Below are 56,848 nucleotides of genomic sequence, written 5' to 3'. Positions count from 1 at the left end.
TATTGAAGTATAGGTAACTAGTTGAAAAGTATTAATTGTACGATAACATTAAATTTAACACGAAACATAGATATAAAATGATTCACAATTAAAATGGGTAAATTTGAACTTGCTAAACTATTAATTGGAGCATGGACATTTCAAAAATAAGAGTTCAAATCTTACACAAGCTCTGAATCGACACTATAAGATACAAACTGTATAATTAAAGGTATTGTTAAATAGAAGGAGATATCATAAATCATGGAAAAGATGCATATCACTAATCAGGAACATGACGCATTTGTTAAATCCCACCCCAATGGAGATTTATTACAATTAACGAAATGGGCAGAAACAAAGAAATTAACTGGATGGTACGCGCGAAGAATCGCTGTAGGTCGTGACGGTGAAGTTCAGGGTGTTGCGCAGTTACTTTTTAAAAAAGTACCTAAATTACCGTATACGCTATGTTATATTTCACGTGGTTTTGTTGTTGATTATAGTAATAAAGAAGCGTTAAATGCATTGTTAGACAGTGCAAAAGAAATTGCTAAAGCTGAGAAAGCGTATGCAATTAAAATCGATCCTGATGTTGAAGTTGATAAAGGTACAGATGCTTTGCAAAATTTGAAAGCGCTTGGTTTTAAACATAAAGGATTTAAAGAAGGTTTATCAAAAGACTACATCCAACCACGTATGACTATGATTACACCAATTGATAAAAATGATGATGAGTTATTAAATAGTTTTGAACGCCGAAATCGTTCAAAAGTGCGCTTGGCTTTAAAGCGAGGTACGACAGTGGAACGATCTGATAGAGAAGGTTTAAAAACATTTGCTGAATTAATGAAAATCACTGGGGAACGCGATGGCTTCTTAACGCGTGATATTAGTTACTTTGAAAATATTTATGATGCGTTGCATGAAGATGGAGATGCTGAACTATTTTTAGTAAAGTTGGATCCAAAAGAAAATATAGCGAAAGTAAATCAAGAATTGAATGAACTTCATGCCGAAATTACTAAATGGCAGCAGAAGATGGAAACATCTGAAAAGCAAGCTAAAAAAGCGCAAAATATGATTAATGATGCGCAAAATAAAATTGCTAAAAATGAAGATTTAAAACGAGACCTAGAAGCTTTAGAAAAGGAACATCCTGAAGGTATTTATCTTTCTGGTGCACTATTAATGTTTGCTGGCTCAAAATCATATTACTTATATGGTGCGTCTTCTAATGAATTTAGAGATTTTTTACCAAATCATCATATGCAGTATACGATGATGAAGTATGCACGTGAACATGGTGCAACAACTTACGATTTCGGTGGTACAGATAATGATCCAGATAAAGACTCAGAACATTATGGCTTATGGGCATTTAAAAAAGTGTGGGGAACATACTTAAGTGAAAAGATTGGTGAATTTGATTATGTATTGAATCAGCCATTGTACCAATTAATTGAGCAAGTTAAACCGCGTTTAACAAAAGCTAAAATTAAAATATCTCGTAAATTAAAACGAAAATAGATTAACGACTGAAATCTGAACGCTCATAAGACTGTCATTTGCGTTCAGATTTTTTTACACAATATAGAATGGTTGAGTAAAATATTTTTGAATATAGTGAAAGAGGGGGAAGTACTGTGATAAAAAAACTATTACAATTTTCTTTGGGGAATAAGTTTGCTATCTTTTTAATGGTTGTTTTAGTTGTCTTGGGCGGTGTATACGCGAGTGCTAAATTGAAATTAGAATTACTACCAAATGTACAAAATCCAGTTATTTCAGTTACAACAACAATGCCGGGTGCAACGCCACAAAGTACCCAAGATGAAATAAGTAGTAAAATTGACAATCAAGTAAGATCGTTGGCATATGTGAAAAATGTTAAAACGCAATCCATACAAAATGCTTCAATTGTAACAGTTGAATATGAAAATAATACAGATATGGATAAAGCAGAAGAACAGCTTAAAAAAGAAATCGATAAAATTAAATTTAAAGATGAAGTTGGTCAACCAGAATTAAGACGTAATTCGATGGATGCTTTTCCGGTTTTAGCATATTCATTTTCAAATAAAGAGAATGACTTGAAAAAAGTAACGAAAGTACTGAATGAACAATTAATACCAAAATTACAAACGGTAGATGGTGTGCAAAATGCGCAATTAAATGGGCAGACGAACCGTGAAATCACCCTTAAATTTAAGCAAAATGAACTTGAAAAATATGGATTGACTGCTGATGATGTAGAAAACTATCTAAAAACGGCAACAAGAACAACACCACTTGGATTGTTCCAATTTGGTGATAAAGATAAATCAATTGTTGTTGATGGTCAATATCAATCTGTTGATGCTTTTAAAAACATAAATATTCCATTAACGTTGGCAGGAGGACAAGGGCAATCTCAATCCCAAAGTGACAATAAACAAAATTCAGCCATGTCAGATGTTAATCAGGCATCACCGCAGCAAAATTCAAAAGCGTCAGCATCAAATAATATAAGTGGTATGCCGACAGCGAAACTAGGAGATTTAGCTGATATTACAGTTGGTGATGTGCGTACTTCTATTTCTAAAACGAATGGCAAGGATGCGGTTAATTTACAAATAACTAAAGCTCAAGATGCCAATACAGTTCAAGTAGCCAAAGATGTACAACGTAAAATTGATACATTCGTTGATGAAAATAAAGATTTTAATGTCACAAAAACAATGGATACTGCAAAGCCTGTTGAGAAATCACTTTATACGATGGTTGAAAAAGCATCATTAGGTACAATCGTGGCAATTATAGTTATTTTGCTGTTTTTAAGAAACATTCGTACGACGGCAATTTCTATTATATCGATTCCGTTATCACTTCTTATGGCGCTTATTGCTCTGAAATTGAGTGATGTTTCATTGAATATACTAACGTTAGGTGCATTAACAGTAGCGATTGGACGTGTGATAGACGATTCGATTGTAGTTGTTGAAAATATTTATCGACGCTTAACAGATTCAGAAGAACAACTAAAAGGTGAAAATTTAATTATCAGTGCGACAACTGAAGTATTTAAACCAATAATGTCATCGACACTAGTTACTATTATCGTCTTCTTACCACTTGTGTTTGTATCAGGTTCAGTAGGCGAAATGTTTAGACCTTTTGCATTGGCTATTGCATTTAGTTTATTAGCATCGTTATTAGTGTCAATTACACTCGTTCCAGCGTTGGCAGCTACACTATTTAAAAAAGGCGTTAAACGTCGTAATAAACAACATCAAGAAGGATTAGGTGTTGTTAGTACAACTTATAAAAAAGTATTACATTGGTCATTAAATCATAAGTGGATTGTAATTATATTAAGTACATTAATTTTGGTTGCAACTATTGTATTTGGAGGACCGAGACTAGGCACTAGCTTTATTTCAGCAGGTGACGATAAATTTTTAGCTATTACTTATACACCGAAGCCTGGTGAAACGGAGCAAGCAGTGTTGAATCATGCGAAAGATGTTGAAAAATATTTAAAACAGAAAAAGCATGTAAAAACAATTCAATACTCAGTTGGCGGTAGTAGTCCAGTAGATCCAACGGGTAGTACAAATAGTATGGCAATCATGGTTGAATATGATAATGACACGCCTAATTTTGATGTAGAAGCGGATAAGGTTATTAAACATGCAGATGGCTTTAAACATCCTGGAGAGTGGAAAAATCAAGATTTAGGAACAGGTGCAGGTAATAAATCTGTAGAGGTTACTGTAAAAGGTCCATCAATGGATGCCATAAAATCAACTGTAAAAGATATTGAACAGAAAATGAAACAGGTTAAAGGACTAGCCAATGTCAAATCTGATTTATCGCAAACATATGATCAGTATGAAATTAAAGTCGATCAAAATAAAGCGGCAGAAAATGGTATTTCTGCAAGTCAACTTGCAATGGACTTGAATGAAAACTTACCAGAAAAAACAGTTACGACTGTTAAAGAAAATGGTGAAACTGTTGATGTTAAAGTCAAACAAAATAAGCAAACAGACTGGTCAGAAGATAAGTTGAATAATATAACTTTGAAAAAGCCGACTGGTGGTACGATTAAATTGGGAGATATCGCTACGTTAGTTAAAACAACGACACCAAGTAAATTGACGCAAGAACAAGGAGATTATGCAACGACGGTATCTGCTAAAGTAACAAATAAAGATGTGGGTGGCACAACACGACAAGTGATGTCTAAAATAAATAATTTGGACAAACCGAATAATGTAAAGGTTAATATCGGTGGTGCATCAGATGATATTAACAATGCAATGACACAATTAGCCTTTGCAATGTTAGCTGCAATCATTATCGTATATTTAATCCTAGTTATTACATTTAAAGGTGGCCTAGCACCATTTACAATTTTATTCTCTTTACCATTTACAGTTATCGGTGTAATTATTGCACTATTAATCACAGGAGAAACAATATCAGTACCAAGTTTAATTGGTATGCTAATGTTAATTGGAATCGTAGTAACAAATGCCATTGTGTTAATAGACCGTGTTATTAATAATGAGCAACAGGGCATGGAGATGAAAGAAGCATTAATCGAAGCAGGCGGTACTAGAATTAGACCGATATTAATGACGGCGATTGCAACAATTGGTGCATTAGTTCCTTTGTTATTTGGTCAAGATAGCTCGATTCTTATTTCGAAAGGATTAGCTGCTACAGTTATTGGTGGTTTAATTTCATCAACTTTATTAACACTTGTAGTTGTACCAGTAATATATGAAATTCTCTTTACTTTAAAAAAACGATTCACTAAACGATAGATAATATAAAAACCATAAAAGCGGTCATGATATTGACTACTTTTATGGCTTTTTAAAATTTGAAATTTTAGACCTTATTTCACGTGCGATTTAATCGATGTGTTAATAAAACAATACTGGCATTCAACATGTAATCCGATAATAAAATAAGGTTGCAATTATGTTATTGCATATTTTGTTTATTACTTAGAATAATACGATGGTTAAGATGAAATATATGACAAAGATAAATAATGACATTAAATTCAAGATGTTTACGCCTTTTAGATCTTTTTTAAGCATTTTAAATCCTGTCACTTCGACATTACCGACTAAGAGTAATAAGACGATAAATACCCACCAATTCTCTTTTGGAAAACTCATCGTCGTTAATGCTAAGACGAATAATAACAACACACCCATAATAATTCTCAAAATGCGAGTAAATACAACTTCCATTTTAAAAATACTAATAAAACTAACAATTAGATAAAGTATTGCTAGTAAAATCAGATAAAATTGCATATGATAACTTCCTCTCCGTTTCAAAGGGTTCATGTAGTACAGCAGCGTAGAAAACATAAATAGCAGTGTTGGGATAGATATGCGTGTATGTTGTTAATGAAACACTAAATCATAACACGACAACATCTTGTGATTCTAGATGTAATTGAGCGAAAAATGAAGCAATTCATCAATATAACGTATTCAGAGCAATGCTAGTCAAATTTATGTAACAAAAAGCATTTATTGCTTGAATGATAGATTATTAATCTTGCATTTGAGCACGAACGTTTCTAATTTCATTTTCAATATCTTTAAGTTGACGAACAAGTGCGGAAGTATCTAAATTCAAAGATTCCCGTTTTTCTATGTCACCTTGAAGACGAACATAATCATATTTAAGTTCGGCTAGTTGGTTTTCTAAAGACATACTATAACACTCCTTTGAAATATAATTAAGTGCATTTAATGTAGATTATAGCATGAAACAGTAGACTTCTAAAATATCTGTGGAGTATGTTAAAGTTATAAATTATGAAGATTATTGAAAGAAGGGATAACAGTGACAGAACAATTTACTATGATTATTTTATTAATTGCGCTTGGTTACTTTTTGAAGCGCATTAATTTTATAAAAGCAACAGATAGTCAAGTCATTGCTACATTAGTTCTTAATGTCACACTCCCATCTTTAGTTATTGTGAATTTAAACAGTGCAGAATTAAAATTGTCATTCTCCATTTTACCAATTTTAATGATTATATATGGTATTGTGGCGAAAATGATTGCTGTCTGGTTTTTTAGAAAATATGATAATCACATGCGTGGATCAGTAGGTATGATGACTGGTGCTATGAATATTGGATTGTTTGCATATCCACTAATTGAAGTGATATGGCCTAAAACGGGACTTATTTATTTTGTTATGGCTGATATAGGTGGTGCCTTTGTGATGTTTGGAATTACTTACTTTGTAGGTAGCTACTTTAGTGAAGGTAGTGATCAATTCGATTTTAAATATTTAGGTAAGAAATTATTACAATCAGTGCCACTCGTTACATACATTGTAATGTTTATATTGAATATAAGTCACATCCATTTACCACATGTGGCAATCGATTTCTTTAGCATACTTTCCCATGCAAATATGCCGTTATCAATGATTTTGCTAGGTGTCATGTTGAATTTTACTCTGGAAAGAAAGTATATACCTGCTACTATTAAATATTTATGTTTGCATTATGGATTAGCATTAGTTGCGGGATTGTTAGTATATGTGTTGTTACCAGTATCAGATGATATGATTAAGACGACATTGTTGGTCACTTGGATGTTCCCGGTAGGTGTTGCAATTATTTCTTATGGTATTCAGTTTAAATATCGAACACTGCCATTTATAGGTATGACGACCAATTTGACAATCATTATTAGTATCATTATTTTGTACGTGTATCAGGCAGTGTTTGTCTAGTTTACACATTTGAAAATAAAATCCATTTTAGTATTCGTAGAAAATGAGAGCCCCCTTTACCACAATATGTAAATGTATATTGTGAAAAGGGGGCTTTTATTTATGACATAGTTGTTCAACTCATACATTCAAGTTGATAATGCAGTGCGTTATGCAGCTATCCACTTCATATGTATGGCGCATACTTGATATATGAATATCATCAAGATTTTAAAAGTATCGCTAATTTTAAAGTCTTAAAACGCATGATTAATGTCATGATGTGTTATTGCGTTTTGTTTTTAGAGCCACGTATTTCCTAGGACATATAGAGGAACATTCAACGTAAAATTCCCGAAAATTAATTTTAATCATTCTATAAGTGAATGGTTATTTTCAGAAGTGATTACATTTTTACGTTACATGAGTATTTAACTTTCTATTTCAAATTACCTAGAATTATAGCAGCTATCACGATAATAATAATACCTGCCCAAATACCCGTCATCTGACGACGATCTTTTCTTTCTCCTAAAATGAAAATACCGCCTAAGGTTGAAACGATAACAAGTAACTGTGATAATGAGAAACTTGTAGCTACACCAACTTTTGGTTGAGAATAGAACATGAACAAGTTACCAATTCCCCAAATCACACCTGGCAATAGATTAAGTGCTGTTGATTTAAGTGATGTTTTATGATTCATGGATAGGATAAAGCCACCAATTGCCATACCGACAGATTGGAAGAACAATGCATCAGTTCCACCAACACCAAAGATGTCACCAAGTACAACGAAACCTACATATCCAACTGTAGATACAATTAAAATACCCATTGCTTTTTTAAATTCAGGATTATCTGATTGACGTTCATTTTTAGCTTTAAGTGAAGTAAGTGCTACACCAGTAACTAATAATATCATGGCGATTAAACCAAAGATAATTTGAGTCATTGAAGACCATTCACCTAAAAAGATAACGCTGAATAATGTTGTACCAACTAATTGCATACCTGTAGAAACTGGCATAGTATTTGATACACCGATTAAACTAATAGATTTAAGCTGATTCGCTTGTCCAAACGCCCATAATGCACCAGAAATAAGACCGACAATAATTACAGTAGGATTATTGAATTTTGCGAAACCAGTAATAAGTAAACCTAATCCAACAATGAGTGCGCCTAGCGTCGTACCACGAATTTGGTTGTAAGGTCCACCGCCGACGAACACATTAATAAGAACGACACTTCCCCAGAATAAAGCAGGTAAAAGTGCGATTAAGAAATCAAGAAATTGCAAGACTACTCACTCTCCTATACTATTTATGCAAGTGCTCCCCTTAATTGACACTTGCATGTTATTGTAAAGCATTCTGCCCTAATAGTAAAAAACAACTACTTATAATTTTCAATATTTACAAAAAGTAGAAAAACCCACAATACATGCTAATGATGTACTGTAGGGTATTTGCTTGGTGTTTTATTCAGGGATTGTTTGATCTTTTACGTTACGTGATTCGAATTTGAATTTAATGTACTCATAGTTGATATGGAAACCTAGACCATTAAATCGTTCGATGAGTTTATTATTTTTATTACGAATTTTAAAATAAACTTTTCTAATATCAAAATTATCAAAAGCATATTGCAATGCATACGCAAGCAACTCGAAAGCGATACCTTTCAAACGGTAATCTACATGAGAACTGAAGTATTTAATCTCGGCGATTGACTGTTGTGAATCAATTTCAAGGTATAAATAACCTTTAAGTAAACCTTCGCTAACAAATAAAAACAAATGATGATGGTCGTCTAAACTATCAATGATATCTTGTGGTGACTGTGCCTGATATTTAAATGTAGTTGTGTGTAATTTGCTGAAAGCACGATAAAACCCTTTGTGATAAGGAATGATATTTGGTTGGTGCATATCTTCTTCTAATCTTGTACGGGCTTCTATGTAATAGTCAGTGAAGTTATAACTTGCTTGAATAACTTTCATTAATGGTTTGTATTGTTGAATGCCTTCTTCAAAAGAAAAGTTAAAGACGGCATCGTCAGGTTGGTTCGAAGTCATTGCTTTAAATAGCGTTTCAAACGTATCGACAGATAATACATAATTGTCAGCCACGAAAGGGCCTATGACTTTGAATTTATTTTTATCGTATGCAAAAGACAATATGATTGCTTTGATTGAATCGTTTTCTTTAATCGAAAATACACCAGGTGATTCAATCGCATCGGTTATTAATACATCTATTTCATTGTACTGTTGAGGAAGTTTATATAAGTATGATGCTGATTCATAATTCGAATGTTCAATGAACGATTTTATTTGTGTAATATCATATAACTGAACTATGCTCATGTCATTACCTCCGTACTTTTTGTTACTTTTATTATATAGTATTTCAACTGAAATGAAAGTTAATAGTGATATTAACATGTTACAATACATTTAACACATCATTTGCAATCATTGAATTTAAATCAAAGATTAGTGGAATAGATGAAGCACGTTCGAAATAAAAGAACGTATGAGAAAGGATAATTTATGAAATCTTTAATATTAGCTGAAAAACCATCAGTCGCAAGAGATATTGCTGATGCTTTACAAATAAATCAGAAGCGTAATGGTTACTTTGAAAATAACCAATATATTGTCACGTGGGCGTTAGGTCATCTAGTGACAAATGCGACACCTGAACAATACGATAAAAATTTAAAGGAATGGCGATTAGAAGACTTTCCAATTATACCTAAATATATGAAAACTGTTGTTATTGGTAAAACAAGCAAACAATTTAAAACAGTAAAAGCGTTAATTTTAGATAATAAAGTGAAAGATATTATTATTGCAACAGATGCTGGACGAGAAGGTGAACTAGTTGCAAGATTGATTTTGGATAAAGTTGGTAACAAAAAGCCAATCCGTCGATTATGGATTAGCTCAGTTACTAAAAAAGCTATTCAACAAGGTTTTAAAAATTTAAAAGACGGTCGTCAATATAACGATTTGTATTATGCAGCGTTAGCGAGAAGTGAGGCAGATTGGATTGTTGGGATTAATGCAACGCGTGCACTAACAACAAAGTATGATGCACAGCTATCCCTGGGACGTGTTCAGACACCAACGATTCAATTAGTAAATACACGACAACAAGAGATTAATCAGTTCAAACCACAACAATACTTTACATTATCATTAACGGTAAAAGGGTTTGATTTTCAGCTAGAATCAAATCAGCGATATACCAATAAAGAAACTTTAGAACAGATGGTTAATAATTTGAAAAATGTCGATGGTAAGATTAAATCTGTTGCTACTAAACATAAGAAGTCGTATCCGCAATCACTGTACAATTTAACAGATTTACAACAAGATATGTATAGACGTTATAAAATTGGACCTAAAGAAACATTGAATACACTTCAAAGCTTATATGAGAGACATAAAGTCGTAACCTATCCAAGAACAGATTCAAACTATTTAACAACTGATATGGTAGATACTATGAAAGAACGTATTCAGGCGACGATGGCAACAACATATAAAGACCAAGCACGCCCATTAATGTCTAAAACATTTTCATCAAAAATGTCGATATTTAATAATCAAAAAGTATCTGATCACCATGCAATTATTCCTACAGAAGTGAGACCTGTCATGTCAGACTTAAGTAATAGAGAATTAAAGTTATACGATATGATTGTCGAGCGTTTTTTAGAAGCTTTAATGCCTCCGCACGAGTATGACGCGATAACTGTAACTTTAGAGGTTGCAGGGCACACATTTGTTTTGAAAGAGAATGTAACAACTGTTTTAGGTTTTAAATCTATTAGACAAGGTGAATCTATTACAGAGATGCAACAGCCTTTTTCAGAAGGCGATGAAGTGAAGATTTCAAAAACAAATATTAGAGAACATGAAACAACACCTCCAGAATATTTTAATGAAGGTTCGTTATTAAAAGCGATGGAGAACCCTCAGAACTTTATTCAATTGAAGGATAAAAAATATGCGCAAACTTTAAAACAAACAGGTGGTATCGGCACAGTTGCAACAAGGGCCGACATTATCGATAAATTATTTAATATGAATGCCATTGAATCAAGAGACGGTAAAATTAAAGTAACGTCAAAAGGTAAACAAATATTAGAATTAGCACCAGAAGAATTAACGTCGCCACTTTTAACTGCACAATGGGAAGAAAAATTACTTTTAATTGAACGTGGTAAATATCAGGCGAAAACATTCATTAATGAAATGAAAGATTTTACGAAAGATGTTGTAAATGGGATTAAAAATAGTGATCGTAAATATAAACACGATAATTTAACAACCACAGAATGCCCAACGTGTGGTAAATTCATGATTAAAGTTAAAACTAAAAATGGTCAGATGCTTGTGTGCCAAGATCCATCTTGTAAGACGAAAAAGAATGTACAGCGCAAAACAAATGCAAGATGTCCAAACTGTAAAAAGAAATTAACGTTGTTTGGTAAAGGGAAAGAAGCGGTATATCGTTGTGTTTGTGGACATTCTGAAACGCAAGCACATATGGATCAGCGTATGAAGTCTAAATCCTCTGGTAAAGTATCTCGTAAAGAAATGAAAAAGTATATGAATAAAAATGAAGGTTTAGACAATAATCCGTTTAAAGATGCATTAAAGAACTTGAATTTATAGATAAAATCGAACAAAGTTGAATCAGAAAAACGAAAAGTTCGCTTTTGGTATTGTTTTTTATTAAGAATGATATTAAACTATTAAGGTATTTTAAAAAAAGGAGCATCCATTCGTGAAAAACTATTTCCAGTTCGATAAATATGGAACAAACTTTAAAAGAGAAATCTTAGGCGGTATCACAACTTTCTTATCTATGGCCTATATTTTAGCAGTTAACCCGCAAGTTTTAAGTTTAGCAGGTGTTAAAGGCGTATCAGAAGATATGAAAATGGACCAAGGTGCCATTTTTGTAGCGACTGCATTAGCAGCATTTGTAGGCTCGCTATTCATGGGGCTAATAGCTAAATATCCAATTGCGTTAGCACCAGGTATGGGATTAAATGCATTCTTTGCATTTACTGTTGTGTTAACCATGGGTATTCCTTGGCAAGTTGGTTTAACAGGCGTTTTATTCTCAGGTATATTCTTTGCGATATTAACCGTCACAGGGTTTAGGGAAGTTATTATTAATGCAATTCCTTATCAAATGAAGATGGCTGTTTCAGCAGGTATAGGATTATTCATTACATTTGTAGGTTTACAAAGTTCGGGTATTATAGTTAAAAATGAATCTACATTAGTAACATTGGGACATTTAACTGATCCACCAGTACTTTTAGCGATATTCGGTATCGTTATTACAGTTATTTTATATGCAATTAAATTGCCGGGTTCTATCTTTATCGGTATGATCATCACAGCAATCGTTGGTATGTTCACTGGATTGATTCAAATGCCATCTGGTATTGTAGGTAAGATTCCAAGTATTGAACCAACGTTCGGTGCTGCATTTGAAGCGTTTAAAGACCCAAGTCAATTATTAACGATACAGTTCTTAATTGTTATTTTAACGTTCTTATTTATTGATTTCTTTGATACAGCTGGTACATTAGTAGCTGTTGCTACTCAAGCAGGTATTATGAAAGATAATAAATTACCAAGAGCTGGTAGAGCATTGTTCTCAGATTCTTTAGCTACGATTGTAGGATCAGTTTTTGGAACAACTACAACAACTTCTTATATCGAATCAACTTCAGGTGTTGCTGTAGGTGCTAGAACAGGATTTGCTAGTATCGTAACAGGTTGTTGTTTCCTATTAGCGCTGTTCTTTAGTCCGTTAATCGCTGTTGTAACAAGTGCAGTTACGACACCAGCTTTAGTGGTGGTAGGTGTATTAATGGCTGCAAACTTTGCTGAAATAAACTGGAAAAGTTTTGAAGTTGCAGTGCCAGCATTCATTACAATTATTATGATGCCTTTATCATATTCAATTGCAACTGGTATTGCGTGTGGATTTATTTTCTATCCAATTACAATGCTTATCTCTAAAAAACATAAAGAAGTACATCCGATAATGTATGTATTAATGGTACTATTCATTTTGTACTTCATATTTGTTCATGGTTAAATCCAGACACAAAAAACGACTGCCAATGATTGGTAGTCGTTTTTTTCTTTGAAGTAAGGATAAAATAAGTAGCGAAATAACATAAAGCAATATTATGAATGTCTTTAAATATCCGATATAAATATACTTCTTTTAAAATTGTTGGACGTGTTTCTTCTATATTATATACCTAATTAAAAAGGTTTTAAGAATTATTCTCTATGTCCATCTTTGTATTGTGTGTAAATGACACGAGCATTTTTATTAGGTATATAGGTTGGCGCTGATAATACAACTAGGACAAATAGAATCATTAGGAAAAATAAAATCCAATGAATCAAAATTCCTAAGAAGGGGATGATAGCTAAAAAACTACCTACTATACCAAATATTGGAATAATCGCTATAGGTCTAATCGCATTTTGTCTATTCACTAATAATATAATAGTAAGAATTAGATAAAGTAATGCATTAAAGATTAAAGGCTGCCATCCAAAACTTAAAATAAACGTTGCACCTAAAAAAGGAATGCCATAGAAAAACTCACAAAGTATTAAAAAGATACCTATAAGTGCTAAAGATAATTTTGGTCCATTTTTCATATTCATTCACCACCGTTCTTATGACTAATTATATAGAATAATTTTCAATGATAATAATAAAATGATTCAAGGTACGAATTTACAATAAAGAAGGAAATAAAAAATATCTCGAAAATAGTTGAACTGACTAAGTATATAAAGTAAAATATAAAAGTATGTGTTAGACAGATAGAAAAATTATGTGAAAAGCCTTGATTTATCGATGTTTTTCGTGTAATATAACTAACGTTGGACTTTAAGAAAAGCGATGAAGCGAAAGGTTACTGACACACCCGGCCGCTTTGCCATGGCGCTGTGTAAGATAGTTTTCGTGGAGAAGTCTATCACTAAATGTAGACGAATAAGGAGGGAAAATTATGGCAAAACAAAAAATCAGAATCAGATTAAAAGCTTATGATCACCGCGTGATTGATCAATCAGCAGAGAAGATTGTAGAAACAGCGAAACGTTCTGGTGCAGATGTTTCTGGACCAATTCCGTTACCAACTGAGAAATCAGTTTACACAATCATCCGTGCCGTGCATAAGTATAAAGATTCACGTGAACAATTCGAACAACGTACACACAAACGTTTAATCGATATTGTAAACCCAACACCAAAAACAGTTGACGCTTTAATGGGCTTAAACTTACCATCTGGTGTAGACATCGAAATCAAATTATAATAGACAATTTTAGGAGGTGGACTTTCGATGACCAAAGGAATCTTAGGAAGAAAAATTGGGATGACACAAGTATTCGGAGAAAACGGTGAATTAATCCCTGTAACAGTAGTAGAAGCTAAAGAAAATGTTGTATTACAAAAGAAAACTGTAGAAGTTGATGGATACAACGCAATCCAAGTTGGATTTGAAGACAAAAAAGCATACAAAAAAGATGCAAAATCTAATAAATATGCTAACAAACCAGCTGAAGGTCACGCTAAAAAAGCTGACGCAGCACCTAAGCGCTTCATTCGTGAATTCCGCAATGTAGACGTGGATGCTTACGAAGTAGGTCAAGAAGTCTCAGTAGATACTTTTGTAGCTGGCGACGTTATTGACGTAACAGGCGTATCAAAAGGTAAAGGTTTCCAAGGTGCAATTAAACGCCACGGACAATCTCGTGGACCTATGTCACACGGTTCTCATTTCCACAGAGCACCAGGTTCTGTAGGTATGGCTTCAGATGCTTCTAGAGTATTTAAAGGCCAAAAAATGCCAGGACGTATGGGTGGAAACACTGTAACTGTTCAAAACTTAGAAGTAGTTCAAGTTGACACAGAAAACAAAGTTATCTTAGTAAAAGGTAACGTACCTGGACCTAAAAAAGGTTTAGTAGAAATCAGAACTTCAATTAAAAAAGGTAATAAATAATAAGAAGTGAAAGGAGGAAATGCATAATGGCTAATTATGATGTTTTAAAATTAGACGGAACTAAATCAGGTTCAATCGAATTAAGCGATGCAGTATTCGGTATTGAGCCAAATAATAGCGTTTTATTCGAAGCTATTAATTTACAACGTGCTTCATTACGTCAAGGTACGCATGCTGTTAAGAATCGTTCAGCAGTAAGCGGTGGCGGACGTAAACCATGGAAGCAAAAAGGAACAGGTCGTGCTCGTCAAGGTACAATCCGTGCTCCACAATGGCGTGGCGGTGGTATCGTATTCGGACCAACTCCAAGAAGTTATGCATACAAAATGCCTAAGAAAATGCGTCGTTTAGCTTTACGCTCAGCATTATCTTTCAAAGCTCAAGAGAATGGCTTAACTGTAGTTGACGCATTCAACTTCGAAGCTCCAAAAACTAAAGAATTCAAAAATGTATTATCTACATTAGAACAACCTAAAAAAGTATTAGTAGTTACTGAAAACGAAGATGTAAATGTTGAATTATCAGCACGCAACATCCCTGGCGTTCAAGTGACAACTGCTCAAGGTTTAAATGTTTTAGATATCACTAATGCTGACAGCTTAGTAATTACTGAAGCTGCTGCTAAAAAAGTTGAGGAGGTGCTCGGATAATGGAAGCAAGAGATATTCTTAAGCGCCCCGTAATCACTGAGAAATCTTCTGAAGCAATGGCTGAAGACAAATACACTTTCGACGTTGATACTCGTGTTAACAAAACACAAGTAAAAATGGCTGTTGAAGAAATCTTCAACGTAAAAGTTGCAAGTGTTAATATCATGAATTACAAACCTAAGAAAAAACGTATGGGCCGTTACCAAGGCTATACAAACAAAAGAAGAAAAGCGATTGTAACTCTTAAAGAAGGATCAATCGACTTATTTAACTAATAAAACAATTACCATTAAGGAGGTAAGCGACAATGGCTATTAAAAAGTATAAGCCAATAACAAATGGTCGTCGTAATATGACTTCGTTAGATTTCGCAGAAATCACGAAAACTACACCTGAAAAGTCATTATTAAAACCGCTACCGAAAAAAGCGGGACGTAACAACCAAGGTAAATTGACTGTAAGACACCATGGTGGTGGACACAAACGTCAATACCGTGTTATCGATTTCAAACGTAACAAAGATGGTATCAATGCAAAAGTTGATTCTATTCAATATGATCCAAACCGCTCAGCAAACATCGCTTTAGTTGTATATGCAGACGGTGAAAAACGATATATCATTGCTCCTAAAGGATTAGAAGTAGGTCAAATCGTTGAAAGTGGTGCTGAAGCTGACATCAAAGTTGGTAACGCATTACCATTACAAAACATTCCAGTTGGTACAGTAGTACACAACATCGAGCTTAAACCTGGTAAAGGTGGACAAATCGCTCGTTCAGCTGGTGCAAGTGCTCAAGTACTTGGTAAAGAAGGTAAATACGTATTAATCAGATTAAGATCTGGTGAAGTTCGTATGATCTTATCTACTTGCCGTGCTACAATCGGTCAAGTTGGTAACCTACAACACGAATTAGTTAACGTTGGTAAAGCCGGACGTTCAAGATGGAAAGGTATCCGTCCAACAGTTCGTGGTTCTGTAATGAACCCTAACGATCACCCACACGGTGGTGGTGAAGGTCGTGCTCCTATCGGTAGACCATCTCCAATGTCACCATGGGGTAAATCTACGCTTGGTAAGAAAACTCGTCGTGGTAAAAAATCATCAGACAAACTTATCGTTCGTGGACGTAAGAAAAAATAATATAATCAACTTATTTGGGTGTGCGGCTTAAAGCTGCACGCACATAATAAGAAGGGAGGCGCCCAAATGGCTCGTAGTATTAAAAAAGGACCTTTCGTCGATGAGCATTTAATGAAAAAAGTTGAAGCTCAAGAAGGAAGCGAAAAGAAACAAGTAATCAAAACATGGTCACGTCGTTCTACAATTTTCCCTAATTTCATCGGACATACTTTTGCAGTATACGACGGACGTAAACACGTACCTGTATATGTAACTGAAGATATGGTAGGTCATAAATTAGGTGAGTTTGCTCCTACTCGTACATTCAAAGGACACGTTGCAGACGACAAGAAAACAAGAAGATAATATCTATTAAGTAGAGGAGGACATCCTAATGGAAGCAAAAGCGGTTGCTAGAACAATAAGAATCGCACCTCGTAAAGTAAGACTAGTTCTTGACTTAATCAGAGGTAAAAATGCTGCTGAAGCTATTGCAATTTTAAAATTAACAAACAAAGCTTCATCACCAGTAATTGAAAAAGTATTAATGTCCGCTTTAGCTAATGCTGAACATAACTATGACATGAACACAGATGAATTAGTAGTTAAAGAAGCATATGCTAACGAAGGACCAACATTAAAACGTTTCCGTCCACGTGCGCAAGGTCGTGCAAGTGCGATTAACAAACGTACAAGCCACATTACAATCGTCGTAAGTGACGGTAAAGAAGAAGCTAAAGAAGCTTAATTAACTTTTAAGGAGGGAATACTGTGGGTCAAAAAATTAATCCAATCGGACTTCGTGTTGGTATTATCCGTGATTGGGAAGCTAAATGGTATGCTGAAAAAGACTTCGCTTCACTTTTACACGAAGATTTAAAAATCCGTAAATTTATTGATAATGAATTAAAAGAAGCATCAGTTTCTCACGTAGAGATTGAACGTGCTGCAAACCGTATCAACATTGCAATTCATACTGGTAAACCTGGTATGGTAATTGGTAAAGGCGGTTCAGAAATCGAAAAATTACGCAACAAATTAAATGCGTTAACTGATAAAAAAGTACACATCAACGTAATTGAAATCAAAAAAGTTGATCTTGACGCTCGTTTAGTAGCTGAAAACATCGCACGTCAATTAGAAAACCGTGCTTCATTCCGTCGTGTACAAAAACAAGCAATCACTAGAGCTATGAAACTTGGTGCTAAAGGTATCAAAACTCAAGTATCTGGTCGTTTAGGCGGAGCTGACATCGCTCGTGCTGAACAATATTCAGAAGGAACTGTTCCACTTCATACGTTACGTGCTGACATCGATTATGCACACGCTGAAGCTGACACTACTTACGGTAAATTAGGCGTTAAAGTATGGATCTATCGTGGAGAAGTTCTTCCTACTAAGAACACTAGTGGAGGAGGAAAATAATAATGTTACTACCAAAACGTGTAAAATATCGTCGTCAACATCGTCCTAAAACAACTGGTCGTTCTAAAGGCGGTAACTACGTAACATTTGGTGAGTTTGGTTTACAAGCTACAACAACGTCTTGGATCACATCTCGTCAAATCGAATCTGCTCGTATAGCAATGACACGTTACATGAAACGTGGCGGGAAAGTTTGGATTAAAATCTTCCCACATACACCATATACTAAAAAACCTTTAGAAGTACGTATGGGTGCTGGTAAAGGTGCGGTTGAAGGCTGGATCGCAGTTGTTAAACCAGGTAGAATTTTATTCGAAGTTGCTGGCGTTTCTGAAGAAGTTGCGCGTGAAGCACTACGTTTAGCAAGTCACAAACTTCCAGTAAAAACTAAGTTTGTAAAACGTGAGGAATTGGGTGGTGAAACAAATGAAAGCTAAGGAAATTAGAGACTTAACCACTTCAGAAATCGAAGAACAAATCAAATCTTCAAAAGAAGAGCTTTTTAACCTACGCTTTCAGTTAGCTACAGGTCAATTAGAAGAAACTGCACGTATTCGTACAGTAAGAAAAACGATTGCACGTCTAAAAACTGTTGCTCGTGAAAGAGAAATTGAACAAAGTAAGGCTAATCAATAATTAAGTAAGAGGAGGTTACAAAAGTGAGCGAAAGAAACGATCGTAAAGTTTATGTAGGTAAAGTTGTTTCAGACAAAATGGACAAGACTATTACAGTACTTGTTGAAACTTACAAAACACACAAATTATACGGTAAACGAGTAAAATACTCTAAAAAATACAAAACTCATGATGAAAACAATTCAGCTAAATTAGGAGACATTGTTAAAATTCAAGAAACTCGTCCTTTATCAGCAACAAAACGTTTTCGTTTAGTAGAGATTGTTGAAGAGTCAGTAATTATTTAATACAAGTTTAGAGATAAGGGAGGTTTAACTAATGATCCAACAAGAAACACGCTTGAAAGTAGCAGACAACTCTGGTGCTCGTGAAGTTCTTACAATCAAAGTATTAGGTGGATCTGGTCGTAAAACAGCAAACATCGGCGATGTTATCGTATGTACTGTTAAAAATGCAACACCAGGTGGCGTTGTTAAAAAAGGTGACGTTGTCAAAGCTGTAATCGTACGTACTAAGTCAGGTGTTCGTCGTAATGACGGTTCATACATCAAATTTGATGAAAATGCATGTGTTATCATCCGTGATGACAAAGGCCCACGTGGTACTCGTATCTTCGGACCTGTTGCTCGTGAATTACGTGAAGGTAACTTCATGAAAATCGTATCATTAGCACCAGAAGTACTTTAATTAATAACAACCAATACAAATAAGGAGGTGCCCACATGCATATCAAAAAAGGTGACAAAGTTAAAGTTATCGCAGGTAAAGACAAAGGTAAAGAAGGTAAAGTAATTGCTACTCTACCTAAAAAAGACCGTGTCGTTGTGGAAGGTGTTAACATTATGAAAAAACACCAAAAACCAACTCAATTAAATCCTGAAGGTGGAATCTTAGAAACAGAGGCAGCAATCCATGTTTCTAATGTACAATTATTGGACCCTAAAACAAACGAACCAACTCGTGTAGGTTACAAATTTGTTGATGGTAAAAAAGTTCGTATCGCTAAAAAATCTGGCGAAGAAATTAAATCTAATAATTAATAACAAGTTGAAAGGAGGATCCCACTTTGAACCGTTTAAAAGAAAAGTTTAACACTGAAGTTACTGAAAACTTAATGAAAAAATTCAATTATAGTTCAGTAATGGAAGTACCAAAAATAGATAAAATCGTTGTGAACATGGGTGTAGGTGACGCAGTACAAAATTCTAAAGTATTAGACAATGCTGTTGAAGAATTAGAATTGATCACTGGTCAAAAACCATTAGTAACTAAAGCTAAAAAATCAATCGCGACTTTCCGTTTACGTGAAGGTATGCCAATCGGTGCGAAAGTAACACTTCGCGGTGAAAGAATGTATGAATTCTTAGACAAATTAATTTCAGTATCATTACCACGTGTACGTGACTTCCAAGGTGTTTCTAAAAAAGCATTTGACGGACGCGGTAACTACACTTTAGGTGTTAAAGAACAATTAATTTTCCCAGAAATCGACTATGATAAAGTAAGTAAAGTTAGAGGAATGGATATTGTTATCGTAACGACTGCTAACACTGATGAAGAAGCTCGTGAATTGTTAGCTAACTTCGGTATGCCATTCCGTAAATAATTATTTAAAGGAGGCTAATTAAGTGGCTAAAACTTCAATGGTTGCTAAGCAACAAAAAAAACAAAAATATGCAGTTCGTGAATACACTCGTTGTGAACGTTGTGGCCGTCCACATTCTGTATATCGTAAATTTAAATTATGCCGTATTTGTTTCCGTGAATTAGCTTACAAAGGCCAAATCCCTGGCGTTCGTAAAGCTAGCTGGTAATAAAAAAGAGTCTGAAAGGAGGCAACAATCAATGACAATGACAGATCCAATCGCAGATATGCTTACTCGTGTAAGAAACGCAAACATGGTGCGTCACGAGAAGTTAGAATTACCTGCATCAAATATTAAAAAAGAAATTGCTGAAATCTTAAAGAGTGAAGGTTTCATTAAAAATGTTGAATACGTAGAAGATGATAAACAAGGTGTACTTCGTTTATTCTTAAAATATGGTCAAAACGATGAGCGTGTTATCACAGGATTAAAACGTATTTCAAAACCAGGTTTACGTGTTTATGCAAAAGCTAGCGAAATGCCTAAAGTATTAAATGGTTTAGGTATTGCATTAGTATCAACTTCTGAAGGTGTAATCACTGACAAAGAAGCAAGAAAACGTAATGTTGGTGGAGAAATTATCGCATACGTTTGGTAATAAAAAATAAGGAGGTGCCATAACATGAGTCGTGTTGGTAAGAAAATTATTGACATCCCTAGTGACGTAACAGTAACTTTTGATGGAAATCATGTAACTGTTAAAGGTCCTAAAGGTGAATTATCAAGAACTTTAAATGAAAGAATGACATTCAAACAAGAAGAAAACACAATTGAAGTTGTAAGACCATCTGATTCTAAAGAAGATAGAACAAACCATGGTACAACTCGTGCTTTATTAAACAATATGGTACAAGGTGTTTCTCAAGGATACGTAAAAGTACTTGAACTTGTTGGTGTAGGTTACCGTGCTCAAATGCAAGGTAAAGACTTAATCCTTAACGTTGGTTATTCTCACCCAGTAGAAATTAAAGCTGAAGAAAACATTACTTTCTCAGTTGAGAAAAACACAGTCGTTAAAGTTGAAGGTATTTCAAAAGAACAAGTTGGAGCATTAGCATCTAACATCCGTTCAGTAAGACCTCCAGAGCCTTACAAAGGTAAAGGTATTCGTTACCAAGGTGAATACGTTCGCCGTAAAGAAGGTAAAACTGGTAAATAATAGATAAACTCTAAAGAAAGGAGTATTGAAATGATCAGTAAAATTGATAAAAATAAAGTGCGTTTAAAAAGACATGCTCGTGTTCGTACTAACTTATCAGGTACAGCTGAAAAGCCACGTTTAAACGTATATCGTTCAAACAAGCATATCTACGCTCAAATTATTGATGATAATAAAGGCGTAACATTAGCTCAAGCTTCTTCAAAAGACAGCGACATTGCTACTAAAGCAACTAAAGTTGAATTAGCAACTAAAGTCGGTGAAGCAATTGCTAAAAAAGCTGCTGACAAAGGCATTAAAGAAATCGTATTTGACCGTGGAGGATATTTATATCACGGACGTGTTAAAGCATTAGCTGAAGCAGCAAGAGAAAGCGGATTAGAATTTTAATTTAAAGGAGGGACAAATACATGGCTCGTAGAGAAGAAGAGACGAAAGAATTTGAAGAACGCGTTGTTACAATCAACCGTGTAGCAAAAGTTGTAAAAGGTGGTCGTCGTTTCCGTTTCACTGCATTAGTTGTAGTTGGAGACAAAAATGGTCGTGTAGGTTTCGGTACTGGTAAAGCTCAAGAGGTACCAGAAGCAATCAAAAAAGCTGTTGAAGCAGCTAAAAAAGATTTAGTAGTTGTTCCACGTGTTGACGGTACAACTCCACACACAATTACTGGCCGTTACGGTTCAGGAAGCGTATTTATGAAACCGGCTGCACCTGGTACAGGAGTTATCGCTGGTGGTCCTGTTCGTGCCGTACTTGAATTAGCAGGTATCACTGATATCTTAAGTAAATCATTAGGATCAAACACACCAATCAACATGGTTCGTGCTACAATCGATGGTTTACAAAACCTTAAAAATGCTGAAGATGTTGCGAAATTACGTGGCAAAACAGTAGAAGAATTATACAATTAAGGAGGGAAAACTAGTTATGGCTAAATTACAAATTACCCTCACTCGTAGTGTTATTGGTCGTCCTGAAACACAACGTAAAACTGTTGAAGCTTTAGGTCTTAAAAAGACTAACAGTTCAGTAGTTGTTGAAGATAACCCTGCTATTCGTGGGCAAATCAACAAAGTTAAGCACTTAGTAACAGTAGAAGAAAAATAATCAAGGAGGTGCCGAAATGAAATTACATGAGTTAAAACCGGCAGAAGGTTCACGCAAAGAACGCAATCGTGTTGGACGTGGTGTTGCGACAGGTAACGGTAAAACAAGTGGTCGCGGACACAAAGGTCAAAAAGCTCGTTCAGGCGGTGGTGTAAGACCAGGATTCGAAGGTGGTCAATTACCATTATTCCGTCGTTTACCAAAACGTGGTTTTACTAACATAAATCGTAAAGAATATGCTATTGTTAACTTAGACCAACTTAATAAATTTGAAGATGGTACTGAAGTAACTCCAGCTTTATTAGTAGAATCTGGTGTTGTTAAGAATGAAAAATCTGGTATCAAAATACTAGGTAATGGTTCACTTGATAAGAAATTGACAGTGAAAGCTCATAAATTCTCAGCTTCAGCAGCAGAAGCTATTGATGCTAAATGTGGAGCACACGAGGTGATCTAATGATTCAAACCCTTGTGAACTTCTTTAGAACAAAAGAGGTTCGTAACAAGATTTTCTTCACACTAGCAATGTTAGTAATTTTTAAAATAGGGACTTATATACCAGCTCCAGGAGTAAATCCTGCAGCTTTTGATAATCCCCAAGGTTCTCAAGGTGCCACTGAGTTATTAAATACTTTTGGTGGCGGAGCCTTGAAACGATTTTCTATTTTTGCAATGGGTATTGTACCCTACATCACTGCATCAATCGTAATGCAATTATTACAAATGGATATTGTCCCTAAATTCTCAGAATGGGCAAAACAAGGTGAAGTAGGTAGAAGAAAGTTAAATAACGTTACTCGTTATTTAGCAATTTCTTTAGCATTTATCCAATCTATAGGTATGGCATTCCAATTTAATAATTATCTCAAAGGTGCGCTGATTATCAATCAGTCAATTATGAGTTATTTATTAATAGCACTAGTTTTGACAGCAGGAACTGCTTTCTTAATATGGCTTGGTGATCAAATCACTCAGTTCGGTGTTGGTAATGGTATTTCTATTATCATATTTGCGGGTATTTTATCAACGTTGCCAGCCAGTCTAATTCAATTTGGACAAACTGCGTTCGTTGGGCAAGAAGATACATCATTAGCATGGTTGAAAGTATTAGGACTTTTAGTGTCACTGATACTATTAACAGTAGGTGCTATTTATGTACTTGAAGCCGTTCGTAAAATTCCGATTCAATATGCTAAGAAACAAACTGCTCAAAGATTAGGTTCACAGGCAACTTATCTACCTTTAAAAGTGAACTCAGCCGGTGTTATTCCTGTAATCTTTGCAATGGCGTTCTTCTTACTGCCTAGAACATTAACGTTGTTCTATCCAGATAAAGAATGGGCACAAAACATTGCGAATGCTGCAAATCCTTCAAGTAATGTTGGTATGGTTGTATATATTGTACTAATTATACTATTCACATACTTCTATGCATTTGTACAAGTTAATCCGGAAAAAATGGCTGATAACCTTAAGAGACAAGGTAGCTATGTTCCAGGTATTAGACCTGGTGAACAAACCAAAAAATATATTACTAAAGTTTTATATCGTTTAACTTTTGTAGGTTCTATCTTCTTAGCCGTTATTTCAATTCTACCGATATTAGCAACTAAGTTTATGGGATTACCACAATCAATTCAGATTGGTGGTACAAGTTTACTTATCGTTATTGGTGTAGCGATTGAAACAATGAAATCTTTAGAAGCACAAGTATCTCAAAAAGAATATAAAGGCTTTGGTGGTAGATAATTTTAGGAGGGCACTTATGAATATCATTTTGATGGGTTTACCTGGCGCAGGTAAAGGAACTCAAGCAAGTGAAATTGTCAAGAAATTCCCAATACCCCACATTTCAACTGGTGACATGTTCAGAAAAGCTATAAAAGAAGAAACTGAATTAGGTAAAGAAGCTAAGTCTTATATGGACCGTGGCGAATTAGTTCCTGATGAAGTGACTGTAGGTATCGTTAAGGAAAGAATTTCTGAAGACGATGCAAAAAAAGGCTTTTTATTAGATGGCTTCCCAAGAACAATCGAGCAAGCTGAGGCATTAAATAATATTATGTCTGAGCTTGACAGAAACATTGATGCTGTCATCAATATCGAAGTTCCGGAAGAAGAATTAATGAACCGTCTTACAGGTCGTCGAATCTGTGAGTCATGTGGTACAACGTATCATCTTGTATTTAATCCTCCGAAGGTCGAAGGTATTTGTGATATCGATGGTGGTAAATTGTATCAACGAGAAGATGATAATCCTGAAACGGTAGCTAATCGTTTGAGTGTTAATATTAAACAATCTAAGCCTATTTTAGATTTCTATGATCAAAAAGGTGTATTGAAAAATATTGATGGTTCAAAAGATATTAGCGACGTTACCAAAGATGTCATTGATATTTTAGATCATTTGTAATAGATCAACTTTTAGCGGTCTATTTTAAGTGAGGCATGATTTAATCATATTAGATAGATGAGAGTGGCAATTAACGATAATTAATTCCCGTAATTTTTGTTTAACTTATAAAATTAATCACTGATAGATTCGTAACAATAAAGTTGTCTATTGACGATTACCTTACTATTGCAAAAAGGGGGAAGTTAATCAATGGCTAAACAAGATGTAATTGAATTAGAAGGTACTGTATTAGATACTTTACCGAACGCAATGTTTAAAGTAGAATTAGAAAATGGTCATGAGATTTTAGCTCACGTAAGTGGTAAAATCAGAATGAATTACATTCGTATTCTACCTGGCGACAAAGTAACTGTTGAGATGTCTCCGTACGATTTAACACGCGGAAGAATTACTTATCGTTATAAATAATCGTCACTCCATAATATAGGGAGGTATAAAAATGAAAGTAAGACCATCAGTAAAACCTATTTGCGAAAAATGTAAAGTCATTAAACGTAAAGGTAAAGTAATGGTAATTTGTGAAAATCCAAAACACAAACAAAGACAAGGTTAATAAAAGAGAGGTGTAAATTAATATGGCACGTATTGCAGGAGTAGATATTCCACGTGAAAAACGCGTAGTTATCTCATTAACTTATATATACGGTATCGGTACGTCAACTGCTCAAAAAATTCTTGAAGAAGCTAACGTATCAGCTGATACTCGTGTGAAAGATTTAACTGATGACGAATTAGGTCGCATCCGTGAAGTTGTAGACGGTTATAAAGTCGAAGGTGACTTACGTCGTGAAACTAACTTAAATATCAAACGTTTAATGGAAATTTCATCATACCGTGGTATCCGTCACCGTCGTGGTTTACCAGTTCGTGGTCAAAAAACGAAAAACAACGCGCGTACTCGTAAAGGACCAGTTAAAACGGTAGCTAACAAGAAAAAATAATAGGTAAAGGAGGCAAATTTTAAATGGCACGTAAACAAGTATCTCGTAAACGTAGAGTGAAAAAGAATATTGAAAATGGTGTAGCACACATCCGTTCAACATTCAACAACACTATTGTAACTATCACTGATGAGTTCGGTAATGCTTTATCATGGTCATCAGCTGGTGCATTAGGATTCAAAGGATCTAAAAAATCAACACCATTTGCAGCACAAATGGCTTCTGAAACTGCATCTAAATCAGCTATGGAGCATGGTTTAAAAACAGTTGAAGTAACAGTTAAAGGACCTGGTCCAGGTCGTGAATCAGCTATTCGTGCATTACAATCTGCAGGTTTAGAAGTAACTGCGATCAGAGACGTTACTCCAGTACCTCATAACGGTTGTCGTCCACCAAAACGTCGTCGTGTATAATTTATGATGGTATTGTTACAGGTCACTGAGCAAACATTTTAAATTAAGTCGACGTATATAAGGAGGATATTTAAATGATAGAAATCGAAAAACCTAGAATTGAGACAATTGAAATTAGTGAAGATGCTAAATTCGGTAAGTTCGTTGTTGAACCACTAGAACGTGGCTACGGTACTACACTAGGAAACTCCTTACGTCGTATCCTACTATCTTCATTACCAGGTGCAGCCGTTAAGTATATTGAAATTGAGGGAGTTTTACATGAATTCTCAGCAGTAGACAATGTAGTTGAAGATGTTTCTACAATTATTATGAACATTAAACAATTAGCATTGAAAATTTACTCTGAAGAAGATAAAACTTTAGAAATTGATGTACGTGATGAAGGCGAAGTAACAGCAAGCGACATTACACATGATAGTGATGTTGAAATTTTAAACCCAGAGCTTAAAATTGCAACAGTATCTAAAGGTGGTCACTTAAAAATTCGTCTAGTTGCTAACAAGGGTAGAGGTTACGCATTAGCAGAACAAAATAATACTAGTGATTTACCAATTGGTGTAATCCCTGTTGATTCATTGTATTCACCTGTTGAACGTGTGAACTATACTGTTGAAAATACACGTGTAGGTCAAAGCAGTGATTTTGATAAATTAACATTGGATGTTTGGACTAATGGTTCAATCACACCACAAGAATCAGTTTCATTAGCAGCAAAAATAATGACTGAACACTTGAATATCTTCGTTGGTCTTACTGATGAAGCGCAAAACGCTGAAATCATGATTGAAAAAGAAGAAGATCAAAAAGAAAAAGTATTAGAAATGTCTATTGAAGAATTAGACTTATCTGTACGTTCATATAACTGCTTAAAACGCGCAGGAATCAATTCTGTTCAAGAGTTAGCTGACAAATCTGAAGCTGACATGATGAAAGTGCGTAATTTAGGTCGTAAATCTTTAGAAGAAGTTAAATACAAATTAGAAGATTTAGGATTAGGATTAAGAAAAGAAGATTGATAAAGGAGGTTAACTCATGGGTTACAGAAAATTAGGTCGTACTTCTGATCAACGTAAAGCTATGTTACGTGACTTAGCTACATCACTTATTATTAGTGAACGTATTGAAACTACAGAAGCTCGTGCAAAAGAAGTTCGCAGTGTTGTTGAGAAATTAATCACTTTAGGTAAAAAAGGAGATTTAGCTTCTCGTCGTAATGCAGCTAAAACTTTACGTAATGTTGAAATCTTAAACGAAGATGAAACTACACAAACTGCACTTCAAAAATTATTTGGTGAAATCGCAGAGCGTTACACAGAACGTCAAGGTGGTTACACTCGTATCCTTAAACAAGGCCCTCGTCGCGGTGACGGTGCTGAATCAGTAATTATCGAATTAGTATAAGAATTTATATAAATACACTAACTACTTTTATATAAAGCAAATGAGTGCAACGATAATGTTTGCCACATACAAATATTGTCTAGCTCAGAGTACCCCATCAACTAAATAAAGATTTAAAGCGTGAACTCAACAAACTTATGATGGGGTGCGCGCTTTTTTATTGAATAAGATATCGGACTTATGAACAGAAATGTTTTTAAGTCCGATTTCTTTATATTTACTTTTTTGAGTGCGAATCTAAAAATATGATGAAGCTAGTTTGATCAATTTCACTAGAACTGAATGAAGTGAAAGTATTATCGTTGAATCAAACGCGACCACCCCTATATTAGTAAATCATTTATTTTATTAACGTTTATACATAATTGTTAGAGAGGAATAAAAGTCCTTATCATTAGTTGTTAAACAACACTTTAAAGACTAGAAATGAGTCAGAAAATACTAGTAATATATAGAGAACCCAGTCAATGTCATATACAGCGATTTATAAATATTGTAAAATATGATAGATACACGAATCGTAAAGGAGAGAGACAAGTGGAGGATAAGAATTCAGTTATTGTATTTAAAAATGTTTCATTTCAATATCAAAGTGATGCATCCTTCACATTGAAAGATGTTTCTTTTAATATACCTAAAGGTCAGTGGACATCTATTGTTGGTCATAACGGTTCTGGAAAATCTACAATTGCCAAGTTAATGATTGGCATAGAGAAAGTTAAATCTGGAGAAATTTTTTATAATAATCAAGCTATAACTGATGATAATTTTGAAAAGTTAAGAAAAGACATAGGAATTGTATTTCAGAATCCGGATAATCAATTTGTTGGTTCAATTGTAAAATACGATGTGGCATTTGGACTCGAAAATCATGCGGTTCCACATGACGAAATGCATAGAAGAGTTAGCGAAGCACTTAAACAAGTTGATATGTTAGAACGTGCAGATTATGAACCTAATGCATTATCGGGGGGACAGAAGCAGCGTGTGGCTATAGCAAGTGTATTAGCACTTAACCCCTCTGTCATTATATTAGATGAGGCGACTTCTATGTTAGATCCTGATGCACGTCAAAATTTATTGGATTTAGTGAGAAAAGTTAAATCAGAACATAATATTACAATCATTTCTATTACGCATGATTTATCTGAGGCGATGGAAGCAGATCATGTTATCGTTATGAATAAAGGGACTGTCCATAAAGAAGGCACAGCGATTGAAATTTTCGACCATGCAGAAGAGTTAACAACAATAGGTCTAGATTTGCCATTCCCAATCAAAATAAATCAAATGCTGGGACACCAAACATCATTCTTAACTTATGAAGGGCTGGTGGATCAACTATGACTATACGCTTTGACAATGTAAGTTATACCTATCAAAAAGGGACACCATACCAGCATCAAGCTATTCATGATGTTAATACAGAATTTGAACAAGGTAAATATTACGCCATCGTTGGACAAACAGGTAGTGGTAAATCAACATTGATACAAAATATTAATGCACTGTTAAAGCCAACTACTGGGACAGTTACAGTTGATGACATTACTATTACACATAAGACCAAAGATAAATATATTAGACCTGTAAGAAAAAGAATTGGAATGGTATTTCAATTCCCCGAATCTCAATTATTTGAGGACACAGTAGAGCGTGAAATGATATTTGGACCTAAAAACTTTAAAATGAATTTAGATGAAGCTAAAAACTATGCCCATCGTCTGTTGATGGATTTAGGCTTTTCAAGAGATGTAATGTCACAATCACCATTTCAAATGTCAGGTGGACAAATGCGTAAAATAGCGATTGTATCGATATTAGCAATGAATCCTGATATTATCGTGGTTGATGAACCTACAGCAGGACTTGATCCACAAAGTAAACGACAAGTAATGCGATTACTAAAGTCACTACAAACAGATGAAAATAAGGCAATTATCCTAATTTCACATGATATGAATGAAGTCGCGCGTTATGCAAATGAAGTCATCGTTATGAAAGAAGGTAGTATAGTGTCGCAAACATCACCAAAAGAGCTCTTCAAAGATAAAGAAAAATTGGCGGATTGGCATATTGGTTTGCCAGAAATTGTTCAGTTACAATATGACTTTGAACAAAAACATCAAACAAAATTAAAAGATATTGCCTTAACTGAAGAAGCATTTGTAAGCTTGTATAAGGAGTGGCAACATGAAAAATAAATTGATTATAGGGCGATATTTACCAATTAATTCTTTTGTTCATTATCTTGATCCAAGAGCAAAGTTAATGTTTGTTTTTCTTTTTATTATATTAATATTTTTCTGTCATTCACCATTAACATATCTTTGGGTGTTTGCACTTATCTTATTCTTTATGAGATTAGCAAAAATTCAATTATGGTTCCTAATCAAAGGTTTAACGCCAATATTTTTCTTTTTAATCTTCACATTAATGATGCATATATTTTTAACTAAAGGTGGATATGTATTAGTTGAATGGCATGGCATCACGATTGAAACTAATGGTATTTTAGAAGGGCTATATATATCACTGCGTTTAATTGGGATTGTGATGATTGCAACAATTATGACACTATCTACAAGTCCAATTGATTTAACAGATGCGTTTGAAAGATTACTTGCGCCACTAAAGATGTTTAAATTACCAGTTCATCAATTAAGTATGATAATGTCCATTGCGTTACGATTCATCCCGACGTTAATGGATGAGTTAGATAAAATCATTTTGGCGCAAAAGTCGCGTGGTTCTGAAATAAGTTCAGGGAACATTGCAACACGTATTAAATCATTTATTCCATTACTAGTGCCACTATTCATCTCAGCTTTCCAACGCGCCGAAGAATTAGCGGTCGCAATGGAAGTTAGGGGTTATGATGCCAATGTTAAGAGAACGAGCTACAGACAGCTTAAATGGCAATTGAGAGATACGATATCTTTAACCATGATTATCCCAATTGCAATTATTTTATTCGTATTAAAATATTCAGGAGTGTAAATTCATGCGTATATTAGTAGAAATTGCGTATCAAGGAAATAATTTTCTAGGCTTTCAAATTCAACAGAATGGACGTACGGTACAGCAACAATTTGAAAAGCTATTACAACGCATGCATAAAAGACATGTGAGAATCCATCCTTCAAGTAGGACTGATAGAGGTGTACATGCGATACAGCAGTACTTTCATTTCGACACAGAGCTGAATATACCTATGTCACAATGGCAATATGCAATGAACCGAACGTTACCAGATGATATTTATGTCAATAATGTAGTTACAGTCGATGACGATTTTCATTGTCGTTACGATTGTGTCGGTAAACGCTATCGATATAAAGTATATCAAGCACAACACCGCGATCCATTTCAAAGTGGTTTGAAAACATTTATTCCTGAAACGTTGGATTTAGACAAAATGAACAGAGCGGCGCAACAATTCATAGGTACACATGATTTTACGGGGTTTTGTTCGCAAAAAACTGAAGTAGAAAGCAAGGTTAGAACATTATACCAAAGTGAAATTGTAAAGACAGATGATGGCTTTGATTATATTGTCACTGGTTCTGGCTTTTTATATAACATGGTGCGTGTCTTAGTTGCATTTTTAATAGAAGTTGGAAAAGGGCGACATGAAATTTCTGATGTGCCGAAGCTACTTGAATTAAAGAATCGTAAGAATGTTCCTTTCACTGCACCGGCTGAAGGACTATATTTAGAGAAGATTTATTTAGATGAAAATGAGTTATTAAAAGACTTTGGCAACGATATCAAAATACATCGTAAAAAATCATTACAAAATGACTGATTGCCATTGACAAAAAGCTTGTGAAATTATAAGATTATTAACGGTATTGTTTTATATCCACCCCACGATAAGCCCCGGAAACTTATTGTGTTACAAGATATATAAGCAGAAACGAACAACAGTTAACAAAATAAATGAAATGAAACGTTTTAAAAATGAAACAAATGAAATCATCTATTAGGTTATGAAACTGTTTATAGCTTGAATAGAAGCATTTATTTTTTAGGAGGACAATTATTATGCGTCAAACATTTATGGCAAATGAATCAAACATTGAGCGCAAATGGTATGTTATCGATGCTGAAGGCCAAACATTAGGTCGTTTATCATCAGAAGTAGCATCTATCTTACGCGGTAAAAATAAAGTAACTTACACACCACACGTTGATACTGGTGATTATGTAATCGTTATTAATGCATCAAAAATCGAATTTACTGGTAACAAAGAAACTGACAAAGTTTACTACCGTCACTCAAATCACCCAGGTGGTATCAAATCAATCACTGCTGGTGAATTAAGAAGAACTAACCCAGAACGTTTAATTGAAAACTCAATTAAAGGTATGTTACCAAGCACTCGTTTAGGCGAAAAACAAGGTAAAAAATTATTTGTATATGGTGGCGCTGAACATCCACACGCTGCACAACAACCAGAAAACTACGAATTACGTGGTTAATTAGAAGGAGGAAATGACTTTGGCACAAGTTGAATATAGAGGCACAGGCCGTCGTAAAAACTCAGTAGCACGTGTACGTTTAGTACCAGGTGAAGGTAACATCACAGTTAATAACCGTGACGTACGCGAATACTTACCATTCGAATCATTAATTTTAGACTTAAACCAACCATTTGATGTAACTGAAACTAAAGGTAACTATGATGTTTTAGTTAACGTTCATGGTGGTGGTTTCACTGGACAAGCTCAAGCTATCCGTCACGGAATCGCTCGTGCATTATTAGAAGCAGATCCTGAATACAGAGGTTCTTTAAAACGCGCTGGATTACTTACTCGTGACCCACGTATGAAAGAACGTAAAAAACCAGGTCTTAAAGCAGCTCGTCGTTCACCTCAATTCTCAAAACGTTAATTGTCGGACGATATATACAAAACACTTCGATGTTATGTCGAGGTGTTTTTTTGCGTTTGTGTGGGGAATATGAAATGTATGTAGTATAAATGAACTTTCCTTTATTTAATGTCTCAGGAATAGAATAAATTCAACTATGAATTATTGATTTACACGTATAATTTGTACATGCTTACACAATCAAAAGTTTACATTATTAAATTGTCATTTAGCTTGCGGAGGGTAGACGATAACTCAAGAGCCTTAATTAAAAAGTATTATTAAAATAAGGAGTGACTTAATTGAAAGATTCTATATTTTGGAAGAAAGCTTTTATTCCTGTTTATTTTATTGTTGCGATGCTGGTGTTTCTACTTTTTAGGTTTTATATTAAAACAGACAACTTTTCTATATATTTAATGATTATCTTCTTAATTTGTTTAGGAACTGCATCTATCATTTATAACTATAAAACCAATCGATAAATATAAGTATGAAATGTATAAGTCACAGTTAGATCTAAGTCTTGCTGTGGCTTTTTTTATCGAAATGACAATTTCATGTTGCTATAAAACAACATTTTCGGCCCACCATAAAACGACAATTTCAAACCGCCATTGACTAAACACCCCATCTCAAAATATCGTAACAATTCTTCACATCAATCAATCCTCCATCACTCATAATCACTCCCTACAAAATCTACTCATGCATTTTTGGAATACTTAGTATTACAAATAACGATTTTTATTCATCTAACAAAGGATATATAATGTAATGAAGGCAATTTTTATGTATTACAAATCTAATCGTACATGTAAAATTTTGATAAACATCATTAATTTTGCGTAACTATCATTAGATTACAAATCACAATGTAATTACATGTAATACACATCTATACATCACATTTGAAGGGAAATGAATATAAATGACTGATAAAAAGTACACTGCAGCCGATATGGTTATTGATACTTTGAAAAATAATGGGGTAGAATATGTTTTTGGTATTCCGGGTGCAAAGATAGACTATCTATTTAATGCTTTAATTGATGATGGTCCTGAACTTATTGTCACTCGTCATGAACAAAACGCCGCAATGATGGCGCAAGGTATTGGAAGATTAACAGGCAAACCGGGTGTAGTACTTGTTACAAGTGGCCCTGGTGTAAGTAATTTAACGACTGGACTATTAACAGCTACATCTGAAGGGGATCCTGTCTTAGCGTTAGGCGGCCAAGTGAAACGTAATGATTTATTACGATTAACGCATCAAAGTATTGATAATGCTGCTTTATTAAAATATTCATCAAAATATAGTGAAGAAGTACAAGATCCTGAATCATTATCAGAAGTTATGACAAATGCAATTCGAATTGCTACTTCAGGGAAAAATGGCGCAAGTTTTATTAGTATTCCGCAAGATGTGATTTCTTCACCAGTTGAATCTAAGGCGATATCACTTTGTCAAAAACCCAATTTAGGTGTACCAAGTGAACAGGATATTAATGATGTCATTGAAGCGATTAAAAATGCATCATTTCCGGTTTTATTAGCTGGAATGAAAAGTTCAAGTGCAGACGAAACGAATGCTATTCGCAAATTAGTAGAGCGTACCAATTTACCCGTTGTAGAAACATTCCAAGGTGCAGGTGTAATTAGTCGTGAATTAGAAAATCATTTCTTCGGTCGTGTGGGCTTATTCCGCAATCAAGTTGGTGATGAATTATTACGTAAAAGTGATTTAGTTGTTACAATCGGTTATGATCCTATAGAATATGAGGCTAGTAACTGGAATAAAGAATTAGATACGCAAATAATCAATATTGACGAAGTTCAAGCTGAAATTACTAATTATATGCAACCGAAAAAAGAGTTGATTGGTAATATTGCTAAAACAATTGAAATGATTTCTGACAAAGTAGATGAACCATTTATAAATCAACAACATTTGGATGAATTAGAACAGTTAAGAGCGCATATTGATGAAGAAACAGGTATTAAAGCGACGCATGAAGAAGGTATTCTACATCCAGTCGAAATTATAGAATCTATGCAAAAAGTATTAACAGATGATACTACTGTGACAGTTGATGTTGGAAGTCACTATATTTGGATGGCACGTAATTTCAGAAGTTACAATCCAAGACATTTATTATTTAGTAACGGTATGCAAACACTTGGTGTAGCATTACCGTGGGCAATTTCAGCTGCACTTGTACGTCCTAATACGCAAGTTGTATCCGTTGCTGGCGATGGAGGCTTTTTATTTTCATCACAAGATTTAGAAACGGCCGTACGTAAAAATCTAAACATTATCCAACTTATTTGGAATGATGGAAAATATAATATGGTTGAATTCCAAGAAGAAATGAAATATAAACGTTCATCAGGCGTAGACTTCGGTCCTGTAGATTTCGTAAAATATGCTGAATCATTTGGCGCAAAAGGTTTACGAGTTACTAATCAAGAAGAATTAGAAGCGGCAATTAAAGAGGGCTATGAAACAGATGGTCCAGTATTAATTGATATACCTGTAAATTACAAAGATAATATCAAACTTTCAACAAATATGTTACCTGACGTATTTAACTAAAACAAAGATAAATGTTAATGAGGAGTGGGAAATTTTATGGCTAGTGTTTTATATCAACATGGTACATTAGGCACATTAATGGCAGGTTTATTAAAAGGAACTGCATCAATAAATGAATTATTGCAACATGGTGATTTAGGTATCGCTACACTAACAGGTTCAAACGGTGAGGTAATCTTTTTAGATGGAAAAGCTTACCATGCAAATGAACATAAAGAATTTGTAGAATTAAAAGGTGACGAGTTAACACCATATGCAACTGTAACTAAATTCGTAGCAGATACAAGCTATGAAACGAAAGATAAATCTTCTGAAGCAGTTTTTGCAGAAATTAAGGAAAAGATGTCGAGTGAAAATTTATTTTCTGCAGTAAAAATTTCAGGCTTGTTTAAAAAAATGCATGTACGTATGATGCCGGCACAAGAGCCACCTTATACACGTTTAATTGATTCAGCTAGAAGACAACCTGAGCAAACTGAAACATACGTCAAAGGTTCAGTCGTTGGGTTCTTTACACCAGAACTATTCCATGGTATCGGATCAGCAGGATTCCATGTACACTTTGCAAATGATGATCGTAATTTTGGTGGACATGTCTTAGATTTTGAAGTAGAAGATGTTAAGGTAGAAATCCAAAATATAGAAACATTTGAACAGCATTTTCCAATTCAAGATGAAGATTTCATAAATGCAAATATTGACTATAAAGATATTGCGGACGAAATTAGAGAAGCTGAATAATGAATGCGGAAATGTAATGACGGTTTATGAAAATTGAGACATTGACTTCATAATTTTCGATTTGGAAATTTAGCAATGATAAAAGGTTGATTAATACGGTTAAGCATGTCTGTCATAGAGCATACGTCTAAGTAATAAAATAAATCCCTTCACTATTAACGGTAGTGAGGGGATTTATTTGTGTTCTAGCTATTTGTAATTTGCTGTTATGTTAGATTATAAATTACGGAAGACATTAATATCGAATTTACTTTAGTATAGGCCAATCTGTTACTACGAGAAGCAAACAAAAATAAATTACAAGTTCGATCATTCGTTCAATAACTAAAAAGACAAACGCCAATTTTTCAGCGCTTGCCCTATAAAACTATTTTCAAATTATTATTTAACTACAATTTGTATTTGTTTGATTGTACTTGGATCAATTGAATTTTTAACGTCGTCATTTTTCTTTAGATTCACTACTTTTTTATTACCATCATTCAAAGTAAGTGTATACGTTGCTGTTTGTGCATTATTAATTTTTTCTGTTGTAACACCACGTTGAGAAGCTAATTCATTTTTTACTTTACTGTCAATTTCTTGATAAAGTACCTTTTTATTTTCTGGAAAAACAAAGTAAGTTCGATGTAATGCAGTAATACCATCTACTGAGATCGTGTAAGGTACAGTGTGTTTCCCATCCATTGTCAATTCCTTATAACCGTTATTACTATCTGCAGATGCTTCATGACTCGGTAAAGCTGCACCTACTGTTGATAATAATCCCAATGCTAAAGTGGCAGTAACAAATGATTTTAGTTTCATATCTCAATCTCCTTTTAATGTTGTGGTATATTACACTATTTATATAACACGTTTCATAAAGTTTAAAACATACTTTTTGATTTTTTTATATTTTTGATTTTTAGTAATAGTTTTTAACGAGGGATATGACCCGTGTATTTTGAAAAAAGAAATATAATAAACCATCATGTTACTATAATTTTAAATCATTAATTATCATCTTTATTTAATGTTTATTGTAATTCAAAGCGCACGCCGGATTCATTAGAAGTTGATGTATTTTTGTTTGTAATAGAGTATCCAGTCATTGAAATTTTAGATTCAATATCTGAAGCGGTAGCGGAATTTGTAGATTCAGGATTATAGAAGCTACATTCATAAGTGTTATCATCTTTCTTCTTAAGTACAAACATACCTTTGGCTTTAACTTCTACTTTAGTGTTGTTAATGATAAAAGTTTGAGTGCTATCGCTGTAATTAACACCAGCCCAAACCGATTCATTATCTTTCACAACGTGGAAGTCATCATCTTGTTTAACGACAGTTACTTTATCTTTTTTTGTATTAAAGTCATCTTTAGATAAGCCTGGATACAACACATATGCATATTTACTATCTGTATTAGAATGCTTTTGAGTTACTTCATAATATTGATTAGTTTTACTGTCTTGCTTTTGACTTTTATTTATATCACTCCACTTACCAGTATGACTTTCTTTTTTTACAGTTATTTTCGATTCGTTTAAAAAATGATAACCGATGTTGTTTTTTGTATCTGTGGACTCTAAAAAGACGGAATTGGTTTCCTGATCATTTGAAGTTGTGGTTTGTTTATCGTCTGTATATAACGTATACCCATTCGCTTTGCGATTTTCAATCGTTGTAACTGGATTCTTTGATGAATCAGTACTTTTAATGCCAGTTCCTAAGAAGACAATTTTATCGTTTAATATGAAATATGATTTTTTGGCAGTTAAAGTTTTGTCCTGATTTTCAAAATCCATTCCGATACTAGCATGTTGGTCATCAATTTTTGTTCCGCCAACAAAAGTTTTACTCGACTTTTTATCATCCGTATCTTTTAATATTTCATTGTCTAAAGTTGTTGTACCTGATAAACGTTTCATATCGGCTGTCGCCCAGAAGTTATCACGATAGTGTTTGACATCGCTGTTGTATAAATAAGACATTCCAGCACCAGTGTGCCAACCTTTTAGGTTTTCATTATTGATACTTTCGTAACGTGCGACGTTTTTCGATGTCATACTTAAACCAAATGCAAAGTCTAAGTCTTTGTTATGATAGGTGACACGATCCATTTCATTATATATTTTAAGTTGTTGTGTTAAATCATTTTTAGAAATAGTGCTATCATCCATTAACTTTTTCATTTTATCTATGTCTGAATAAGAACTTAATGTGTCATTTGAGTCATAACTTGAATCAGATTTAACAGAAGTTTTAACGATTTGCTTATACTTAACTTTTGTTGAATCATCCATGGCATCACTCAATCTCAACAATGATTTCATTACAGTTGCAGATGCTGAGTGACTCGTTTCATTTTCACGGCTAATGGCTCTACCACGTGATAAATCCATCATTTCACCTTTATAAATGAGTGGTAAAAATCCGTCGTCAATCCATGATTTTAAGGTTGTATTATTTTGGGTTTTATCATTAAAAGGTGTTTCTTTTATCATCGGCATCATTTGAGAAATCCCCTCTAAGAGTACAACGCCATAAGCACCAGTGTATGGGACATCTTTATGGTCGATATATGAGCCGTCTTTATAAAATCCATTACGTTCTTTATCAGTTGCAGAATCTTGAACGTAAGTGAAGACTTTATTAAATCCATCTATTGAATTTTTCATCATAGTTGCATCTTCTTCGATAATACTTTCTAAAAGTTTTACTTTAGAAATGTCTACTAAATTTCCGCCTTTAGCAGGTTCAGCTTTTCCTACAGAAGATAATATTTCATCACTTTTTGGGGCGAAAGTTTTAATAGGGGCAGTGTATTTTTTCTTTTCTTCATCAGTAAAATCTTCTTTTAAGAGTATAAGGGTATTTGTTAATGATTTAGGTGTTCCAATTTCATAATCCCACCAATTTAAATTGGTATTCTTACCAGTTGTTTTAGTAAAATTCTCACTTAATTCTTTTACTTTTTTACCTAGTTCTTTTCCATAGGCATTTTTATGCAACCACTCAAGGGCATCTTTAACTTTGTTTTTATTTTGATCAGTATTTAAAGTGGTTTTAGGATGCTTCATTGCTTCTGCGATTTTCTCAATATTACGATAGGTACGAGTCATATCCGCAGACTTATTATCTAAATCTTTTGCGTTTTCCCACAAGTAAGTCCTTCCACTTTCAGTTTTCATCTCACTAAGTAATTTCTTTGCCTCATTCTCCGTAGCCTCAAACTTCTTCTTCATATCTTGATTACTCTCATCATACTTATCATAACCGTAGTTAACGTTCAGCCATGTGTTTCTCAACTTTTCATAATCTGTCGTTTGAACATTCGTATCAGCCACAGCGATTTGATGTTTATCAACACTTCTGAATTCACTATCATTAAAAGTAATCACACCGGCCATTAATAACGTAATGGTGGATAATTTTTGCCATTTCTTCATTCTATATGTCATTGACATGTCTCCTTTTGTGTTGCGCGTGCGCAATGAATATTATGATTAAATAATGATTCAATTTTTCAAAATTCGTTAACGTATACAAATGACTGTTTACTGTCAAACAATCCACAAAGAATGTTGATGCATATAAACAATCGATCACCCAAATTTTCCGCATCACCCAAAAAATGCAACGAAAATAATTTTAAAAAAATTAAATATTATCAATCTTAGTGATTATATCATTTTAAATATTTAAGTTATACAATTTTTAAAGTAATTAAAAACGATGAAATGTAAAATGTTAAAAAAGAGACAAATTTAAATTTGAGTAATAAAATAAGAAGTATTCAAACGAAGATGGCAATATATAAACCAACATAACTTTAGACGACCAAACATAACTGAAAGGATAGTCGCAATGAAAACTAAAGAAGTCGTAGCGCTCATGAATATATCTCAAGACACTTTAAGATATTATGAAAAGGTTGGTGTGATTCCACCTGTTAATCGAGATGAAAATGGATATAGAATATATAATGATAGTGATTTAAATTGGATTTATTTAGTGAAAAATTTGCGAAATGCAGGCGTCAGTATTGAATCGCTTATCGAATTTTGCAGGTTAGCGCAGCTTCCTAAAAATGAAAATATTCAAGCACAGCAAAAGCAAATTTTAAATAAGCAACTCGAAGAATTAAATGAAAACTTAAAGACAATTCATGATGCGAGAGATTTACTACAATATAAAATTGATAATTATGATAATCATATTGCTAAAATCAATGCTAGTGATAATCATGATGTAAATGTTGAACGTCTTTGGGAGAGAAAGTAAACCTATGGCTTGCTATAGAGTTCGCTCCATGGTTTATAGTGGACATACAAGATAAAGGAGGTTCATTTTATGAATCATATTGAAATAAGTAAAGATGTAAAGATACCAGTATTAGGTTTCGGAGTATTTCAAATTCCTCAAGAACAAACAGCAGAAGCGGTTATAGAAGCAATTAAAGCGGGCTATAGACATATTGATACAGCACAAAGTTATTTAAATGAAACTGAAGTAGGTCAAGGTATTGAAGCTTCAGGAATTGATAGAAGTGAGCTATTTATTACGACTAAAGTATGGATTGAAAATGTTAACTATGAAGATACGATCAAATCAATCGAACGATCATTACAACGATTAAATTTGGACTATATTGATCTAGTGCTTATTCACCAACCTTACAATGATGTATATGGCTCATGGCGTGCATTAGAAGAGTTAAAAGAAAATGGTAAAATTAAAGCAATCGGTGTATCTAACTTCGGCGTTGATCGAATTGTAGATTTAGGTATTCACAATCAAATTCAACCACAAGTGAACCAAATAGAAATTAATCCATTCCATCAACAAGAAGAACAAGTTGCAGCACTTCAAAAAGAGAATGTTGTGGTAGAAGCTTGGGCACCATTTGCAGAAGGTAAAAATCAATTATTCCAAAATCAATTGTTGCAGGCCATTGCAGATAAATATAACAAATCAATAGCACAAGTTATTTTACGCTGGTTAGTAGAACGTGACATCGTTGTACTCGCAAAATCAGTGAATCCAGAACGTATGGCTCAAAACTTAGATATATTTGATTTTGAACTTACAGAAGAAGATAAACAACAAATTGCGACATTAGAAGAAAGTAATAGCCAATTTTTCTCACATGCTGATCCAGAGATGATTAAAGCACTTACAAGCAGAGAATTAGATGTTTAATCATAATATAACAAAGTAAATCATTTACATTACACTAACCTGAAACTTGGATGTTAAAGTCTATGTTTCAGGTTATTTTTTACTCTTAAAAAGTGAAAGGAGCAAGCAAATAAGTTATTATATATTTTTATATTATGTAATAACGTAACTAAGGTTATAATTAAATAATTAATATGTCTTGGAATTAATTATTTAATAAGTTGTATAGAAGGTGGCGATATGAGATATATACACTTTTCTATTATTACATTAATTACAGGTATCATTATGCATATTACAATGTACTTTGTACCATTTGAATCTCGGAAAATACCACTATTTATGACGATAATTTTTACAATCTAAAAGCAGTAAAGACTCATAATATAACCAAAAACATTAATAAAAGTTTGTTAAATGATAAGGGGATGAGTATTGGTAAATTTACTCAAAAGGTTTAAGGGAAAAATCCTACCTGGAGAGATCCAAAAACTAAATGGACTATTTCCAAAAATAAAGGACAATCACATGGTGGTTCTTATTGGAAGTTAATCAATAACAAAGGAAAAAGAATAGCTTCTTTAACTAAAGAAGGAAAAATCTTAAGGGAATAAGGTGTTGTAAATTATGTGCTTTGATATAAATAATTTGGATATAAAAAAGTTGAATTTTAGAAAGGTAAAAAACGCAATTCATTTAAGTTTAAGTGGCGATAAATACCAGTTTTTGGAGGACGATAAAACTATCAATAATACTTATTTTTTAGCTGTATATGATAATGCAATAAACATTTTTGAAGATTTGTTTTCGCCTTCTGATTCTATAAATTTGGTTCATGTAGTATATGTTTATAGTGAACCTTATAAGAAAACAAATGTTATAAAAAAATTTACATCGTTAACAATAGATGAATTGTATTACTTTAAAGAATATAAAAAGGAGAAGGATGATAATATTTTGTGCGAGGAGTTTTCATATAAGTGTTCCATAAAAGATATAAAATATAAAAAATTATTAAAAGCTATATCCAATCAAGACTTTAAAGGGTTAGTTCCAAATATCAATCAGAATGATAATTATTCTGAAATATATATAATTAACAATACTAAAAACTTAATATATCATTTATATGATGATAGAGGTCTATGGCTAGCTTTTAATAATAATGAAGATTATGCAAGATATTCTGAAAAATATAATGATTTAATATCGGAATTTGATAATGAAGATATCTAATTTTTTAATATTCGTATCTTTTATTTTTCTACTTATTTTATGTTTATTTTTAATCTTACAAATGACAAACCATTAAAAGTAGCATCCCAACATCAAACAAAAAACAATCCATCAAATAAAAATCGCTATAAAACCAAGCAAGTCATTCTATACTCAATAAATAAAATTTCTCACTCATTATAATTCGGAATTCCAAATGTCGAATTCCGAAAACCAAACTCCGAATTCCAAAAACGCAACTCCAAAATTAAAAGCATCTCCCTGTTACTCGGGAAATGCTTTTTACCTACTGATTACTCTGTTATTAATGATTTTACAACGGAAACCATGTCGTCATGTATGACCAAAGTAGCGTCGCTATCATAAGGTGTTCGATCTTTATTGATAATAATTAAATTGTCACCTTTAAAATTTGATATTAATCCTGCGGCAGGTTGCACAACGAGTGACGAACCTAATACGACAAGGGTGTCAGCATGTTCAATTTTATTTAATGCCCTTATGATGGTAGGTTGATCTAACATTTCACCGTATAATACGATGTCCGGTCGAATGGCACCACCACAATTATCACAATGTTTCAAAGTTCTATCAATAACATCTGACTTCGTATAAGATTTATGACATGCATTACAATAAAAACGATTTAACGTGCCATGTAATTCATCAACATGTTGACTTCCAGCGTCTGAGTGCAAACCATCGATATTTTGCGTGATGACACCTAAAGATTGTTGATTACGTTCTAATTTTGCAATCCAATCATGAACGATATTAGGCTTCGTATCGACAAATAGTAAACGCTTATGGCAGAAATTGATAAAACCTTCAGGATCATCTTCTAAATAATCACGGCTTAACAAGTATTCTGGCGAAAGTCCATCTTTTGAAATTTCATCAAATAAGCCACCCATTGAACGGAAATCTGGAACGCCACTTGCGACAGATACACCAGCACCTGTGAAAAATGTAATACGATTCGAACTATCTATAATATGTTTTAATGTCTCTAAATCATTTCTCAAAATAAACACCCCATCAAAATAATGAATGATTTATAACGTCTTTTGCTTTTATTATAGTATATTCATTTTACGATTATCAAAAGCGCAGTTTAAACAGTTCTTTTTAAAAATGAATTATACATATAATCGAACAGTTAAATTATATTAGTTTTTACGCAATTTTTATTATAGAATAAGCATGTATATTAAAATTGATGTCTAAACATAAAGGATAATGACCCATCGCCTAAATAAAGGAGGCAATTTTACATTGAATAAACATGAACGTTTGGACGAAATTGCTAAACTAGTGAATAAAAAGGGCACGATAAGAACGAATGAAATCGTCGAAGGTTTAAATGTGTCTGATATGACAGTTCGAAGAGATTTAATTGAGTTGGAAAATAAAGGGATTTTAACGAAGATTCATGGTGGTGCACGCAGTAATTCAACATTTCAGTATAAAGAAATATCGCATAAAGAAAAACATACCCGTCAAATTGCAGAAAAACGATTTATAGCTAAAAAAGCTGCATCATTAATTGAAGATGGGGATACTTTGTTTTTCGGACCAGGAACAACAGTGGAACTATTAGCAGAAGAAGTCAATCATCATACGCTCACAATTATTACGAATTGTTTGCCGGTGTATAAAATTTTGTTAGAAAAACAAACAGCACATTTTCGTGTCTATTTAATTGGTGGTGAAATGCGCCATATTACAGAAGCATTTGTAGGTGAAATGGCGAATGCCATGTTGGAAAAACTAAGATTTAGCAAGATGTTCTTTAGTAGTAACGCAGTAAATAAAGGTGCTGTGATGACATCTACATTAGATGAAGCCTATACGCAACAATTGGCACTAAGTAATTCAATTGAAAAATACTTGTTAATCGATCATACGAAAGTTGGCAAAGAAGATTTTACATCATTTTGTCAGTTAAACGAATTGACTGCAGTGGTCATGGACTATGAAGATGAAGAAAAAGTAGAAACGATTAAAACATATATTGAAGTAGTCGACTAAATTAAAAGTATAACTGCATTGTTAAAATATGTATCTATATGCTCATAAGTGAATGTGAATTTGCATTCATTTATGGGTTATTTTTTTTGCAAATTTATGTAAATGGGAACCTCGACAAAGTTTTACTACAATTTCAGACGAATACCTAATTAAAACAACACCACAATATGAATGTTCACTTATTGTTTGAAAACATGTCATAAACAAACAGATTATAAACATATTATGTTGATTTATTGTTTGTTTATGTTTATAATTTAAACGTAATCAAATTGAAAGCCTTTTCTCAAGATTTTCATAAGCTACAAATAAATATGTCATATTTTAAGAAAGGTATTTCAAAATTAAAGTAAAAAGGAGTCTTATTATGGCGATTATTATTGGTTCAGATGAAGCTGGCAAACGATTAAAAGAAGTCATCAAATCATACTTATTAGACAATAAATATGATGTTGTTGACGTAACAGAAGGACAGGAAGTTGACTTTGTTGATGCAACTTTGGCTGTAGCAAAAGATGTTCAAAGTCAAGAAGGTAACTTAGGTATTGTTATCGATGCATTTGGTGCAGGTAGCTTTATGGTTGCTACAAAAATCAAAGGCATGATTGCTGCTGAAGTATCAGATGAACGCTCTGGATATATGACTAGAGGCCATAACAATTCAAGAATGATCACTATGGGATCTGAAATTGTTGGAGACACATTAGCGAAAAATGTCGTTAAAGGTTTTGTTGAAGGTAAATACGATGGTGGTAGACACCAAATCCGCGTAGATATGCTTAATAAAATGTGCTAAGGAGGAAAAATTACTATGAAGATTGCATTAGGATGCGACCATATTGTTACAGATACAAAAATGCGTGTATCTGAATTTTTAAAATCAAAAGGACATGAAGTCATTGACGTAGGAACATACGATTTCACAAGAACACATTATCCAATTTTTGGTAAAAAAGTTGGCGAACAAGTTGTTAGCGGGAATGCAGACTTAGGTGTTTGTATTTGTGGAACAGGTGTTGGTATTAACAATGCTGTAAATAAAGTACCTGGCGTTCGTTCAGCACTAGTACGTGATATGACATCAGCGTTATATGCTAAAGAAGAATTAAATGCGAACGTCATTGGCTTTGGTGGACGTATTATTGGTGAGTTATTAATGTGCGATATTATCGATGCATTTATTAACGCTGAATATAAACCAACTGAAGAGAATAAAAAATTAATCGCTAAAATTAAACATTTAGAAACAAGCAATGCAGATCAAGCTGATCCACATTTCTTTGATGAATTCTTAGAAAAATGGGACAGAGGCGAATACCACGATTAAGGGACGACACATATGATTTTAACTTTAACATTAAATCCATCCGTTGATATTTCATATCCATTAACAGCATTGAAATTAGATGATGTTAATCGTGTTCAAGAAGTAAGTAAAACAGCTGGTGGTAAAGGTTTAAATGTAACAAGAGTACTTGCGCAAGTAGGCGAGCCAGTCCTTGCGAGTGGTTTTATTGGCGGTGAATTAGGTCAATTTATTGCTAAAAAATTAGATCATGCCGACATCAAGCATGCATTTTATAACATTAAGGGTGAAACACGAAACTGCATTGCAATTTTACATGAAGGGCAACAAACAGAAATTTTAGAGCAGGGACCGGAGATTGATAATCAAGAGGCTGCAGGATTTATTAAACATTTTGAGCAATTATTAGAAAAAGTTGAAGCAGTTGCTATTTCAGGTAGCTTACCTAAAGGATTAAATCAAGATTATTATGCACAAATTATTGAACGATGCCAAAACAAAGGTGTGCCTGTGATATTGGACTGCTCGGGTGCAACTTTGCAAACAGTTTTGGAAAATCCATACAAACCAACAGTCATTAAACCAAACATTTCTGAACTATATCAATTGCTTAACCAGCCACTTGATGAAAGTTTAGAAAGTTTGAAACAGGCAGTGTCACAACCCTTATTCGAAGGGATTGAGTGGATTATTGTGTCTTTAGGTGCACAAGGTGCATTAGCTAAGCACAATCATACATTCTATAGAGTGAATATTCCGACAATAAGCGTATTAAATCCGGTTGGTTCAGGTGATTCTACAGTTGCTGGAATTACTTCAGCAATTCTCAATCATGAAAACGACCACGATTTACTAAAAAAAGCTAATACTTTAGGCATGCTGAATGCGCAAGAAGCACAAACAGGATATGTCAATTTAAATAATTATGATGAATTATTCAATCAAATTGAAGTTTTAGAGGTGTAAATAATGTCAAAATCTAATCAAAAAATCGCATCAATTGAACAATTAAGTAATAACGAAGGTATCATTTCTGCATTAGCATTTGACCAACGTGGTGCTTTAAAACGAATGATGGCTAAACATCAAACGGAAGAGCCAACTGTCGCTCAAATTGAACAATTAAAAGTATTGGTTGCGGAAGAATTAACACAATATGCGTCTTCAATTTTATTAGATCCAGAATACGGTTTACCAGCATCTGATGCACGTAACAAAGATTGTGGATTATTACTTGCTTATGAAAAAACTGGATATGACGTAAACGCTAAAGGTCGTTTACCTGACTGTTTAGTAGAGTGGTCTGCAAAACGTTTAAAAGAACAAGGTGCAAATGCTGTTAAATTCTTACTTTACTATGATGTTGATGATGCTGAAGAAATTAACATTCAAAAGAAAGCATACATTGAAAGAATCGGTTCAGAATGTGTTGCAGAAGACATTCCTTTCTTCTTAGAAGTATTAACATACGATGACAACATTCCTGATAACGGTAGTGTTGAATTCGCAAAAGTTAAGCCTAGAAAGGTTAACGAAGCAATGAAATTATTCTCAGAACCACGCTTTAATGTTGATGTATTGAAAGTTGAAGTACCAGTAAACATGAAGTATGTAGAAGGCTTTGCTGAAGGTGAAGTGGTTTATACAAAAGAGGAAGCGGCACAACACTTTAAAAATCAAGATGCAGCAACTCATTTACCATACATTTACTTAAGTGCTGGTGTTTCTGCGGAATTATTCCAAGAAACTTTAAAATTTGCTCACGAAGCTGGTGCTAAATTCAACGGTGTACTTTGTGGCCGTGCTACATGGTCTGGTGCTGTTCAAGTATACATTGAACAAGGTGAAGATGCTGCTCGTGAATGGTTACGTACAACTGGTTTCAAAAATATTGATGACTTAAATAAAGTATTAAAAGATACTGCGACATCTTGGAAACAAAGAAAATAAGTATAAAAAGGGATTAATGCTATGAATAGAGAAGAAGTCCAATTATTAGGTTTTGAAATTGTTGCATTTGCAGGGGATGCACGTTCTAAGTTTTTAGAAGCATTGACAGCAGCTCAAGCTGGAGATTTTGCAAAAGCAGATGCATTGATTGAAGAAGGAAACAATTGCATTGCTGAAGCGCATAGAGCACAAACAAGCCTGTTAGCTAAAGAAGCGCAAGGTGATGATATTGCATACAGTGTAACGATGATGCATGGTCAAGACCATTTAATGACAACAATTTTACTGAAAGATTTAATGAAGCATTTATTAGAATTTTATAAAAGAGGGTGATGACAATGATGCAAAAATTGATCGCACAAATTGAAAAAGGGAAGCCATTTTTCGAGAAATTATCACGTAACATATATTTAAGAGCCATCCGTGATGGATTTATTTCTGCAATGCCTGTCATCTTATTCTCAAGTATCTTTCTATTAATTGCATACGTGCCAAATATATTTGGTTTTAAATGGGATAAAGGCATGGAAGCCATTTTAATGAAACCATATAACTATACGATGGGGCTTGTAGCATTTTTAGTAGCAGGAACGACAGCGAAATCTTTAACAGATTCATTTAACCGTAAGCTAGAAAGTACAAATCAAATTAACTTTATTTCTACAATGCTAGCAGCGATGTGTGGATTCTTGTTCTTAGCTTCTGATCCAGCCAAAGATGGTGGATTCTTAAGTGCATTTATGGGAACTAAAGGTTTATTAACAGCATTTTTATCAGCATTTGTAACTGTTATTGTTTATAACTTCTGTGTGAAGCGCAATATTACAATTAAAATGCCGAAAGAAGTACCGCCGAATATTTCACAAGTATTTAAGGACTTAATTCCATTTTCAGCGGTAATCATCATTCTTTATGCATTAGATTTAGTCATTCGCAACAGCTTTAAATCAAATGTAGCGGAAGGTATTTTAAAATTATTCGAACCATTATTTACAGCAGCAGATGGATGGATTGGTGTCACAATTATCTTTGGTGCCTTTGCATTATTCTGGTTTGTAGGAATTCATGGTCCATCAATAGTAGAGCCAGCAATTGCAGCCATTACATATGCGAATATCGAAGCGAACTTCAAGTTGCTTCAAGCTGGAGAACACGCAGATAAAATTATTACATCAGGTACACAAATGTTTATCGTTACTTTTGGAGGTACGGGTGCAACATTGGTCGTCCCGTTCATGTTTATGTGGATGACGAAATCTAAACGAAACAAAGCGATTGGACGTGCATCAGTTGTACCAACATTCTTTGGTGTAAACGAACCAATTTTATTTGGTGCACCACTAGTATTGAATCCTGTGTTCTTTATTCCATTTGTATTAGCACCAATTGTTAACGTATGGATTTTCAAACTTTTCGTTGAAGTGTTAGGAATGAATAGTTTTAGTGTGAATTTACCTTGGACAACACCAGGTCCATTGGGCATTATCATGGGTACAGGTTTTGGTTTATGGTCATTCGTACTAGCTATTACTTTGATTGTTGTAGATATTATTATTTACTACCCATTCCTAAAAGTTTATGATAGTGAAATTCTTGATGAAGAAGAAGGACGTAAAGAAAGTAATTCAGATTTAAAAGAAAAAGTTGCAGCAAACTTTGATACGAAAAAAGCTGATTCAATTTTAGCGGCAAGTGGTGTATCAGAAGATGCAGCTAAAGCTTCAAATATCACAGAACAAACAAATGTCTTAGTACTTTGTGCCGGTGGTGGTACAAGTGGATTATTAGCCAATGCACTTAATAAAGCAGCTGAAGAATATCATGTGCCAGTGAAAGCGGCAGCTGGCGGATATGGCGCACATATGGACATTATGAAAGAGTACCAATTAATCATTTTAGCGCCACAAGTTGCGTCTAACTATGAAGATATTAAGCAAGATACAGATAGATTAGGTATTAAATTAGCGAAGACTCAAGGTGCTGAATATATCAAATTGACACGAGATGGCCAAGCAGCCCTTGATTTCGTACAAAAACAATTTGAAAATTAAGAATAGGAGTTTTTCATATGACTAAAACATTACCTGAAGATTTTATTTTTGGTGGAGCAACAGCAGCATATCAAGCAGAAGGTGCGACAAATACGGATGGTAAAGGTCGTGTAGCATGGGATACGTATTTGGAAGAAAACTATTGGTACACTGCAGAACCAGCGAGTGATTTTTATAACAGATATCCAGTGGATTTAGAATTAAGTGAAAAATTCGGTGTTAATGGTATCCGTATTTCAATTGCATGGTCACGTATCTTCCCAAATGGATATGGCGAAGTTAACCCTAAAGGTGTTGAGTATTACCATAAGTTATTTGCAGAGTGTCATAAACGTCATGTTGAACCATTTGTAACATTGCATCATTTTGATACACCAGAAGTGTTACACAAAGATGGCGATTTTCTAAATCGTAAAACGATTGACTACTTTGTAGATTATGCTGAATATTGTTTTAAAGAGTTCCCAGAAGTAAAATATTGGACTACATTCAATGAAATTGGACCTATTGGTGATGGTCAATATTTAGTAGGTAAATTCCCTCCAGGTATTAAATATGATTTTGAAAAAGTTTTCCAATCACATCACAATATGATGGTTGCTCATGCAAGAGCAGTAAAATTATTTAAAGATGGCGGCTATCAAGGAGAAATTGGTGTTGTACACGCATTGCCAACAAAATATCCGTTCGATCCATCAAATCCTGAAGATGTTCGTGCAGCAGAATTAGAAGATATCATCCATAATAAATTCATCTTAGATGCAACATATTTAGGTAAGTATTCTCGTGAAACGATGGAAGGTGTGCAACATATCTTATCTGTTAATGGCGGTAAATTAAACATTACAGATGAAGATTATGCCATTTTAGATGCAGCCAAAGATTTAAACGACTTCTTAGGTATCAATTACTACATGAGTGATTGGATGAGAGGTTACGATGGAGAATCTGAAATCACGCATAATGCGACAGGTGATAAAGGCGGTTCTAAATACCAACTTAAAGGTGTCGGACAACGTGAATTTGATGTCGACGTACCTCGCACAGACTGGGACTGGATGATCTATCCTCAAGGTTTATATGATCAAATCATGCGTGTTGTTAAAGATTATCCTAACTATCATAAGATTTATATCACTGAAAATGGTTTAGGATATAAAGATGAATTTATTGAATCTGAAAAAACAGTTCATGATGATGCACGTATTGATTATGTAAGACAACATTTAAACGTTATTGCAGATGCTATTAAAGATGGTGCAAATGTAAAAGGTTACTTTATTTGGTCATTAATGGATGTATTCTCTTGGTCAAATGGTTATGAAAAACGATATGGTTTATTCTATGTCGATTTTGAGACTCAAGAACGCTATCCTAAGAAAAGTGCTTATTGGTACAAAGAGTTAGCCGAAACAAAAGAAATTAAATAATTAGAGATATTAAAAGGCCTATCAGTCGAGTGCTGGTAGGTCTTTATTTATAGAAAGAGATAAATTAAACATGCATATACATATTTATATATTAATCAATGGGTGACACACGATTGAAAGTTAAATAAGCAATCAATTAACAAACGTTAACGGACAACTTTCCAAAGTCATCTTAAAAGTTAATGATGTATTCAAAATCAACTAAAGGACATTTTTAATCACATCCTTTATACTTATATAAAAGACATGAATGGGAGTTAAAAGTGTGAAGAAAATTTTTGTAATTATTACGACATTGTTAGCGGTCGCTATTATTATAGGCTCTATTATTACGGTGGTGTTTAGTCAACGACAGGCACAAACATTTAAAATACAACAACAGCAATTTGTTAAAAAGCCAATTCCAACATTGTTCTTACATGGATTTGGTGGTAGTGCCAATTCTGAAAAGTTTATGGTGAAACAAGCAGAAAAAAGAGGGGTAACTAAAGATATCATCACTGCCTACGTTTCAAAGGATGGGGCAGTGACATTTAAAGGGAAACTAAGAAAAGATGCAGTGAATCCTATTGTGAAAATTGAACTTGAAAATAACAGACAAGGCTATTTGGATAAGAATGCTGCGTGGTTTAAAAATGTACTGACTAAGTTACAATCTGAATACAATTTCGATAAATTCAACTTTGTCGGTCACTCAATGGGGAACTTAACATTTGCACAATATATGATGACATATGGTAACGACAAGTCACTGCCACAGTTAAACAAACAAGTGAATATTGCAGGGACATTTAATGGTGTTTTAAATATGAATGAAGATGTCAATGAAATTACAGTTGATAAAGATGGTAAACCAAGTCGAATGAATCAACCTTATCAGCAATTACGCGTGCTAAAAGATATTTATAAAGGTAAAGGTATCGAAGTGCTAAATATTTATGGAGATCTGAAAGATGGTACACATTCAGACGGCAGAGTGTCTAATAGTTCTTCGAAATCATTAAAATATTTACTGGGAAATAGTCCGAAAAGTTATCGAGAATCTAAATATGAAGGTGAGCCTGCACAGCATAGTCAGCTTCATGAGAATGAAAATGTTGCTAATGAGTTAATCGACTTCTTATGGAAAAAATAAAGCAACTGCTAGTTTTTCGGGGGCAAAAAAGCTTGTAATATTAGAGCTTTTCAAAAATTATCTATTGTTTGAGAGTTTCCATAAAATGTCTAAGTCGTAACATTTTAAATTTATGATTATAGCAAATATAATGTGGTTGAAGTTACATGAATGAATCAGTGCTTAAGTCAAAATATAACAACTAAGAATGTATTTGCATACAGACATCACGAAGACACAATTCAAACTTAACGCTTAAGTAACAAATAAGTAAAAGTTTCAAATAAAGAAAGGTGATTAATGATGCAAAATAAACAAATTCTTTTTAACAAAATACCAGAAGGCATGCCTCAAGAGGATACATTCAAAATTGAAGAGATTGACACGCCTAAACTTGAGAGCGATGGTGTACTTGTACAAACGCTGTATATTTCAGTGGATCCATATATGAGAGGACGTATGACTAAGGCAGATTCGTATGTACAGCCTTTTGAAATTGGTAAACCGATTGTTAGCCATGTCGTTGCAAAAGTAATTGATTCGACACTCGCAGATTATAAAAAAGGAGATGTCGTTGTAGGTATGTTGCCTTGGCGAATCATTAATCATGTCCAAGCGGATCAAATTACTAAAGTTCCAACGACAGATGTACCACTTGATTTATATTTAAGTGTTTTAGGAATGCCAGGACAAACAGCATATCATGGTCTGCTTGATATTGGACAACCTAAAGCCGGTGATACTGTTGTGGTTTCAGCTGCATCTGGTGCTGTAGGTTCAGTTGTAGGTCAAATTGCTAAGATTAAAGGTTGCCGTGTAGTAGGTATTGCGGGTGGCGACAAAAAAGTAAATTATTTGACAGAGACACTGGGCTTTGACGCTGGTATTGATTATAAGAAAGAGGATTTTGCAGAAGCGTTAGCACAAGCAGTGCCAGATGGTATTGATGTTTATTTTGAAAATGTTGGTGGAACAGTTGGCGATGAAGTATTTAAGCATTTAAATCGTTTTGCACGTGTACCAGTATGTGGCGCAATTTCGTCATATAATCATCCTGAAGCCGATATCGGACCACGTATTCAAGGTACGCTTATTAAGAAGCAAGTAATGATGAGAGGCTTCTTGGTAAGTGAATTCGCTAATGCTTTTAAAGAAGCTAGTGAACAGCTTGCAACATGGGTTCAAGAAGGTAAAATTCAGTCACAAGTAACCATTGAAGATGGTTTTGAAAATGCGCCACATGCATTTAAAAATTTATTTACTGGCGATAACTTTGGTAAACAAGTTATTAAAGTAACGGAATAATAAAGTATACGTTTTAACAAACTAACTTTGTTAATTGACCAAAATTTAATAATTTTTTATCTAAAGTAAATTTGTTCAGCAACATGGTAGAAATAAGTCTAAAATTTAATACGAAAGTCGTCTGTAATTATTTATATATTCAAATGAAAAAGGAGTCATGATGCTGCGATATAAGCACACATGGCTTCTATTTTGTATAATAAGAAATAAGTTCATAAATGAGGTGAAACGATATGAAAATGATAGGATTTGAGAAGCCCTTTAAATTGGAAGAAGGAAATTTATTTAAAGTATACGAACAAAGAAAGCCAACGCCAGAAAACGATGATATCTTAGTCAAAGTAAATAGCATTAGTCTAAATCCTGTAGATACAAAACAACGTCAAATGAAAGTCACTCAAGCACCTCGTGTACTTGGGTTTGATGCTATTGGTACTGTTGAAGCTATCGGACCAGACGTTACATTATTTAGTCCGGGTGACGTTGTATTTTATGCTGGATCGCCAAATAGACAAGGATCAAATGCGACATATCAATTGGTGTCAGAAGCTATAGTTGCAAAGGCACCACACAACATAAGTGCTAATGAAGCGGTTAGTCTACCGCTAACTGGTATTACGGCATATGAAACGTTTTTTGATACATTTAAAATTTCACAAAATCCTTCTGAAAATATAGGTAAATCCGTGTTAATCATTAATGGCGCTGGGGGTGTAGGAAGTATTGCCACTCAAATTGCTAAACGGTATGGTTTAACTGTCATTACAACAGCATCACGACAAGAAACAACAGAGTGGTGTGAAAAGATGGGCGCAGATATCGTATTGAATCATAAAGAGGATTTAGTGCGTCAATTTAAAGAAAAAGAAATTCCATTAGTAGATTATATATTTTGCACCTATAATACAGACCTGTATTACAATACTATGATTGAACTGATAAAACCATTAGGGCATATTACAACTATCGTAGCTTTTAATGAAGATCAAGATTTAAATGCACTAAAATTAAAAAGTATAACATTTACACATGAATTTATGTTTGCGCGTCCAATTCATCGAACGCCTGATATGATTAAACAACATGAGTATTTAGAAGATATTACGAAAAATATAGAATCAGGACATTATCAACCAACAATGACACAAGTTTTTGAAGGTTTATCACCTGAAAACTTATATCAAGCACATCAATTGTTGGAAAAACAATCAATGATTGGGAAATTAGTAATTAATATATAGATTAGTAAGTAAAGTCGCCTTATGCAGAAAATACTGTATAGGGCGACTTATTTTTTGTGTCTAGCGACTATTGAATCTAAACGGAAATATGGCAACTTTGCAGGTATCAAATCAATAATGCATTAAAAAAGCATTACTTAAATACAATAAAATACTTTGTTGCTCAATGATAAATAATTTGAGTGTGTTTTATATATCATTTTTAAAAGATGAGGCATTATTAATTGTGTCTATATAAAATTACAAATGATTAAAATGTTGCAGTTATGGGTATGAACTTACCATTACACAGAAAGGGTTTGTATTTATGAAAAATAAATCAGTAAGTCTAGTGTTTTGGGTATCTTTAGTGATATGTACGATATTTGTTGCTTTTGGAGCAATATTTCCGAAACAGTTAGAAAAACTCACGCAAAACATTACTACATTTATTGCGCTACATTTTTCTTGGTATTATTTATTGCTCGTTTTAGTTATTTTATTTGTCTGTGTGTATATTTTATTTTCGAGATACGCAAACATTACATTAGGTGAAGAAGGCGAAGATCCTGAATTCTCATTGCCGTCTTGGTTTGCTATGTTATTTAGTGCTGGTATGGGAATAGGACTTGTGTTCTGGACAACGGCAGAACCAATCAGTCATGCCTTCAAATTAACGCCTATTCATAAAGCTGGCACGCAATCTGCAATTAATGATGCAATGCAGTTTTCATTTTTCCATTGGGGGATTCATGCATGGGCAGTCTATGGTATTGTCGCGCTTGTGTTTGCATATTTTAGCTTTCATAAAGGATATCCTGGCTTAGTCAGCGCTACATTGACGCCTTTATTAGGTGAAAAAGCAATGCGTGGCCCTTTAGGTGGTGCCATTGATGTATTGGCAGTCATAGCTACAGTAACAGGCGTTGCTGCAACATTAGGTTTCGGTGCATTGCAAATAAACGAAGGTTTACATTTTTTATTTAATGTACCGAGTAACTTCACGATGCAAGTAATCTTGATTGTCATTGCAACCATATTATTTACTTGGTCAGCATGGTCAGGTATCGATAAAGGTATCAAAACGTTGAGTAATATCAACATGTTACTTGCTTTTGTAGTACTTATTGGTCTTTTTATTGTTGGGCCAACGCTTTACATTTTAAATACATTTACGAATGGTCTAGGTAATTATATTGCAAATTTCTTTAGTATGAGTTTACGCATTCCGTCAGGCGGTCAAAAATTCCAATGGTTACAAAATTGGACAATCTTTTACTGGGCATGGTGGATATCTTGGGCACCATTTGTAGGTATATTTATTGCACGTGTGTCAAAAGGACGTACGATTAAAGAATTTATTCTAGGTGTACTTTTTGTCCCGGCATTAGTTTGCTTTATATTCTTTGCGGTATTCGGCGCGTCAGCAATTTACTTACAAGATAATCATATTGCCGATATTGCTAAAGCTGCGACAGAAACAGCAACTTTTGCAACGCTACAACATTACCCACTAGGTTTTGTATTAAGCTTAATTACTTTACTTGTTATTATGATTTTCTTTGTTACATCAGCGGATTCGGCAACTTATGTTTTAGGTATGTTGAGTTCAAGAGGTGATATTAATCCGAAGTCATTTGTCAAAGTGAGTTGGGGTATCATTATGGCATTATTTGCAATTATCATGATTTACACAGGTGGTACGCAAGCGATTCAAAATTTATTAATCATTGCTGCGTTACCATTTTCCGTGGTCATTATAGCGATGATATGGTCGCTTTTAAAATCTTTGAGTGAGGAGAAACCGAGAAATAGTAATAAGGTTTTAATTAAACATCGTGACCCAGATATTTTAGAATATCGTTCTTCAAAACATATTGACGAAAATTAATTAATAATGAGGTTTTATTTACAAAAACTAGGGAATATATCACTAAATGGTACTTCATCTTATATATTAAAAATAAATTTAAAGTTATTAATTTATTATGTTTAAGAAAAAAACTGATGGGTACATATTTAATATGTTTTTAAATTAACTTTAACTAAGGAGGTGTCGTTAGGGGTGAAACGACTTAAAAACTTTATCCTTGGCTTATTAATAGTA

Annotated in this window: 70 protein-coding genes and 4 pseudogenes (1 of these 74 running past the window's edge); 63 read left to right on the top strand and 11 right to left on the bottom strand. The window is 33.8% G+C overall.

Features of this window, described 5'->3' with window-relative positions; genetic code table 11:
- The first annotated feature begins 243 nt into the window (after window positions 1-243).
- Both femX and KI230_RS11355 read left to right on the top strand, forming a co-directional pair.
- Window positions 244-1,509: a lipid II:glycine glycyltransferase gene (femX, locus tag KI230_RS11360; RefSeq protein WP_000413866.1), complete on the top strand. Its 1,266-nt coding sequence runs from the start codon at window positions 244-246 to the stop codon at window positions 1,507-1,509.
- Between the two features lie 116 nt (window positions 1,510-1,625).
- Complete coding sequence (locus KI230_RS11355; protein WP_045178384.1) at window positions 1,626-4,793, top strand: efflux RND transporter permease subunit; 3,168 nt, start codon at window positions 1,626-1,628, stop codon at window positions 4,791-4,793.
- 186 nt (window positions 4,794-4,979) lie between these two features.
- Here KI230_RS11355 and mspA read toward each other — a convergent pair whose 3' ends face one another.
- Window positions 4,980-5,297, bottom strand: coding sequence for a membrane stabilizing protein MspA (gene mspA, locus KI230_RS11350; protein WP_001161085.1), 318 nt, complete (start codon window positions 5,295-5,297; stop codon window positions 4,980-4,982).
- Between the two features lie 244 nt (window positions 5,298-5,541).
- Window positions 5,542-5,706, bottom strand: coding sequence for an SE1832 family protein (locus tag KI230_RS11345; protein ID WP_000051206.1), 165 nt, complete (start codon window positions 5,704-5,706; stop codon window positions 5,542-5,544).
- A 132-nt stretch (window positions 5,707-5,838) separates the two neighbouring features.
- On the opposite strand from KI230_RS11345, the gene KI230_RS11340 reads away from it, so the two are divergent.
- Window positions 5,839-6,747: an AEC family transporter gene (locus tag KI230_RS11340; RefSeq protein WP_000139188.1), complete on the top strand. Its 909-nt coding sequence runs from the start codon at window positions 5,839-5,841 to the stop codon at window positions 6,745-6,747.
- Between the two features lie 170 nt (window positions 6,748-6,917).
- Window positions 6,918-7,049 carry a hypothetical protein gene (locus tag KI230_RS11335; protein WP_001789121.1) on the top strand — a complete coding sequence of 44 codons (132 nt, stop codon included), beginning with the start codon at window positions 6,918-6,920 and terminating at the stop codon, window positions 7,047-7,049.
- 116 nt (window positions 7,050-7,165) lie between these two features.
- Here KI230_RS11335 and KI230_RS11330 read toward each other — a convergent pair whose 3' ends face one another.
- Together KI230_RS11330 and KI230_RS11325 are read right to left on the bottom strand one after the other, a co-directional pair.
- Window positions 7,166-8,029 (bottom strand): GRP family sugar transporter, encoded by an 864-nt coding sequence (locus KI230_RS11330; protein WP_001159898.1) that lies wholly within the window; start codon window positions 8,027-8,029, stop codon window positions 7,166-7,168.
- Between the two features lie 180 nt (window positions 8,030-8,209).
- Window positions 8,210-9,097 (bottom strand): GNAT family N-acetyltransferase, encoded by an 888-nt coding sequence (locus KI230_RS11325; RefSeq protein ID WP_000029536.1) that lies wholly within the window; start codon window positions 9,095-9,097, stop codon window positions 8,210-8,212.
- A gap of 65 nt (window positions 9,098-9,162) precedes the next feature.
- Between KI230_RS11325 and KI230_RS11320 the strand changes: the two genes are divergently transcribed.
- From KI230_RS11320 to stgP, 3 genes are all read left to right on the top strand, one after another.
- A complete protein-coding gene (locus tag KI230_RS11320) occupies window positions 9,163-9,258 on the top strand; it encodes a hypothetical protein (protein ID WP_001790553.1) in 96 nt (31 codons plus the stop codon).
- Window positions 9,259-9,283: 25 nt separating this feature from the next.
- Window positions 9,284-11,419, top strand: a complete 2,136-nt coding sequence (locus tag KI230_RS11315) for a DNA topoisomerase III (RefSeq protein ID WP_214958271.1) — start codon at window positions 9,284-9,286, stop codon at window positions 11,417-11,419.
- 112 nt (window positions 11,420-11,531) lie between these two features.
- Complete coding sequence (stgP, locus tag KI230_RS11310) at window positions 11,532-12,866, top strand: 6-thioguanine permease StgP (RefSeq protein ID WP_000800700.1); 1,335 nt, start codon at window positions 11,532-11,534, stop codon at window positions 12,864-12,866.
- Between the two features lie 191 nt (window positions 12,867-13,057).
- Here stgP and KI230_RS11305 read toward each other — a convergent pair whose 3' ends face one another.
- A complete protein-coding gene (locus KI230_RS11305) occupies window positions 13,058-13,447 on the bottom strand; it encodes a hypothetical protein (protein ID WP_000788441.1) in 390 nt (129 codons plus the stop codon).
- Between the two features lie 356 nt (window positions 13,448-13,803).
- Between KI230_RS11305 and rpsJ the strand changes: the two genes are divergently transcribed.
- The 36 genes from rpsJ to KI230_RS11125 all read left to right on the top strand — a co-directional run bounded on the left by rpsJ (window position 13,804) and on the right by KI230_RS11125 (window position 33,080).
- A complete protein-coding gene (gene rpsJ, locus KI230_RS11300; RefSeq protein WP_001118667.1) occupies window positions 13,804-14,112 on the top strand; it encodes a 30S ribosomal protein S10 in 309 nt (102 codons plus the stop codon).
- Between the two features lie 27 nt (window positions 14,113-14,139).
- Entirely contained in the window at window positions 14,140-14,802 is a 663-nt protein-coding gene (rplC, locus tag KI230_RS11295) for a 50S ribosomal protein L3 (RefSeq protein ID WP_000160212.1), read from the top strand.
- A 26-nt stretch (window positions 14,803-14,828) separates the two neighbouring features.
- A complete protein-coding gene (gene rplD / locus KI230_RS11290) occupies window positions 14,829-15,452 on the top strand; it encodes a 50S ribosomal protein L4 (protein WP_000024827.1) in 624 nt (207 codons plus the stop codon).
- On the top strand, window positions 15,452-15,727 hold the full coding sequence (gene rplW, locus KI230_RS11285) for a 50S ribosomal protein L23 (RefSeq protein ID WP_000388082.1): 276 nt from the start codon (window positions 15,452-15,454) through the stop codon (window positions 15,725-15,727). The genes rplD and rplW overlap by 1 nt, the downstream gene beginning before the upstream one ends.
- A 32-nt stretch (window positions 15,728-15,759) precedes the next feature.
- Complete coding sequence (rplB, locus tag KI230_RS11280) at window positions 15,760-16,593, top strand: 50S ribosomal protein L2 (RefSeq protein ID WP_214958270.1); 834 nt, start codon at window positions 15,760-15,762, stop codon at window positions 16,591-16,593.
- A 66-nt stretch (window positions 16,594-16,659) separates the two neighbouring features.
- Window positions 16,660-16,938, top strand: coding sequence for a 30S ribosomal protein S19 (rpsS, locus tag KI230_RS11275; protein ID WP_000124353.1), 279 nt, complete (start codon window positions 16,660-16,662; stop codon window positions 16,936-16,938).
- 28 nt (window positions 16,939-16,966) lie between these two features.
- A complete protein-coding gene (gene rplV / locus KI230_RS11270; protein WP_000387527.1) occupies window positions 16,967-17,320 on the top strand; it encodes a 50S ribosomal protein L22 in 354 nt (117 codons plus the stop codon).
- A 23-nt stretch (window positions 17,321-17,343) separates the two neighbouring features.
- A complete protein-coding gene (gene rpsC / locus KI230_RS11265; RefSeq protein WP_000529877.1) occupies window positions 17,344-17,997 on the top strand; it encodes a 30S ribosomal protein S3 in 654 nt (217 codons plus the stop codon).
- Between the two features lie 2 nt (window positions 17,998-17,999).
- Window positions 18,000-18,434, top strand: a complete 435-nt coding sequence (rplP, locus tag KI230_RS11260; protein WP_000926310.1) for a 50S ribosomal protein L16 — start codon at window positions 18,000-18,002, stop codon at window positions 18,432-18,434.
- Complete coding sequence (gene rpmC, locus KI230_RS11255; protein ID WP_000644737.1) at window positions 18,424-18,633, top strand: 50S ribosomal protein L29; 210 nt, start codon at window positions 18,424-18,426, stop codon at window positions 18,631-18,633. Before rplP ends, rpmC begins: the two co-directional genes overlap by 11 nt.
- A 23-nt stretch (window positions 18,634-18,656) precedes the next feature.
- On the top strand, window positions 18,657-18,920 hold the full coding sequence (gene rpsQ, locus KI230_RS11250) for a 30S ribosomal protein S17 (RefSeq protein ID WP_000004086.1): 264 nt from the start codon (window positions 18,657-18,659) through the stop codon (window positions 18,918-18,920).
- A gap of 31 nt (window positions 18,921-18,951) precedes the next feature.
- Entirely contained in the window at window positions 18,952-19,320 is a 369-nt protein-coding gene (rplN, locus tag KI230_RS11245) for a 50S ribosomal protein L14 (RefSeq protein ID WP_000615921.1), read from the top strand.
- Window positions 19,321-19,355: 35 nt separating this feature from the next.
- Window positions 19,356-19,673 carry a 50S ribosomal protein L24 gene (gene rplX, locus KI230_RS11240; RefSeq protein WP_053520914.1) on the top strand — a complete coding sequence of 106 codons (318 nt, stop codon included), beginning with the start codon at window positions 19,356-19,358 and terminating at the stop codon, window positions 19,671-19,673.
- A gap of 26 nt (window positions 19,674-19,699) precedes the next feature.
- Entirely contained in the window at window positions 19,700-20,239 is a 540-nt protein-coding gene (gene rplE / locus KI230_RS11235) for a 50S ribosomal protein L5 (protein ID WP_001080824.1), read from the top strand.
- A gap of 22 nt (window positions 20,240-20,261) precedes the next feature.
- Window positions 20,262-20,447 carry a type Z 30S ribosomal protein S14 gene (locus KI230_RS11230; protein WP_001140799.1) on the top strand — a complete coding sequence of 62 codons (186 nt, stop codon included), beginning with the start codon at window positions 20,262-20,264 and terminating at the stop codon, window positions 20,445-20,447.
- Window positions 20,448-20,478: 31 nt separating this feature from the next.
- Window positions 20,479-20,877 (top strand): 30S ribosomal protein S8, encoded by a 399-nt coding sequence (gene rpsH, locus KI230_RS11225; protein ID WP_000178881.1) that lies wholly within the window; start codon window positions 20,479-20,481, stop codon window positions 20,875-20,877.
- Between the two features lie 24 nt (window positions 20,878-20,901).
- Complete coding sequence (rplF, locus tag KI230_RS11220) at window positions 20,902-21,438, top strand: 50S ribosomal protein L6 (protein ID WP_000091975.1); 537 nt, start codon at window positions 20,902-20,904, stop codon at window positions 21,436-21,438.
- A gap of 30 nt (window positions 21,439-21,468) precedes the next feature.
- On the top strand, window positions 21,469-21,828 hold the full coding sequence (rplR, locus tag KI230_RS11215) for a 50S ribosomal protein L18 (RefSeq protein WP_000623878.1): 360 nt from the start codon (window positions 21,469-21,471) through the stop codon (window positions 21,826-21,828).
- A gap of 20 nt (window positions 21,829-21,848) precedes the next feature.
- Entirely contained in the window at window positions 21,849-22,349 is a 501-nt protein-coding gene (rpsE, locus tag KI230_RS11210; RefSeq protein ID WP_045178396.1) for a 30S ribosomal protein S5, read from the top strand.
- 16 nt (window positions 22,350-22,365) lie between these two features.
- Complete coding sequence (gene rpmD / locus KI230_RS11205) at window positions 22,366-22,545, top strand: 50S ribosomal protein L30 (RefSeq protein ID WP_001096577.1); 180 nt, start codon at window positions 22,366-22,368, stop codon at window positions 22,543-22,545.
- Window positions 22,546-22,561: 16 nt separating this feature from the next.
- Window positions 22,562-23,002 (top strand): 50S ribosomal protein L15, encoded by a 441-nt coding sequence (gene rplO, locus KI230_RS11200; protein ID WP_214958269.1) that lies wholly within the window; start codon window positions 22,562-22,564, stop codon window positions 23,000-23,002.
- Window positions 23,002-24,294, top strand: a complete 1,293-nt coding sequence (gene secY / locus KI230_RS11195; protein ID WP_214958268.1) for a preprotein translocase subunit SecY — start codon at window positions 23,002-23,004, stop codon at window positions 24,292-24,294. The genes rplO and secY overlap by 1 nt, the downstream gene beginning before the upstream one ends.
- 16 nt (window positions 24,295-24,310) lie before the next feature.
- The gene (locus KI230_RS11190; protein ID WP_001021468.1) at window positions 24,311-24,958 is read left to right on the top strand and encodes an adenylate kinase; all 648 of its coding nucleotides are present in this window, start codon (window positions 24,311-24,313) and stop codon (window positions 24,956-24,958) included.
- A 192-nt stretch (window positions 24,959-25,150) separates the two neighbouring features.
- Window positions 25,151-25,369, top strand: a complete 219-nt coding sequence (infA, locus tag KI230_RS11185; protein WP_001118443.1) for a translation initiation factor IF-1 — start codon at window positions 25,151-25,153, stop codon at window positions 25,367-25,369.
- A 31-nt stretch (window positions 25,370-25,400) separates the two neighbouring features.
- Window positions 25,401-25,514 (top strand): 50S ribosomal protein L36, encoded by a 114-nt coding sequence (gene rpmJ, locus KI230_RS11180; protein WP_000868342.1) that lies wholly within the window; start codon window positions 25,401-25,403, stop codon window positions 25,512-25,514.
- A 22-nt stretch (window positions 25,515-25,536) separates the two neighbouring features.
- Entirely contained in the window at window positions 25,537-25,902 is a 366-nt protein-coding gene (rpsM, locus tag KI230_RS11175; RefSeq protein ID WP_000090796.1) for a 30S ribosomal protein S13, read from the top strand.
- Window positions 25,903-25,925: 23 nt separating this feature from the next.
- Window positions 25,926-26,315: a 30S ribosomal protein S11 gene (rpsK, locus tag KI230_RS11170; protein WP_000101625.1), complete on the top strand. Its 390-nt coding sequence runs from the start codon at window positions 25,926-25,928 to the stop codon at window positions 26,313-26,315.
- Window positions 26,316-26,389: 74 nt separating this feature from the next.
- Window positions 26,390-27,334 (top strand): DNA-directed RNA polymerase subunit alpha, encoded by a 945-nt coding sequence (locus tag KI230_RS11165; protein ID WP_000569649.1) that lies wholly within the window; start codon window positions 26,390-26,392, stop codon window positions 27,332-27,334.
- A gap of 16 nt (window positions 27,335-27,350) precedes the next feature.
- Window positions 27,351-27,719 (top strand): 50S ribosomal protein L17, encoded by a 369-nt coding sequence (rplQ, locus tag KI230_RS11160; RefSeq protein WP_000542274.1) that lies wholly within the window; start codon window positions 27,351-27,353, stop codon window positions 27,717-27,719.
- A 537-nt stretch (window positions 27,720-28,256) separates the two neighbouring features.
- Window positions 28,257-29,066 (top strand): energy-coupling factor transporter ATPase, encoded by an 810-nt coding sequence (locus KI230_RS11155; RefSeq protein ID WP_000389652.1) that lies wholly within the window; start codon window positions 28,257-28,259, stop codon window positions 29,064-29,066.
- Window positions 29,063-29,923: an energy-coupling factor transporter ATPase gene (locus KI230_RS11150; RefSeq protein ID WP_138277924.1), complete on the top strand. Its 861-nt coding sequence runs from the start codon at window positions 29,063-29,065 to the stop codon at window positions 29,921-29,923. Before KI230_RS11155 ends, KI230_RS11150 begins: the two co-directional genes overlap by 4 nt.
- Window positions 29,913-30,719 (top strand): energy-coupling factor transporter transmembrane component T family protein, encoded by an 807-nt coding sequence (locus KI230_RS11145; RefSeq protein WP_000791628.1) that lies wholly within the window; start codon window positions 29,913-29,915, stop codon window positions 30,717-30,719. Before KI230_RS11150 ends, KI230_RS11145 begins: the two co-directional genes overlap by 11 nt.
- A gap of 4 nt (window positions 30,720-30,723) precedes the next feature.
- Window positions 30,724-31,527 carry a tRNA pseudouridine(38-40) synthase TruA gene (gene truA / locus KI230_RS11140; protein WP_001221850.1) on the top strand — a complete coding sequence of 268 codons (804 nt, stop codon included), beginning with the start codon at window positions 30,724-30,726 and terminating at the stop codon, window positions 31,525-31,527.
- Window positions 31,528-31,766: 239 nt separating this feature from the next.
- A complete protein-coding gene (gene rplM / locus KI230_RS11135; protein ID WP_001250038.1) occupies window positions 31,767-32,204 on the top strand; it encodes a 50S ribosomal protein L13 in 438 nt (145 codons plus the stop codon).
- Window positions 32,205-32,223: 19 nt separating this feature from the next.
- Window positions 32,224-32,616, top strand: a complete 393-nt coding sequence (rpsI, locus tag KI230_RS11130) for a 30S ribosomal protein S9 (protein ID WP_001790547.1) — start codon at window positions 32,224-32,226, stop codon at window positions 32,614-32,616.
- A 281-nt stretch (window positions 32,617-32,897) separates the two neighbouring features.
- Entirely contained in the window at window positions 32,898-33,080 is a 183-nt protein-coding gene (locus KI230_RS11125; protein ID WP_000655242.1) for a hypothetical protein, read from the top strand.
- On the opposite strand, the pseudogene KI230_RS11120 reads toward KI230_RS11125, so the two are convergent.
- Window positions 33,062-33,279: pseudogene (locus KI230_RS11120) on the bottom strand (hypothetical protein). The gene KI230_RS11125 and the pseudogene KI230_RS11120 sit on opposite strands and share 19 nt — an antisense overlap.
- Before the next feature lie 247 nt (window positions 33,280-33,526).
- On the opposite strand from KI230_RS11120, the gene alsS reads away from it, so the two are divergent.
- Complete coding sequence (gene alsS, locus KI230_RS11115) at window positions 33,527-35,191, top strand: acetolactate synthase AlsS (RefSeq protein WP_000130136.1); 1,665 nt, start codon at window positions 33,527-33,529, stop codon at window positions 35,189-35,191.
- Window positions 35,192-35,227: 36 nt separating this feature from the next.
- Window positions 35,228-35,932: an acetolactate decarboxylase gene (gene budA, locus KI230_RS11110; protein ID WP_214958267.1), complete on the top strand. Its 705-nt coding sequence runs from the start codon at window positions 35,228-35,230 to the stop codon at window positions 35,930-35,932.
- Between the two features lie 381 nt (window positions 35,933-36,313).
- Here budA and KI230_RS11105 read toward each other — a convergent pair whose 3' ends face one another.
- From KI230_RS11105 to KI230_RS11095, 3 genes and pseudogenes are all read right to left on the bottom strand, one after another.
- On the bottom strand, window positions 36,314-36,739 hold the full coding sequence (locus tag KI230_RS11105) for an MAP domain-containing protein (protein WP_001805350.1): 426 nt from the start codon (window positions 36,737-36,739) through the stop codon (window positions 36,314-36,316).
- A 212-nt stretch (window positions 36,740-36,951) separates the two neighbouring features.
- Window positions 36,952-39,378 carry a polysaccharide lyase 8 family protein gene (locus KI230_RS11100; protein WP_214958266.1) on the bottom strand — a complete coding sequence of 809 codons (2,427 nt, stop codon included), beginning with the start codon at window positions 39,376-39,378 and terminating at the stop codon, window positions 36,952-36,954.
- Window positions 39,375-39,541: pseudogene (locus KI230_RS11095) on the bottom strand (hypothetical protein). The gene KI230_RS11100 and the pseudogene KI230_RS11095 overlap by 4 nt, the downstream one beginning before the upstream one ends.
- Window positions 39,542-39,784: 243 nt before the next feature.
- Here KI230_RS11095 and KI230_RS11090 point away from each other — a divergent pair.
- The 5 genes and pseudogenes from KI230_RS11090 (at window position 39,785) to KI230_RS11070 (ending at window position 42,334) form a co-directional block, all read left to right on the top strand.
- Window positions 39,785-40,201, top strand: coding sequence for a MerR family transcriptional regulator (locus KI230_RS11090; protein ID WP_000850010.1), 417 nt, complete (start codon window positions 39,785-39,787; stop codon window positions 40,199-40,201).
- 69 nt (window positions 40,202-40,270) lie between these two features.
- Window positions 40,271-41,119 carry an aldo/keto reductase gene (locus tag KI230_RS11085; protein WP_001015492.1) on the top strand — a complete coding sequence of 283 codons (849 nt, stop codon included), beginning with the start codon at window positions 40,271-40,273 and terminating at the stop codon, window positions 41,117-41,119.
- Between the two features lie 219 nt (window positions 41,120-41,338).
- Entirely contained in the window at window positions 41,339-41,464 is a 126-nt protein-coding gene (locus tag KI230_RS11080) for a hypothetical protein (RefSeq protein WP_001808034.1), read from the top strand.
- A gap of 11 nt (window positions 41,465-41,475) precedes the next feature.
- A pseudogene (locus KI230_RS11075) lies at window positions 41,476-41,712 on the top strand (SAR2788 family putative toxin); the annotation flags it as partial.
- 13 nt (window positions 41,713-41,725) lie between these two features.
- The gene (locus KI230_RS11070) at window positions 41,726-42,334 is read left to right on the top strand and encodes a DUF3885 domain-containing protein (RefSeq protein WP_000333461.1); all 609 of its coding nucleotides are present in this window, start codon (window positions 41,726-41,728) and stop codon (window positions 42,332-42,334) included.
- 55 nt (window positions 42,335-42,389) lie between these two features.
- Here KI230_RS11070 and KI230_RS11065 read toward each other — a convergent pair.
- Window positions 42,390-42,591, bottom strand: a pseudogene (locus KI230_RS11065) (hypothetical protein).
- Window positions 42,592-42,627: 36 nt separating this feature from the next.
- Window positions 42,628-43,368 (bottom strand): NAD-dependent protein deacylase, encoded by a 741-nt coding sequence (locus KI230_RS11060; RefSeq protein WP_025174343.1) that lies wholly within the window; start codon window positions 43,366-43,368, stop codon window positions 42,628-42,630.
- A gap of 241 nt (window positions 43,369-43,609) precedes the next feature.
- Here KI230_RS11060 and KI230_RS11055 point away from each other — a divergent pair, with 241 nt between their 5' ends.
- The 13 genes from KI230_RS11055 to amaP form a co-directional block, all read left to right on the top strand.
- Window positions 43,610-44,365, top strand: coding sequence for a DeoR/GlpR family DNA-binding transcription regulator (locus tag KI230_RS11055; protein WP_001032739.1), 756 nt, complete (start codon window positions 43,610-43,612; stop codon window positions 44,363-44,365).
- Between the two features lie 367 nt (window positions 44,366-44,732).
- The gene (gene lacA, locus KI230_RS11050; protein WP_000974608.1) at window positions 44,733-45,161 is read left to right on the top strand and encodes a galactose-6-phosphate isomerase subunit LacA; all 429 of its coding nucleotides are present in this window, start codon (window positions 44,733-44,735) and stop codon (window positions 45,159-45,161) included.
- A gap of 15 nt (window positions 45,162-45,176) precedes the next feature.
- Window positions 45,177-45,692 carry a galactose-6-phosphate isomerase subunit LacB gene (gene lacB / locus KI230_RS11045; protein WP_000684746.1) on the top strand — a complete coding sequence of 172 codons (516 nt, stop codon included), beginning with the start codon at window positions 45,177-45,179 and terminating at the stop codon, window positions 45,690-45,692.
- A gap of 12 nt (window positions 45,693-45,704) precedes the next feature.
- Window positions 45,705-46,637 (top strand): tagatose-6-phosphate kinase, encoded by a 933-nt coding sequence (gene lacC / locus KI230_RS11040; RefSeq protein ID WP_000604138.1) that lies wholly within the window; start codon window positions 45,705-45,707, stop codon window positions 46,635-46,637.
- 3 nt (window positions 46,638-46,640) lie between these two features.
- Window positions 46,641-47,621, top strand: coding sequence for a tagatose-bisphosphate aldolase (gene lacD / locus KI230_RS11035; protein WP_000047015.1), 981 nt, complete (start codon window positions 46,641-46,643; stop codon window positions 47,619-47,621).
- 21 nt (window positions 47,622-47,642) lie between these two features.
- Complete coding sequence (locus KI230_RS11030) at window positions 47,643-47,954, top strand: PTS lactose/cellobiose transporter subunit IIA (protein WP_001078309.1); 312 nt, start codon at window positions 47,643-47,645, stop codon at window positions 47,952-47,954.
- Window positions 47,955-47,959: 5 nt separating this feature from the next.
- Window positions 47,960-49,672, top strand: coding sequence for a lactose-specific PTS transporter subunit EIIC (locus KI230_RS11025; RefSeq protein ID WP_000983332.1), 1,713 nt, complete (start codon window positions 47,960-47,962; stop codon window positions 49,670-49,672).
- 17 nt (window positions 49,673-49,689) lie between these two features.
- Complete coding sequence (gene lacG / locus KI230_RS11020) at window positions 49,690-51,102, top strand: 6-phospho-beta-galactosidase (protein WP_000169224.1); 1,413 nt, start codon at window positions 49,690-49,692, stop codon at window positions 51,100-51,102.
- A 265-nt stretch (window positions 51,103-51,367) separates the two neighbouring features.
- The gene (locus KI230_RS11015) at window positions 51,368-52,237 is read left to right on the top strand and encodes an alpha/beta hydrolase (RefSeq protein ID WP_000719329.1); all 870 of its coding nucleotides are present in this window, start codon (window positions 51,368-51,370) and stop codon (window positions 52,235-52,237) included.
- A gap of 282 nt (window positions 52,238-52,519) precedes the next feature.
- Window positions 52,520-53,521 (top strand): NADP-dependent oxidoreductase, encoded by a 1,002-nt coding sequence (locus KI230_RS11010; RefSeq protein ID WP_001180222.1) that lies wholly within the window; start codon window positions 52,520-52,522, stop codon window positions 53,519-53,521.
- Between the two features lie 233 nt (window positions 53,522-53,754).
- The gene (locus tag KI230_RS11005; RefSeq protein WP_045178407.1) at window positions 53,755-54,762 is read left to right on the top strand and encodes a zinc-binding alcohol dehydrogenase family protein; all 1,008 of its coding nucleotides are present in this window, start codon (window positions 53,755-53,757) and stop codon (window positions 54,760-54,762) included.
- Between the two features lie 307 nt (window positions 54,763-55,069).
- Window positions 55,070-56,632, top strand: a complete 1,563-nt coding sequence (locus tag KI230_RS11000) for a BCCT family transporter (protein WP_000792342.1) — start codon at window positions 55,070-55,072, stop codon at window positions 56,630-56,632.
- 174 nt (window positions 56,633-56,806) lie between these two features.
- A protein-coding gene (amaP, locus tag KI230_RS10995; protein ID WP_000825819.1) for an alkaline shock response membrane anchor protein AmaP crosses the window boundary here: on the top strand, window positions 56,807-56,848 show its 5' end (the start). 495 nt of this gene lie beyond the right edge of the window; the window shows 42 of its 537 coding nt (coding positions 1-42); its start codon is at window positions 56,807-56,809; its stop codon lies beyond the right edge, outside the window.

The sequence above is a fragment of the Staphylococcus sp. MZ3 genome, assembly GCF_018622755.1.
GTDB lineage: Bacteria > Bacillota > Bacilli > Staphylococcales > Staphylococcaceae > Staphylococcus > Staphylococcus aureus.
Note: the sequence above shows the minus strand (reverse complement) of the source record. Positions and strands in the feature narration are given on the sequence as shown.

What these genes read in the sequence shown, in the direction of transcription:
- lacD (WP_000047015.1), top strand. Translation starts at nt 46,641, where the DNA reads ATGTCAAAATCTAATCAAAAAATCGCATCAATTGAACAATTAAGTAAT.
- rplD (WP_000024827.1), top strand. Translation starts at nt 14,829, where the DNA reads ATGGCTAATTATGATGTTTTAAAATTAGACGGAACTAAATCAGGTTCA.
- infA (WP_001118443.1), top strand. Translation starts at nt 25,151, where the DNA reads ATGGCTAAACAAGATGTAATTGAATTAGAAGGTACTGTATTAGATACT.
- rplC (WP_000160212.1), top strand. Translation starts at nt 14,140, where the DNA reads ATGACCAAAGGAATCTTAGGAAGAAAAATTGGGATGACACAAGTATTC.
- KI230_RS11165 (WP_000569649.1), top strand. Translation starts at nt 26,390, where the DNA reads ATGATAGAAATCGAAAAACCTAGAATTGAGACAATTGAAATTAGTGAA.
- rplN (WP_000615921.1), top strand. Translation starts at nt 18,952, where the DNA reads ATGATCCAACAAGAAACACGCTTGAAAGTAGCAGACAACTCTGGTGCT.
- rpsM (WP_000090796.1), top strand. Translation starts at nt 25,537, where the DNA reads ATGGCACGTATTGCAGGAGTAGATATTCCACGTGAAAAACGCGTAGTT.
- rpsH (WP_000178881.1), top strand. Translation starts at nt 20,479, where the DNA reads ATGACAATGACAGATCCAATCGCAGATATGCTTACTCGTGTAAGAAAC.
- rpmJ (WP_000868342.1), top strand. Translation starts at nt 25,401, where the DNA reads ATGAAAGTAAGACCATCAGTAAAACCTATTTGCGAAAAATGTAAAGTC.
- KI230_RS11345 (WP_000051206.1), bottom strand. Translation starts at nt 5,706, where the DNA reads ATGTCTTTAGAAAACCAACTAGCCGAACTTAAATATGATTATGTTCGT.
- rpsS (WP_000124353.1), top strand. Translation starts at nt 16,660, where the DNA reads ATGGCTCGTAGTATTAAAAAAGGACCTTTCGTCGATGAGCATTTAATG.
- KI230_RS11005 (WP_045178407.1), top strand. Translation starts at nt 53,755, where the DNA reads ATGAAAATGATAGGATTTGAGAAGCCCTTTAAATTGGAAGAAGGAAAT.
- KI230_RS11030 (WP_001078309.1), top strand. Translation starts at nt 47,643, where the DNA reads ATGAATAGAGAAGAAGTCCAATTATTAGGTTTTGAAATTGTTGCATTT.
- secY (WP_214958268.1), top strand. Translation starts at nt 23,002, where the DNA reads ATGATTCAAACCCTTGTGAACTTCTTTAGAACAAAAGAGGTTCGTAAC.
- rpsE (WP_045178396.1), top strand. Translation starts at nt 21,849, where the DNA reads ATGGCTCGTAGAGAAGAAGAGACGAAAGAATTTGAAGAACGCGTTGTT.
- rpsK (WP_000101625.1), top strand. Translation starts at nt 25,926, where the DNA reads ATGGCACGTAAACAAGTATCTCGTAAACGTAGAGTGAAAAAGAATATT.
- rplM (WP_001250038.1), top strand. Translation starts at nt 31,767, where the DNA reads ATGCGTCAAACATTTATGGCAAATGAATCAAACATTGAGCGCAAATGG.
- KI230_RS11090 (WP_000850010.1), top strand. Translation starts at nt 39,785, where the DNA reads ATGAAAACTAAAGAAGTCGTAGCGCTCATGAATATATCTCAAGACACT.
- truA (WP_001221850.1), top strand. Translation starts at nt 30,724, where the DNA reads ATGCGTATATTAGTAGAAATTGCGTATCAAGGAAATAATTTTCTAGGC.
- rpmD (WP_001096577.1), top strand. Translation starts at nt 22,366, where the DNA reads ATGGCTAAATTACAAATTACCCTCACTCGTAGTGTTATTGGTCGTCCT.
- KI230_RS11105 (WP_001805350.1), bottom strand. Translation starts at nt 36,739, where the DNA reads ATGAAACTAAAATCATTTGTTACTGCCACTTTAGCATTGGGATTATTA.
- KI230_RS11315 (WP_214958271.1), top strand. Translation starts at nt 9,284, where the DNA reads ATGAAATCTTTAATATTAGCTGAAAAACCATCAGTCGCAAGAGATATT.
- KI230_RS11085 (WP_001015492.1), top strand. Translation starts at nt 40,271, where the DNA reads ATGAATCATATTGAAATAAGTAAAGATGTAAAGATACCAGTATTAGGT.
- KI230_RS11010 (WP_001180222.1), top strand. Translation starts at nt 52,520, where the DNA reads ATGCAAAATAAACAAATTCTTTTTAACAAAATACCAGAAGGCATGCCT.
- rpmC (WP_000644737.1), top strand. Translation starts at nt 18,424, where the DNA reads ATGAAAGCTAAGGAAATTAGAGACTTAACCACTTCAGAAATCGAAGAA.
- femX (WP_000413866.1), top strand. Translation starts at nt 244, where the DNA reads ATGGAAAAGATGCATATCACTAATCAGGAACATGACGCATTTGTTAAA.
- KI230_RS11070 (WP_000333461.1), top strand. Translation starts at nt 41,726, where the DNA reads ATGTGCTTTGATATAAATAATTTGGATATAAAAAAGTTGAATTTTAGA.
- rplB (WP_214958270.1), top strand. Translation starts at nt 15,760, where the DNA reads ATGGCTATTAAAAAGTATAAGCCAATAACAAATGGTCGTCGTAATATG.
- KI230_RS11080 (WP_001808034.1), top strand. Translation starts at nt 41,339, where the DNA reads ATGAGATATATACACTTTTCTATTATTACATTAATTACAGGTATCATT.
- KI230_RS11100 (WP_214958266.1), bottom strand. Translation starts at nt 39,378, where the DNA reads ATGACATATAGAATGAAGAAATGGCAAAAATTATCCACCATTACGTTA.
- mspA (WP_001161085.1), bottom strand. Translation starts at nt 5,297, where the DNA reads ATGCAATTTTATCTGATTTTACTAGCAATACTTTATCTAATTGTTAGT.
- rplW (WP_000388082.1), top strand. Translation starts at nt 15,452, where the DNA reads ATGGAAGCAAGAGATATTCTTAAGCGCCCCGTAATCACTGAGAAATCT.
- rpsJ (WP_001118667.1), top strand. Translation starts at nt 13,804, where the DNA reads ATGGCAAAACAAAAAATCAGAATCAGATTAAAAGCTTATGATCACCGC.
- rplQ (WP_000542274.1), top strand. Translation starts at nt 27,351, where the DNA reads ATGGGTTACAGAAAATTAGGTCGTACTTCTGATCAACGTAAAGCTATG.
- KI230_RS11000 (WP_000792342.1), top strand. Translation starts at nt 55,070, where the DNA reads ATGAAAAATAAATCAGTAAGTCTAGTGTTTTGGGTATCTTTAGTGATA.
- lacC (WP_000604138.1), top strand. Translation starts at nt 45,705, where the DNA reads ATGATTTTAACTTTAACATTAAATCCATCCGTTGATATTTCATATCCA.
- rplV (WP_000387527.1), top strand. Translation starts at nt 16,967, where the DNA reads ATGGAAGCAAAAGCGGTTGCTAGAACAATAAGAATCGCACCTCGTAAA.
- KI230_RS11335 (WP_001789121.1), top strand. Translation starts at nt 6,918, where the DNA reads ATGTATGGCGCATACTTGATATATGAATATCATCAAGATTTTAAAAGT.
- KI230_RS11305 (WP_000788441.1), bottom strand. Translation starts at nt 13,447, where the DNA reads ATGAAAAATGGACCAAAATTATCTTTAGCACTTATAGGTATCTTTTTA.
- lacB (WP_000684746.1), top strand. Translation starts at nt 45,177, where the DNA reads ATGAAGATTGCATTAGGATGCGACCATATTGTTACAGATACAAAAATG.
- alsS (WP_000130136.1), top strand. Translation starts at nt 33,527, where the DNA reads ATGACTGATAAAAAGTACACTGCAGCCGATATGGTTATTGATACTTTG.
- lacA (WP_000974608.1), top strand. Translation starts at nt 44,733, where the DNA reads ATGGCGATTATTATTGGTTCAGATGAAGCTGGCAAACGATTAAAAGAA.
- KI230_RS11150 (WP_138277924.1), top strand. Translation starts at nt 29,063, where the DNA reads ATGACTATACGCTTTGACAATGTAAGTTATACCTATCAAAAAGGGACA.
- lacG (WP_000169224.1), top strand. Translation starts at nt 49,690, where the DNA reads ATGACTAAAACATTACCTGAAGATTTTATTTTTGGTGGAGCAACAGCA.
- rplO (WP_214958269.1), top strand. Translation starts at nt 22,562, where the DNA reads ATGAAATTACATGAGTTAAAACCGGCAGAAGGTTCACGCAAAGAACGC.
- rplF (WP_000091975.1), top strand. Translation starts at nt 20,902, where the DNA reads ATGAGTCGTGTTGGTAAGAAAATTATTGACATCCCTAGTGACGTAACA.
- budA (WP_214958267.1), top strand. Translation starts at nt 35,228, where the DNA reads ATGGCTAGTGTTTTATATCAACATGGTACATTAGGCACATTAATGGCA.
- KI230_RS11145 (WP_000791628.1), top strand. Translation starts at nt 29,913, where the DNA reads ATGAAAAATAAATTGATTATAGGGCGATATTTACCAATTAATTCTTTT.
- rplX (WP_053520914.1), top strand. Translation starts at nt 19,356, where the DNA reads ATGCATATCAAAAAAGGTGACAAAGTTAAAGTTATCGCAGGTAAAGAC.
- KI230_RS11025 (WP_000983332.1), top strand. Translation starts at nt 47,960, where the DNA reads ATGATGCAAAAATTGATCGCACAAATTGAAAAAGGGAAGCCATTTTTC.
- KI230_RS11325 (WP_000029536.1), bottom strand. Translation starts at nt 9,097, where the DNA reads ATGAGCATAGTTCAGTTATATGATATTACACAAATAAAATCGTTCATT.
- rplR (WP_000623878.1), top strand. Translation starts at nt 21,469, where the DNA reads ATGATCAGTAAAATTGATAAAAATAAAGTGCGTTTAAAAAGACATGCT.
- KI230_RS11190 (WP_001021468.1), top strand. Translation starts at nt 24,311, where the DNA reads ATGAATATCATTTTGATGGGTTTACCTGGCGCAGGTAAAGGAACTCAA.
- rplP (WP_000926310.1), top strand. Translation starts at nt 18,000, where the DNA reads ATGTTACTACCAAAACGTGTAAAATATCGTCGTCAACATCGTCCTAAA.